The sequence below is a fragment of the Bacillus sp. 491mf genome (genome assembly GCF_900112415.1).
GTDB lineage: Bacteria > Bacillota > Bacilli > Bacillales > Bacillaceae_G > Bacillus_A.
Window position 1 is genome coordinate 1 of the sequence record NZ_FOLV01000032.1, and the last position, 43557, is coordinate 43557.

The window sequence follows — 43557 nt, forward strand, 5'->3', positions numbered from 1 at the left end:
TGGGAGAAAAAACAGTTAAGACAATGATCCTTACGTTTGTTGTATTAACATGCTGGTATGTAGCTTATGCAAATCCAAGTATTCTTGGAATCATTGATGCCCTAAGTGGTCCGTTAGTTGCTGCTATCTTATGTCTATTACCAATGTATGCAATCCGTAAAGTACCAGTACTAGCTAAATACAGAGGGAAAGCGAGCAATGTATTTGTTATTATTATAGGTATACTTACTGTTCTAGCAAGTATTAGATCATTATTCTAATTCACTATTTAAACTAAAGAAATCATAGATAAGATGTAACTACTCAGCCACTTTATGAAAAAAAGGCGGAAAAGCATTTTTTTAAATGGGCGTGAGGGACTGGCCGTGCATAGAAGCGGTCAGGGCCTATTTCTGCCACGTGCAACGTTTGAAAACAAAGAAATGCAGCAAGGCGCATTACCATTTTTATCCCGCTATTCGTGGGCAGTAATACTCCCGCCTCAAAATTCAGCGGAAGCAAAGAAGTTAGGCGGGAGATAAACTGCCCGTAAAAGCTCGATTGGTTCAACTAATAATCAGTGGGGGGATGAAGAAAACCCCCACTGATTAAAGTTTCACTTTATCTTCATGGCAGCAATCTATGCGCTGAAAAGTGATAGGTAATAAGTGATGTATGGCTGATTAATTACGATAAAATATATCTGTTTTTGGACAAACTTCTCACCTTGGGGAGTTTGTCCTTTTTGATTATATGCATAACTTCTATTCCAGCAAACGCTTTGGACAGCTGTTTGCAATTGCTGTCCAAAGTGTTTCGATTGTCATTATAGTCATCTCTATATTGTAGGATTATTACGATTTGAAATATATGAACAGGTTCTCAAAGCGACTTAATACCCGTTTTTTCGAAAATGTTCCAGTCTTTTATTCTTATGTTTTCTTCTTTTTGGTGCGTGTTCAGTTGCCATGCATAGGCTAGCTATAATATACATGCAATTAGATATTGCTATTGCTAGTACGGTTAAAGAAAAAGGCATAATAGGTAAGACAGGGAAAACGGCTAAACACATAAGAAGTGAGCGGTTTAGAATAATTGCGAATATGACTAACGTGAGGGACATGAGTAGAAAGGGAAGAAATACTATCATTTCTATATCTAAGTAAAGGTTGCGAATAAACACAATTAAATTGAAAGCGCATCCTAAAATCCCAAATAAATACCCTACAATATGTACAACACTTCTCTTTTTAAAAATTTGTAACATGTTGCCAATACTCCTTATTCCTTTTTCTGTTATTTTATCATATACACATCACGATATTGTGGGTAAATTTGGAAAAGTTTTTTGATTTAACACTGCGTGTGGCAGAAAAAGAACATAGCCAGATCCTCTTGTCTACCCTAAAAAAGTGGGTTTATGTCTTTGTATGCATACAAAAAAGCAAGCCACCCTTAGGCAACTTGCTCGCTTTGTTTCTCTTTTTTCTCATCGCGTTTCATTAATGGATAAAATGCAAATCCGACAACAAATAATCCAATCCCAAGCAGGAATGTTTTCATATCAGCGGATCCTGTTTTAATAACCCATAATGCATAAATAAGTGCAATCGCCGCAATGATTCCATCTATGATGCGAGAGCCTTTTTGATTTTCGTATGTTTCACCTGTCATTACGAGTTTCAGCTGGAAGATTGGTGAAACGAGATATGGAATTAAGTATGCTAGCGTTGAAACGGTAATTACAAATGTATACGCTTCGGCAATTGTGCCTGATAGTGTTGAGAATAGGAACACTTGCGACATAATATTTGTGATACGAAGCGAATAAATTGGGCTTCCTTTTTTATTTGTTTTTGTAAAGAAAGAGGGGAAGAACCCTTCTTTTGCAGCTTGATATGGTACTTCTGAGCTTAATAAGACCCAACCAAGAATAGATCCAAATAAAGAAGTAAGTGCAAGCAATGCCATTAGTTTTCCACCGCCATGCCCCATAGCTGCGGCTAAGGCATCTGCTAATGGTCGTTCAGATGCTTGCAGTTTATCGATATGAAGAACGCCCATTGTTAAGATTGTAATTCCTAAGTAAATACCAACTGTTAATAATAAACCAGCAACAGTTGCGTGTTTTACTGTTTTTGGTGAAACAGCACGGTTTGATAATAAGACAGCTGACTCGATGCCGATAAAGGCCCAAAGTGTTGTTAAGGCAGCTAAGTTTACTTGTGATAATAGTCCGTGTGAAATGCCTTCTTTATCAATAATCGGTGTATACCATTGTCCAAATTTAGATGCTTGGAAGGCAAATAACGTGACAACGATGAAGAGAAGGAATCCTGTTACTTTCGTTGTTGTTGCGAGGAAGTTTAGTTTCCCAGCGCCGTTTATGCCGTTCGTTAAAATCATATGCGTCCCCCATAGTAAAAGGGTACAAATAGAGAACGTAATTAGTTTTCCGACTTCAATGTCAAACGCTCCGATTGTAAATAATACACGTGTATCTTTCATAATTGGGAAAAAGAGCGATAAATAACCAGCAAATGATGTAATGATCGCTACGTTACTTGCCCAGTTTGCAACCCAGTAGCCCCATACGATGCTAAAACCCGCCATTTTTTTCGTTTTTTGTGAAGAAAAGAGCGCATAAGCATGACTTTGCGGACCTGTCGTTAAATCAGGGCGACGAATTGCTAAATTACCGAAAACAAGTGCTAGCATTAACACGCCAAACCCTGTTGTTAACCAAGCTAATGTAACCCCAAGAGGGCTAGCCGTTTGTGCTAATGTACTCGGAACCATGAAAATACCTGCTCCGACCATATTTCCAACTACAAATGCAGTGAGTACCCAAAAGCCCCATTTTTTTTGTTGCATAGAAACTACCTCCAAAATTAGTATAACCAAGTCAAGCGAGGAGATATGTATGTGTTTGAAGTTCCAAACAAAACAAAAAAGCGCGTATATGCTCACGCGCTCCTTAATCTTATTAAGAAACCCACGGACATATCTCTCGATAGCTCTCCACAAGCAAAAAGCTTGTGACAGTCCTGCACTTATTCAATGCAGACCCAGCAAGAAAGCGTTGTGGATACTTCTTACTTCGGCAATGATTCCTTTTTGATTTGTTCAGCGATGCCACACATCTCCCAAATCGTACTATTAATCATTGCAACCTCTACCTCACCGAGATACGAATGAGGATTTATATATATAGTTAACATAACCAAGGGTAACAAATGGATTTTTATTCGTCAATGCAAATGATTATAATCGGATGATTGTGATAATAGAGTATGTTTTAAATAATGAAACAACTTCTGGATTTGCATCATACAATATGTATATAAAAGAAGGGAAAAGTGCAACATCTATCATGTGGAGCACTTTATTTCCTCAAAACTTTGAGGTAGGGATAAGCGGATGGAGAGCTGGTTTAAGAGAAACTGCTTTATATGTGGAAAGGGAATGGATACGTGTGAAAAACCGAATCCAATAGAGGAGTTAAAAAAACAAAATGAAGAACTCGCAGCTTCTTTAGAACAGTGTATGAGGTTACTCTATAATATACAAAAGAATGTAAGTAAAAAAGCAGAAAAGAGTGCATTGCCTCCTCTTTTTTCATTAGGAGATAAGATAGAAATATTTGACGGAGAAAATAGTATAGAAGGTATCTTTATTGAGTGTACAAATGAATGGTTATATTGGATTAACGTAGATTATGACTTAACCATTAGTCATATAAAAAGTGTAAAGCGTATTATAAAAAAAGAGTCTATTCAAAAAGGGTATGTATAACACTTTCTGAATAGGCTTAGTATCTTTTTGTGAGAGGGTTAAATCATTTTATAGGAATTAGGAAACTTTACGAATGCTAATTGTATCTAAACTTGTAACGTTGATATTTGCATTGTTATCAACCCAAACTAAGAAGTTGTTATCTACGCGAATGAAAACACCTCGGCCGTCAATTTCACGTCCTGCTGAGAACACGCGAATTTTGTCGCCTTCTACTAAACCATTTAATGTGATTGCCATAAGGCCGCCTCCCCTCTATTAGAAGTTAATATAATATATGAAAATGATAGAGAGTGTGTGCGATAGGAATGTAGTACAAGCAACCATTTTTATAGAATTACATTCAATACTAGTAACTACTCAGTCATATGAAAAGTGTAAAGTGTATTATAAAAAAAGAGTCTACTCAAAAAGGGTATGTATAACACCTTTTGAATAGACTCAGCGTCTTCTTGTGAAAGAGTTAAATAGTGTCATAGGGAATTAGGAAATTTTACGAATACTAATTGTATCTAAACTTGTAACGTTGATATTTGCATTGTTATCAACCCAAATTAAGAAGTTGTTGTTGTCAACGCGAAGGAAAACACCTTCACCATCAATTTGACGTCCCGCTGAAAACACGCGGATTTTATCGCCTTCTACTAAACCATTCAATGTGATTGCCATAAGACCGCCTCCCCTCTATCAGAAGTTAATATAATATATGAAAGTGATAGAGAATTAGTGTTAGAAAAAGGCTGTGCTAGAAACTATTTTCTACTTCCGCTAATATATCAATTTTTTTAACCTAAAAATGCTGCTATCCGAAACAACCCATGGCCAGCACTCACATTGTCCTTTTGTTTTAAACATCGCCCGTGGCAAAAAAAAGCCCCGACCGCTACTACGCACGGCCAGGAACTCTTGCCCATCTAAAAAGAGGGTTTTTATATCGTTACATCAAATTCAATACAGTTACTTTCTCGCGTGTCATTGATTCCAGGCTTTTACGAATACCTTGTGCGCCCATACCAGAACCTTTTACACCGATAAATGGGAAGTGATCTGGTCCGCGTTCTGTGCGGCCGTTAATTTGAACAGAGCCGGTTTCGATTTTGTTTGCGATGTGAAATGCTTTGTTAATATCTTTTGTAAATACACTTGCTTGTAAACCGAAATCAGATTTGTTTGCGATTTCTATTGCTTGTTCGTCAGAAGACACGCGAATGATTGGGAGAATTGGACCGAATGGTTCTTCCCAAGCGACTTTCATATCTTCTGTTACATGGTCAAGAAGTGTTGGATAGATTAAGTTACGCTCACGTTTGTTGCCGATGACAACAGTTGCACCTTTTTGCACTGCATCGTCTACTAAGCTTTGAACGAAATCAGCCGATTTATCATCGATTAATGGTACGATTGTGCTGTCTTGTTCCGGAGAACCAACAGATAGTTTTGTGATTTCTTCTTTTAATAAGCGAACAAGTTCATCTGCTACATGTTCATGTACAAGGACGCGTTTAATTGCTGTGCATCGTTGGCCGGAGTAAGAGAATGCTCCGCTAATAATATGATTAGCAGCTGCCTGTAAGTCTGCATCCGCGCGTACAATACCAGGGTCTTTTCCGCCAAGTTCAAGGACAAGTGGAATCATTGCAGCCTTTTTCGCTAAATGTCTTCCTGTGTATGTACCGCCTGTGAACGATACCATGTTGATGCCAGGATGCTCTACTAAATAATCACCAATGACAGAACCGCGTCCTGTTACTACGTTAACAAGTCCTTTCGGAAGACCTGCTTTATGCAAGGCTTCAATCATTTTAATACCGCTAATCGCGCCTTGTGTAGCTGGTTTAAAGATAACTGCGTTTCCTGTAATTAGAGCTGGTGCAAGCTTGGCAGCCGCTAAGTTGACAGGATAGTTAAATGGTGCGATTGCTAGAATAACGCCAAGCGGAGCGCGCTGAACAATAGCAAGTTTAGACTTAGCGCCGCCAGGGAAGCTATCGCCCATCATACTTTCACCATGCATGTGCATCGCTTCATCTACTGTGTAACGAATGAAGTCTGCTGTGCGAACAACTTCTTTTTGGGCATCTTTATATCCTTTGCCGACTTCTTTCATGATGATATCGGCAATTTCATCTTGCATATTCACGAGCTCATCAGCCCATTTATATAAATATTGTGCACGATCTTGAAGAGACGCTTCTGCCCAGTCTTTTTGCGCTTCTTTCGCAAATTGAATTGCTTCATCTACTTCCGAGCGAGTAATTGCTTGGACTTGTCCGATTACTTCATGAAGATAAGGAGATGAAATGTCGATTGTTTGCCCCGAAGAGCTTTCCTTCCATTCTCCATTTATATAAAACTTATACGTCTTTCTAGTTGTCATTGCTAAGTCCTCCTAAAAATTAGTGACTTGTAAGAGTGAGTATATGGTGATTGTAGGGGGTTTGAAAAAAGAATTCAAATGAAATGTTTGTGAAACCTATTTTTGGCATGATATTTGCGATCGCTTTCTTTTTTATAAAATGAGGTTCTGTTAAAGGATTATTAACGGGTCACTCGCTTTGTTTTCACATTGCCTGTGGCAGAAAAGGGTAGCATGGCCAGGAGTTCTCGTCCATCTAAAAAAGTAGTTTTTCAATTTATAAAAAAACAATTGACAGAAAAGTCTTTAAAGTTATACAATTAAAAATGGAAAATAAAAGAAGAAGGAGGTGTGCGTGATGATTGTAACTGTATATGTGACTGGCTTAGGTGTTTTACAAAATAAATATCATCACGCAACCTCTACGGACAAATAACGCTTCTTGTTAGCCTGAAAAGAAAGCGTACGTTGCGTGTGCCGTGACGTACGCTTTTATGCGTTTTTCGCATATCGTCAAAGCGACGGTATGCCTTTTTTTGTCTCTTTTTTTAGATTGTTCCTATACATTTGTATAGTTTCAATAATTAGCTTCAGAAAGGTAGGAATGACGATGGAAAAGTTTGAGGTGCGTATGGTAAAAACGGAGACGCTAGATAGCGGATAACGAGCTTATGCTCAAACAACAACGAGAAGGGAGAGGTTACATTGTTTTCTGTATTACAAAAATTAACATGGTTTTTTAAAACGCATTGGAAAAGGTATAGCATTGCCATTGTTTGTTTACTTTTTGTTAATGTCATCGAGGTAATCCCGCCAAAGTTAATTGGATTAGCAATTGATGATATAAAAGCTGGGGATTTAACAAACACAGGGATTATGGAGTATGTAGGGATGTTGCTCGCGGCAGCGGCAGCTGGTTATATACTTTCTTATGTGTGGCAATATCAGTTATTTGGCGGTGCATTTGTGCTTGAAAAAACGATGCGTACGAAATTTATGGGACATTTGCTGAAGATGACGCCAACTTTTTATCAGAAAAACCGTACAGGTGACTTAATGGCGAGGGCAACAAATGATTTAAAAGCGATCGCCATGACAGCTGGATTTGGTATTTTAACACTCGTTGATTCGAGTTTATATATGCTGACAATTGTGCTTATGATGGGGATTTCAATTAGTTGGAAGTTAACACTTGCAGCACTATTACCGTTGCCGATTATGGCGTATGCAGTGAGTGCTTATGGAAAGAAGTTACACGATCGCTTTACAGTTGCTCAAGATGCATTTGGAGATATGAATGATAAAGTGCTGGAGTCGATTGCCGGTGTACGTGTGATTCGTGCTTATGTACAGGAAAGAGAAGATGAGAAGCGCTTCAGTACGTTAGCGACAGATGTGTATGAAAAAAATATGAAGGTCGCAAAAATTGATTCACTTTTTCAACCGACAGTGAAAATGCTTGTGGGGATGAGTTATTTAATTGGCCTTGTGTACGGAGCGTTTTTAGTATTTCAAAATGAGGTAACGCTTGGGGAACTTGTATCGTTTAATGTGTACCTTGGCATGATGATTTGGCCAATGTTTGCGATTGGTGAGCTAATTAACGTTATGCAGCGCGGTAATGCTTCGCTTGATCGTGTAAATGAAACATTAGCATATAAGCAAGATGTACAAAACGTAAAGAAACCACTGCGCGTACATCAGCCAGATTGCATTGATTTTGAAGATGTATCGTTTTCTTATCCGACATCTTCTACGCTCAATTTAAAAAACGTATCGTTTTCGCTTAGCAGAGGGGATACGCTTGGGGTTGTTGGGAGAACAGGGAGCGGAAAAACAACGCTCGTTCGGCAGCTTCTGCGCCAATATCCACTAGGAACAGGGGAAATCGCAGTATCAGGTATACCGATGCAAAATGTTCACATCGATCAAGTATTAAGCTGGGTTGGATATGTCCCGCAAGAACACATTTTATTTTCCAAAACAGCGCGGGAAAATATTTTATTTGGGAACCGAGAAGCAAGTGAAGAGGAGTTGCAAAAGGCAATTGAAATTGCTGCGTTTACGAAAGACTTGGAATTTTTGCCGGATGGACTTGAAACGCTTGTTGGAGAAAAAGGTGTATCGCTATCTGGCGGACAAAAACAGCGTATTTCCATTGCACGGGCCGTCATTCAAAATCCAGAAATTTTAATTTTAGACGATTCGTTATCAGCGGTTGATGCAAGAACGGAAGCGGCAATTATTGAAAATATCCGGAACGAACGCAGCGGGAAAACGACGATTATTACGACGCATCGTTTATCTGCAACGCAGCATGCGGATTGGATTCTTGTCATGGATAATGGTGAAGTGATTGAAGAAGGAACACATGACATGCTCATTCAAAAGGGCGGTTGGTATACTGAGCAGTTTGAAAGACAACAAGGGGAGAACGTTGAAGGCGAGGTGAAAATATGAGTGTTGGCAAACGATTATTTCAATATGCGATGAAAGTAAAAGTAACGATTGGAATTGCTTTAGCGATGTTATTTATTTTCGTTATTGCGGAATTGGCTGGACCATTTGTTGCGAAAACGATGATTGATGAACATATTGTTGGCATTGAAAGGCCTTGGTATGAAACAGTAGAAGGAGATGATGCTGTTCTTTATCACAACACTTGGTATAAGCGAAGCGATCGGTTTGAAGCAGGTGAGCAGAAAGGAAAAGAAGTGCGCATTGTTCAAATTGGCCGCGACTATTATTTTATTCCGAATAAAGTTTCAAATGAAGGAACGCGCTCTGTAAAAGGAGACATGGTGACGATTCAGAACGGGAAAGCAGCGCAAGTATATAAAGGGACGAAGCTTACAGGGAAGGAAGTTTTCTCGTTTTATCAACCAGAAATAAAACGACTCCTGTTACTTGGCGGCGGATATTTAGCTCTATTACTCGTTGTATCCCTCTTTTCGTATGGAAAACAATTTTATTTACAAAAAGCCGCGAATAAAATTATTCAAATTATGCGAGAAGACGTGTTTTCTCACATTCAAACATTACCGATTCGCTACTTCGATCATTTACCGGCCGGGAAAATTGTTTCTCGTGTGACAAATGATACGGAGGCGATTCGCGAGCTATATGTAACGGTATTATCGACATTCTTTTCTAGCTTTATTTATATTACCGGTATTTTTGTTGCCTTGTTCTTATTGGATGCAAAGCTTGCGCTTATGTGTTTAATCCTGATTCCGATTTTATGTGCGTTGGCGGTTTTTTACCGGAAATATGCATCTGAATACAATCATAAAATGCGCTCACGCTTGTCGGACATTAATGGAACAGTAAATGAATCCATTCAAGGGATGCCGATCATTCAAGCGTTTCGTCAAGAGCGCAGGGCAAAACAAGAGTTTGAACAATTAAACGAAGAGTATTATATGTACCAAAATAAAATTTTAAGTTTAAATGCAGCAACGTCTCATAATATAGTTGGCGTGCTTCGCAACATTGCATTTACAGGTGTGATTTGGTACTTTGGCGGCGCATCATTAAGTGCAGCAGGTGTAATTTCATTAGGTGTGTTATATGCGTTCGTTGATTATTTAACGCGATTATTTTCACCGATTACAAATATGGTGAATCAGTTAGCGAACTTAGAGCAAGCGCGCGTTGCTGCTGAGCGTGTGTTTGAATTGTTAGATGAAAAGGGAGAAGCAGTGCAGGAAGAGCACATTCCGTCGATGAGAGGAAATGTTCGTTTTGATGACGTTTCGTTTTCTTATAACGGGAAAGATGAAGTGCTGCGAAATATTTCCTTTGAAGCAAAGCAAGGGGAAACAATTGCGTTAGTCGGTCATACTGGATCAGGGAAAAGTTCGATTATGAATGTACTCTTTCAGTTTTATGAATTTCAAAAGGGCAGCATCACAATTGATGGAAACGATATAAACGAAGTGCCAAAACAAGCGCTTCGCGAACATATGGGAATTGTGCTGCAAGATCCCTTTCTATTTACAGGAACAGTTGCTTCTAATGTAAGTTTAGAGCAAGAACGAATTTCGAAGGAAACGGTTGTGAAAGCACTGCGTGACGTTGGTGCAGAGCGTTTTGCGGCTAACATTGAGGAAGAAATAACGGAAAAAGGAAGTACGCTTTCAACCGGTGAAAGGCAGCTCATTTCTTTTGCCCGTGCACTTGCCTTTGATCCAGCCATTTTAATTTTAGATGAAGCAACATCGAGCATTGATACGGAAACAGAGGCAATGATTCAACAGGCGCTCGAAGTCGTGAAAAAAGGGCGAACGACATTTATTATTGCCCACCGTTTATCAACGATTAAAAGTGCGGACCAAATTATCGTACTAGACCGCGGAACGATTCTTGAGAAAGGCTCGCACGAAGAGTTGATGGAAAAGCAAGGGCGTTACTATGAAATGTATAAAACGCAAATTGCCGGTAGTCATAGTGCGTAGTGTTCACGGAATGTTCAGATAATTTTAAAATAATGTTTACAAGTAGGACGTATTCTCCCTTTGTCTATATGATAATTTGAATGAAAGGGGGAATATAAATGGAGGAATTATCAGTTACATTTAATATTGCGTTCTTTTTGTTATTATGCGGAATGATTGGATATTGTGTGTTAGATTCTTGAAGAACTTGCCAGGGGGCAAGTTCTTTTTTGTGGTTCATATAATTGATTTTGAATGAAAAGGATACACTAATTGAAAACATTTTGATTGAAAAATGTTGCAAGATTGAATAGAATAGATTTCATGTTACTCTTTAATTCCTATCAGAATACTTGGAGGATTGTCGTTATGAAAAAATTACTTTCATTCTTCGTACTTGCACTGCTAATTATAGGAGTTGTAGCAGGTTGCGGAAAACAAACAAAAGATAATACAGCGCAAAGCACTAGCAAAGATGCGCTTGAGCAAATTAAGAAGAGCGGAGAGCTTGTTGTTGGAACGGAAGGCACATACCCGCCGTTCACATTCCATGATGGAAGTGGAAAGTTAACTGGATTTGATGTTGAAATTGCAGAAGAAGTAGCAAAGCGTCTTGGTGTGAAAGCGGTATTTAAAGAAACACAATGGGATAGTTTATTTGCTGGACTTGATGCAAAGCGTGTTGATATGATTGCGAACGAAGTCGGAATTCGTGAAGATCGCCAAAAGAAATACGATTTCTCTAATCCATACGTATCATCTTCAGCAGTACTTGTCATTCCGAAAGATAAAGATAAACCAGCGAAATTTACAGATGTAAAAGGGTTAAAGGCAGCACAGTCTTTAACAAGTAACTTCAGCGACATTGCGAAGAAAAACGGTGCAGAAATCGTTGGGGTAGAAGGATTTAACCAAGCGGTTGAATTATTAAACTCCGGCCGCGTTGATTTCACAATTAATGATCGTTTATCCGTGTTAAATTACTTAAAAACAAAACCGGATGCAAAAGTAAAAATTGTTGATACAGAAAAAGAAGCATCAAAAAGCGGTTTTATGTTCCGTAAAGGCAGCGATAAATTGGTTGCTGAAGTAAATAAAGCATTGGATGATATGAAAAAAGACGGCACATACGAAAAAATATCGAAGAAATGGTTTGGTGAAGATGTATCTAAGTAATGCTATATTGGATTTAGATCGATTATCTGTTTGGGTTGATATAACAACAGCATCCTTCATGCCTATGCTGAAGGGTGCTCTATTCAATACGATACCGCTCACGTTGATTTCATTTGTAATTGGTTTAGCGTTAGCAACGTTAACAGCGCTATGCCGCATTTCTGGAAATCGTGTGCTTCAGTGGATTGCGCGTATCTATGTATCTATTATTCGCGGGACACCGCTTCTTGTTCAGTTATTTATTATTTTTTATGGACTGCCGACAATAGGGATTACAATTAATTCCTTCCCAGCAGCGGTGATTGGATTTTCTTTAAATGTCGGAGCGTACGCTTCAGAAATTATTCGCGCTTCGATTTTATCGATTCCGAAAGGGCAATGGGAGGCGGCATATACAATTGGGATGTCGTACCCGCAAGCACTCTGCCGCATTATCCTGCCGCAGGCAACGCGTGTTTCGATTCCGCCTCTTTCCAATACATTTATTAGTTTGATTAAAGATACATCGCTAGCGTCATTAATTTTAGTAACAGAAATGTTTCGGAAAGCGCAGGAAATTGCAGCGTCAAACTATGAATTTTTAATTGTTTATACAGAAGCAGGGCTTATTTACTGGTTTATTTGTTTCTTATTATCGGTTGTACAGCAAATACTTGAAAAACGAACAGAGCGTTATATTTTAAAATAATCCTTGTTAAAAGGAGTTTTTGTTTCTATGATTTCAATTCAACATTTACAAAAAAGTTTCGGTGATAACACCGTTTTGCAGCAAATTGATATGGAAGTAGATAAAGGAGAAGTTGTTGTTATTATTGGACCGTCTGGTTCTGGGAAGACAACATTGCTTCGTTGTTTAAACGTACTAGAAACGCCGAATAGCGGTGTTATTCGTATCGGTGAGGAAACACTTGATTTTTCGAAAAAAGTGACGAAGCAGGGTATCGTGAACTTGCGCAAGCAAACTGGTATGGTATTTCAGCATCATAATTTATTTCCGCATTTTACAGCGCGTGAAAATGTTATGGAAGGTCTTGTAACCGTTCAGAAAGTTTCAAAAGAGAAGGCGAAAGAAAAAGCGGAGTACTTTCTGAGAAAAGTGGGACTCGGCGATAAGATGGATTTATATCCATTTCAGCTTTCAGGCGGACAGCAACAGCGCGTAGGGATCGCCCGCGCACTGGCGATGGAGCCGCAAGTCATTTTATTTGATGAACCGACATCAGCGCTTGACCCTGAACTTGTCCAAGAAGTACTAAAAGTAATGAAAGAACTGGCACAGGAAGGGATGACGATGGTAATCGTTACGCACGAGATGCGCTTTGCCCATCAAATTGCGAACCGGGTTATTTTTATGGATGGCGGTGTCATTGTAGAAAAAGGTACGCCGGAAGACGTGTTAGTACATCCGAAAGAAGAGCGTACGAAGAAATTTTTACAAATGCTGCAGTAGCAAATATAAAAATGCAAATTGAAAAAACACCTTTTTTTAGGTGGGGAGGGCATCTGGCCATGCATAGAAGCGGTCAGGGCCCTTTTTTGCCACGTGCGAAGTTAAAACAAAGAAAGTAGCAGATTCATTTTTTGTTTAGGTTTTCTTTACTCTTGTTCAGTATTATAAGTTAGTAGCGATATAGGAAGCAATTCCATTAAAAGAAGTTAATATAATTAAAAGACCAGAATATGCTATAGTAATAGGTTTTTTGTATCTTTCGTCTGAATTTTTAAATATTAAGTAAGCCCAAGTACTTAAAAATATTATAAAAAAAATATCAATACTTTTAAAAATATTGAGAAGTATTTCGTTATGAAAAAAAACATTTAGTAATTCTAAAGAAAAATAGTTTATATTATCTGTTTTTATTACTATATTAGTAATGCCTTTAATTGAATTTCCAATTAATAAAAAAATATATGCTTTTATACCTGTATAAAAAATCTTTTTAAAATCTGCTTCTGTTGTAATTATTAAAAGTAATAACCAAATAATTGTACTATAAATTATTAAATTAAATATTGGTCCTGTTATACTAGAAAGAGCTCCTATACTTATTCCTATCCATTTTCCTATAACTAAGGCTTTATTATCATTTGTTATGTTGGAAAGGTGACTTTCTAATTCATTAAGGTTTAAAAAGGTAACTGATAGGAATATTAGTGCGTTTATTAAGGATATAAGGAATAAAGTTAACATGGGTTTTTTAGGTATTTCATAAGATAACATAGTAAGTACACTCCTTCTTTCATTTTAAAAGTTTTATTACCTCAAATTCAATTAATGCAGCTATTAATAGACATATAGTATTTGCAAGTATACATATAAGCAAACAATTTATAATTTTAGATATAATATTTTTTTGTCTTTTTTTTAAATTTTTGAAGAACATAGTGTATAAATATAATGAAGGTACGAATGCAAAATAAAAACCTAATAATTCAATTGGTGCATGGAATATTGAATGTTTTATAGAAAAAACAAAACTTTCAGTCAACGAGAAAAATATAAATGCCGCTGTAAAATTGAGTCCATTAAGAAACATTATTATCATAGGTACCAATCCTATTGTAAAAAAACCTGTGAAAAATATTAATAGGGATACTTTTATATTGTTAAGAAAAATGTCTTTAAAAGAATTTACGTCTTGATTTTGGATTATGGTATCTTTTTGAATATTGATCCCCATTGTAGCTATAGCTCCACCTATTCCAAAACACAATAAAAATAAGATGAAGATATTTATAAAAGTTTTTTTATCTTGCGATAATTCTTTCAAACTCTTGATTAATACGTTCCTCATCCCATTTCTCCTTTTGAACTGAATCAATTATACTTTTTATTTTCCCTTTATTAATGAAAATTAATTGGTCACATAATTGAGCGGCAAATGAGAAAATATGTGTAGAAAATACTACTAAATTACCTGATTTTGCATAAGAAGATATAGTTGCTTTCATTATTTTTAAATGATGTGGATCTAATCCAGTAAAGGGTTCATCAAGTAATAGAATTTTTGGTGAATGTAAGGTAGCTATAATATATCCTAATCTTTGTTTCATTCCTCTAGATAGTTCTGAAATAAAAGTATTTTTTTTATCAAGTAATTCTACTTTAATTAATATATTTTCTAGTTCTTTATGCTGTAAATTTAATTTTCGGATTAAGTTTATATATTGAAGCATTTCAAATACAGTTAATTGTTCATAAAAAGATGGATTATCTTCCATATATCCAATAAATTGATTTTTAGATTGGTTATTCTCTTTGAATATTATTTCCCCTTGAGTAGGAGAAATAAGCCCTGTTATAATTTCTAGGAGCGTAGTTTTTCCAGCGCCATTTCTACCGATAAAACCAACAATGTTAGAAGGTTTTAATGTTAAATTTATGTTATCAAGAGCTTTAATGTTAGTTTCGTATTCTTTTGTTACCCCTTTTATTTCTAACATGGTTTTTGAATCACTCCTTAAATAATTTTAAAGATATATAGTTTTTTGTAAGTGACTTTTTACTGAGTAATATTGATAGCTGATATGTGAAAAAGCCAATTCCAATCATTAAAAATGCATAGATTATAGTATAGACAAGGTAATTTTTAGTGAAAAAGATTAAAAAGAAGAAAATAATGTTTATACCTAATTGAATTGTATAAAAAGTAATAAAAGTTATTTTAGATAATGTTGTTGGAATTTCGTATATTTGTTCCCATTGGAAATTAGGGAAAATTACGGTTGAAAGTACAAGCATGTTTGAAGCATTTATATAAAAAAATATAGTTGAAATGAGAATTGTTATTAATTCTCTATTGTTATTAGGTGGAACAATAATAAAAGATAGTATAGTAAGTAATGTACTGAAAAGTAGAGTGAATATCAGAGAAATGGAAATTTTAAAGTTGATTTTCCATTTTAAAAAATTATTTATGTGTTGCATTTTGTGCATAAGGTTTTTATCTAAGTCGTAACTTATATAAGGATGTATTGCTAACATAACTACAATCATTGGCATATAGATCATAAAAACATATAATAAAAATCTATATTGATCGTCCATGTGAAGATTGTGTGTAGCTAAATAAGAGATACTACCAAATATTATTGTAGGAATGGTTAATATTACAATAAGTCCGGATAATTCTATTGGAGGATTTCTAAGTATTAATTTACTTTCTAAGATAAAAAGACTGTTGTTTTTTAACATTTTTCTTTTTTGTTTTTTTGGATGATTAGATAAGAAATATTCATTTAATGGGATTGTACTTTCTTCATTATTGTATCTAAAAAGTATTAGTAGACTTATGATTGTTAAAAAAATATATAGTAGTTCTGTAACAATTATAATGTTATTATGTAATCCATATTTATATAAACGATAAATGCAATATCCCAAAATACCATATCCAATCCATGATAAAAATGATAATCCTAGCATCATGATTTTGATTTTAATATTACTTATTTTAATAAGTAATATTAGTAATGAATATCTAAGAAAAAGACCTAAAAGTATATTTAAAGAACCGAATATTAATGATGTAAATGCTAGATTAAATTTAAGAGTAACCATATAACAAATAAATAAGGTTAGATTAGATATAAATATTAATAAAATGTAGTGATAAAACTTATATAAATCTTTAGAAATTATATAGGATAATCTATTAAATCCTAAAAGTTGTAGTTGTTTTTTATCATCAGCGAAAAATAATCTGTATATTGTTTTGTCTAAATTATGAAAAGTAATAAGCAAGGGGAATATAACAATGTAATGTATTGATTGCTCTTTTGTAAAATAAAATAATCCAATTGATAAAATAATTGGCATAAGGGCATCTATAAATAGAAAAATAAGGATACTAGTGAAGAAATTTTGTTTCTTAATAGTTTTATTTTTTAATTCTAGTAAATGATAGTAACAATAGATGAGTATTTTGTTTGTATTAGGTAACAATTAGACCATCCTTTACTATTTATTCTGCTTTTACATTATTATATTTTAATATAAAAAGAAGGACTTATTAAGTAAATAAACCCTTCTTTTATTGTTAATTACCATTGAATTGCATATCTTGTACCGTATTTACGAACTTGACTAATGAATATAGCGGCAACGGTTCCAAGTCCTGCACTTCCTAAAATAGCTGTAACTGCAGCAACCCATCCAGCAGTTTCTAATGCTACTCTAATAGCATGTATTGACCAAGCTGGAAGACCTGGGAATGTAAGTATTAAATTAGCCAATCCGGAAGAAGCACCTAGTTGTGCAAACATTAACGTCATGAGGGCGATTGTGGCAAGTGCTGTAAGACCTAAAAGTGCATTTATTCTGGTTTTGTTCAAAGTCATTGTCATTTTTTCACCTCCTTTCAATATTTTATAGATGGCTTTATTGTCGGAAATAACAGAAAATCACTCCCAGAGATAGGGTTTTCTTCCATATAATTCTATTTATATATTATATTTACATCTAAAAAAAATAAAGTGTTTGTTTAAAAGAAAAAGTTGAGAAAGTTTTTTTGCAAGTTATTTGTTGGGTATTAGGAATTATTGGATTGATAAAAGTAAAAAAAGACATCTAAAAGGTTATTAATAGATGTCTTTTTTTACTTTTACTTTTTGTTTGTTCTTTTTTTTAAAGTGTTAGTTAATATTAAGGAAATACAACCTATTCCTCCGATGAGAATTAGATAATCAAAAGTGTCTATCTTATTATTAATGAGATTTAGTATGAATTTTATAATACTAAATGTAGCTAATATTAGTAAGATTACTTTAAATAAGGGAGAGATATTATCTACAGGATTTTGAATTTTTTTAGGGTTTTCCATTGAATTTCCACCTTTTTGAATTTTATGAATATTTATAATAATAGTATATACATAAAAAATTTGATATATCAAATGAAAGAATAAAACCATTGATATTACTGTGCTATTTTTTGCCAATCTAATATGCTTGTCTTTCTAACTCTCTATATAAGGAGTTAAAGATTCCTAAAGGAACGGATAGTATTTTCTTTTGTTTTGTTATATTACCTCCTTGAAGAATTATTTTGGCAAGTATAGATATGTCGCTAAGCCGAACAGACAAAAACGGGATGTTGACCTGGTTTGACCTGGACTAGCAGTTATACCCGCCGAACCGCTAGTCCTTCCGTTCAAAATGGTGTTCTTTTGCTATATATATCAAAGCCATGTGGGGTTTTATCCCCGACACGACTAGCCAGCACTTACACCCAAAAACAAGGGAACTAATTGAGGGTTTGTAATAATTAGAATATTCCGCATTTTATTTCTAAAATATAATTAAGTTTACATATTGAGGTGATTATTTTTACGTTTAAAAGAATAAAAGGGGGATTGATGATGAAAACAATAGTTTGTAAAGAATATGGGTCTTCTGACTTAAAGGAAGGGGTATTAGGTTCTGAACAAGCACATGTGTATGAGACTAATAAGATATAGATATTTAAAAAAATTCAAAATTGCTTATGAAATTTTGTTTAATGGAGGAATTAGAAGCAGCTGTCATACAAGATCGTGAGGATCATGGGAAAAGCTTTAAACCTTAAAAAGGAAGGTGTTTCCACAAAAGATAAAATTCGCGAAAGTAAAACAGATCTAGACAGTGGTTTTTTAATGAGAGCTGGAAAACGATTATATAAAGTACGCTGTTCTACAATTGAGCGGAGTTTTGCCGATGCCAAAGAAATCCATAGTTACAATAAAAGTTCCCAACACTCTGGAAAGGTCTCAAGCGATGCTTGAGACCTTTTTGCCATATATATTTATTTGTGAAATCCGCCAAGGCTTTGTTCAGCCATTGCTACTAAACGTTTTGTAATTTCTCCACCTACTGAACCGTTTGCACGAGCTGTTGTATCAGCACCTAATGATACTCCGAATTCAGTTGCAATCTCGTACTTCATTTGGTCTAAAGCACTCTCTGCACCAGGTACTACTAATTGGTTAGAACTTCTGTTTGTCATAGTATATGTCCTCCTAAGTGTGAGTTTTTGGTTGGATTAGCTGGAGTTGAACCAGGATCGCCCCGTTTGGCACTAATCCATCGTTGGAGTGATTGTACTCATAGTATGGATGATACGTAGAAAGATATGCGAGTTATTGATTTGTAAAATTTGTAAATTTAAATAATGCCAAAAATTACACATGTTCTACTTGGATAGAAAAAATGTGCTTTTACATACTATGAATACACCAATACAAGGAGGTGAGATAACATGACTAGAAGCAATAATCTTGTAGTTCCTGGTGCGGAAAGCGCATTAGATCAAATGAAGTATGAAATCGCAACTGAGTTTGGCGTACAACTTGGCGCAGATTCAACATCACGTGCAAACGGATCTGTTGGCGGTGAAATTACAAAACGCCTTGTATCTTATGCAGAGCAACATTTAGGTGGTTTCCAAAAATAAATGTAAATGGCTATAGGGGACGGGAATACCGTCCCTTTTTTGGAGGAATCAAAATGGCGATTTGTCCGCTTTGTAATGCATTAGAATATAAAGAATATACTTGTCCTAATTGTACGAGCTTACTGCAAGATTGCGGAAAAACAGTCGATTATCTAGGTCCATATAGTGCATATCAAGATCAAGAATTGCTAGAGAAAGTCGATGGACTATCTGCACATGATTCGCAGCAATATTGCCTTCATCTGTTATATTGCCTGGTTTGTGAAAGGCAAACCGAAGTCACTGTACAGCTCATATAAAAACCCGTCTCAGCAAAAAGTTGAGACGGGTTTTTCGCGTATTTACATTTCCTGTTTACTGTTTTTGTTCTGATTTAGATAACGGTAATAATGAAGCGGTGCGGTACATATTTTTTCAGCTAAATCAACATTATGTTTAGTAAAGGCGGAGTAACTAGGGTTTGAATTGATATGATAGAGCCAAACAGCACCGTTATTGTCCATTACAATCGAAAGTTCTAATTCAAATAAGTGAGAAAAGGCATTTTCTAAAGTTTGAGGGACTTCTTTCGTAATGTTGTGTAAACTATCCTGCAGCAGTGTAAAGTCAATCTTAGATAGCTGATGTTGCCACTTCGTAAACGGAATACAACGTATTTGCTCTGTAAGAGGAAATAAGAAAGAATAAGGTGCTCCGGCTATTTGAATGAGCTTTTCTGGTTCTTCCCATATACCGCTTTTGTTTTTTTGTAAAAGATAGCGAATATGGACAGGGGGGGTCCGCACCATAGATTGCAAGTTATATTCACATGTTTGCAGCGACGATTGTAACCAAGAGAAAAATGGCTCTCTTGCTTGAAATGTTTTTGTCAGAAATTGATTTTGTTCTAATGTAGTAACATGAAACATCCGGTTTTGATAAGAAATATGATGAATGCTTTGTTTTGAAAATGGATGACAGGGCTTTAAAATCACATCTTTTTTGGTCTGTAATAATTGCAGAGTTGTCTTTTCATTTGCATGTTTGATTACTGGAACATATGGTGCTAGTTTTTTATTTGTGGCAAGAGTTTCATACATATCGGCTTCATTTGGAAGTTCAGCGTTTAAAAATACGGATTGCGGGCGGCTTTGCAACCATTTGATAATTGGGAGCACCTTCTTCATATTTTTTTCAGTTTTGTATGCGCATCGATTATAGATGTGAGATGGAATGGAGAATTGCTTTTCTACCCAATCTTGTTGATTGGCATCAAAAACAAGTCCGTTCACAAGCTCTGTTTGGGGATTGATGCTAAAGGGAGTAAACTGGGAAACAGTAATGTGATGGAAGCATGCGCGTTTTGCAATTTCTGTGTAGTATTCTTGCTCATGATGGAAACGTGATGTTAATAGTCCGAGAACCATAAGACAACCTCCTTTTATAGGGAACTAAACATGTATCTACTTGAGTAATATTCACAGAAATGTGTCTTATACCAACTATGAGTACTATTTTTGATGAATTGACTAGTATCTCGTTTACTGGTGCATCGTATAGCAGTTATAATGGAGGGTATGTGTATAAATCGATTAAAAATCCTTTTCTTTTTAGGTGAGATTTTTTGCTACATGCAAGAATGAAAACAAAGGGAGAAAGTAAGTGGCGATTTATATGTTAAAAAAAGAAAATGGATTTATATATAGGAAACGGAAGGTTGATATATTGTGAATATGTGGCTAAATCTGCTAACAACGACAGGAATAGGTGCGGTTATTGGCGGATATACAAATCATCTTGCCATTAAAATGTTATTTCGACCGCATCATCCTAAATATATTGGGAAGTTTCGGGTGCCGTTTACACCTGGACTAATTCCAAAGCGCCGGGATGAGTTAGCTGTACAATTAGGGAAAATGGTTGTTGATCATTTATTAACACCAGAAGGAATTGAGAAGAAATTAACAAATGAGTCGTTCCAGCAAGAGCTTATTAGCTGGGCGCAAACAGCGACGGACAAGCTTCTGATGAATGAACAGACGTTGCATGAAGTGTTAGAGAATCTGGATATGATTCATATGGAAGAACGAGTTACAAAGCAAATTGAAGGCATCATAACAGATAAAGTGGATTCATTATTTGAAACATATCGTGCTTATACGTGGGAACAAGCCTTGCCGCCGTCTGTTCACGAAAAGATTGATCAGAAAATGCCAGATGCAGCAAATTTTATTATCCGAAAAGCTGTGGATTTCTTTGAAAGTGCAGAAGGGAAACAACGCCTCTCTAAAATGATTGATGACTTTTTTGCATCGCGCGGGACATTATTAAATTTAGTGGGCATGTTTTTAGGTAATGTAAGTTTGGCCGACAAGTTGCAGCCAGAAGTGATTAAATTTTTGCAGCAAGAGGGAACGAAACAATTGTTGTCTGATGTGATGAAAAAAGAGTGGGAAAAGCTGAAACAACGTGAAGTGAGCGAAGTAGAAGCATTCGTTTCAAAAGATGATGTCCTAAAAGGAATTCTGTCTTTTGTGAAAGTGGAACAAACGGTAAGTACTATATTCAATCAATCTGTCCGTGATATATGTGCTCCGATTCGTGATAATGTAAGAAACAATGTGATTCCAAGTGCTGTGCAAAAGGGTTTACAGTGGGCGACAAATCATATCGGGGATATTATGCAACGTTTGCATTTAGCTGATATTGTCCAGCAAGAAGTAGAAACATTTCCAATTGAGCGTATAGAAGAACTAGTTTTATCTATTACAAAAAGTGAATTGAAAATGATTACGTATTTAGGCGCATTACTTGGTGGTTTAATTGGAGCCCTGCAGGGGTTATTATTAATTATAACGTCATAAAGTGAATTTACTTCACATATGATACATAGTCTGATATCGTAAGAAGAGTATGTAAGGATTGAAAACATATAAACAATGTGATCGTATATCGCATTGCAAGGAGGATATATAGAATGGCAAATAACATGCATGATGTTGCGTATGAATTACAAAAAACAATCTCAGAACATCCAGATTTTCAATCATTAAAAGTGAGCTACGCAGAAGTACAAGCTGATGCAGATGCGAAACAACTATTTGATCGTTTCCGTATGATGCAAATGGAGCTTCAGCAAAAAATGATGCAAGGTGAGCAATTAACAGAAGAAGATAATCAAAAAGCGCAAGAAGTTGTAGCATTAGTACAACAAAACGCAAAAATTACAAACTTAATGCAAGCAGAGCAACGTTTAAATGTTTTAATCGGCGATGTAAACAAAATTATCATGAAGCCGCTTGAAGATTTATATAACGTTTATATGCAAGCGTAATAACAGAGCACTTTCTCGTTAGCGAGGAAGTGTTTTTTATTTTGCCTATACAAAGGTTTATGCAGTCTGAGTGAATAACAGGATATTTAAATAAGAGGAATTAGTACTCTAAAAGTAGAAATAGAGTATTTGTACGAAAGCTTAGGGGAGAAACTTTAGAATGTTTACGGAGGAAATAAGATGGATTTAAAACAGAAATCAATAGAGATGGCAGCTATATATAGGGAAAATCCAAAAATAGAAGCTATTATTTTAGCTGGATCCGTATCAAGAAATTGGCATGATGAAAATTCTGATATAGAGTTACATATTTTGTGGTCAGTACCACCAGAAGATGAAGATCGTCAGGCACCGATACAACGCGTGGAAGGACATGTTTTGTCTTATCATCCTTACGAAGAAGAAGAGTGGTCTGAATCTTATGTAACGAAAGATGGTATTAAATTAGAAATAAGCAATTTTTTATCTTCAACTGTAGAACGATTTATTTCTGATGTGATAGAGAAGTATGAAACGGATTATGATAAACAATGTATTGTTGCTTCTATTCATGATGGTGTGAGCTTGTATGGAAAAGAAAAAGTTAACATGCTAAAAAATAAAGTGGCAGAATATCCTGTAGAACTTTCCAAACATATGGTTTCAGAAAATCTTTGGCTTGGAAATCGTTGGAATAACCGTGAAGCACTTTTGAAACGAAAAGATTGGTTGATGTTCTATGATGTATTTTGTGATGTGCAGAAGAAGTTGTTTGGTGTTTTATTTGGATTGAATCAAATGTATGTTCATCATCCGGTATTTAAATGGATGCCTTTTAATACTGAACGTATGAGAATCAAACCAGAAAATCTTCATGATCGCATGACTACTATTCTAATGGATAATCCAGAAAAAAGTACAAAAGAATTAGAATCGTTAATTGAGGAAGTAATTAATCTTGTTCACGAACACCTTCCTGAATTAGATATTCATGAACAAAAGAATCATATGAGATATACGAAGTGATAGAAAAGGTGTTTTCATGTATCGAAAACACCTTTTTCGTTTATTTTGAAACAAACGGGTGATCTTGAAAGTAAAAACGCCATGGATAATGCACCGCTTCTTCGGCGTAATCAATATTAATACGCGGGCCTGCAGTGATGTTATATGAATGAGAAAGGTGATGTTCTGGAGAAACCTGTTCAATATAGAGCTCATCACTCGTAAGGAGAAGCCCTTTTTGCTTTAACGTAATTCCCAGTGCCTTGCATAGTTTTCCGGGTCCATTTGTTAAGTTTTTGAACTGTGATTTTGTAATTGTTGTTTTTCCGTATCTTGCTTGCTTTATTTCTTCGATGCCGTCTACTGGCTCTAATGCCCGAATTAACACTCCTTGCGGGGTTCCTGCTGGTGCTGTAATGACATTACAACAATGGTACATGCCATAAATAAGATACACGTAAGCATGGCCAGGAGATTCGTACATAATTTCTGTTCGTTCTGTGCGGCGGCCGCCATAGCTATGGGCCGCTTTATCATTAGGTCCTTTATATGCTTCTACTTCGACAATGATTCCGCTTCGTTTTACTCCATCTACAATGTGAACAAGTTTATGTCCAAGCAACCGTTTCGCAACGTCTAACGTATCGCCTTCATACCAAGAAAGTGGCCATTTCATTTTAGCAAATTCCTTTCGTTGTTTTATCTCTTATTAAAGCAAATTTATTGCGCAAATGCCAATTCGTTCTAATTAACAATATTGTTTCATAAATTAATGATAGAACAATGCAGCTAAGAAGAGGAGGTACTTCATCATGATTTATCGGTTACTAGCTCTTAATATAGATGGAACACTCTTACTTCCAAATGGGAAATTACAAAAGGGAACGCGTGAAGCGATTGAATTTGTAAAGAGAAAAGGTGTATACGTTACGCTATTTACGAACCGGAATTTTCAATCTGCTCACAAAATATCAAAATCATTAAAACTGAATTCGATTTTAGTGACGCATGGCGGTGCGTTTATTTCATCTTCATTAGATAAACCATTAACTCAAAAACGTTTATCAGAAGAAACAACGTTTAATATTGTGCAAGTACTCGAATATTTTGAATGTAACATTCGCATTTCTCATGAAAGGTTTTCAATTGGTAATCGCCATCAACATACACCAAATTTAATTGCCCGAACAGTTCTATCCACTTCGGAGCCGTTATTTTATCCGGTTCAATTTGTAGATTCGCTTGGCGATGCATTGCGTGATCAACCGGTCGCTGCCCCAAAAATTGATGTAACATTTTCAAGTCAAAGCGAAAAGCAGCGTGCACTTACGACTTTACAAAAATCATTTGAAAATGCGCATTTTATAGAATGCGGGAAAGTACAAATCGAAATTGTACCGCCTCATGTATCAAAATTACGCGGGCTACAATTATTAGGAGAGCATCTCGATATTGATCTGAAAGAAATGGTAGCGATTGGAGATAGCCTTGAAGATTTAAGTGTTATTGAAAATGTTGGATTAGGAGTAGCAATGGGCAATGCTCCGATTGAATTGAAAAAAGCTGCCGATTGGATCACACGATCAAATGACGAAAACGGCGTGCAATATATGGTTAAAGAACATTTCCGAAAGCAGTTTCCAATTAAATTTTTAAACAATCATTTACAAACGAAGAAATAGTAATGGGAATCTCAGGCGGGTGCCTGGGGTTTCTTTGTATTGTATAGGAGCAATTCGGATGTGTCGGAGCTTTTCCGAATATATCGGCGCTTTTTCGGATATATCAGCGCTTTTCCGAATATATCGGCGCTTCGACACGATATAAAGACCACTCTACATTATTCGACATAAATACACTGCAGAAAAAGGATCTGACCGCTTCCACACATGGCCAAGCCCCCTCGTCCCCCTAAAAAAGAGGGTTTTCGCATCCCAGTAGTTCCTTGTTGACCTCCTATCACCCTTCAAGTAAACTAAAGGAAGTTTGAAAATAGAAAAGGTGATGATTGTTGTTAATTTCAATTAAAACGTTACAAGATGATCGTTTTTTACGTCCGCTTCAAAATATTAGCGGCTTATTTTTTGAAGAAAGTACGGTAGCATTTGAACAGGAAGATGCAAATGTCATTGTTGATATAAAAATAGAAGGAAATGTGACGGCTTCTGCTCGTTTAACAGAAATTGAGACTGGAAACGTGTATGAAGGGACGTTTTCTAAAGATTTATCGTCCTTTACAGAAGAAAAGGAACGTATGAAGCAAGTGAAACATGTTGTTTCTTATGTATATTTGTCTGTTCTTCAGCAGTTAACAGGCGTGGAACAAAAGTGGGGAATCTTAACAGGTGTGCGCCCAACGAAGCTTCTTCATAAAATGTTGCAAAGCGGTATGACAAAAGAAGCAGCACATCATGAACTGCGTGAAAGCTATTTAATTCATGATGAAAAAATTGAGCTTATGCAGCGCATTGTCGATTGTCAATTATCTGTTGTTTCAGATTTATATCGTTTAAAAGAAGAAGTAAGTATTTATATTGGAATTCCGTTCTGTCCAACGAAATGTGCATATTGTACATTCCCAGCGTATGCGATCAATGGACGCCAAGGATCTGTTGATTCATTCTTAGGCGGTTTACATTATGAAGTTCGTGAAATTGGTAAGTTTTTAAAAGAAAAAGGCGTGAAAGTAACAACGATTTACTACGGCGGCGGTACGCCAACAAGTATTACAGCTGAAGAAATGGACATGTTGTATGAAGAGATGTATGAGTCGTTCCCAGATGTAAAGCAAGTTCGTGAAGTAACAGTAGAAGCAGGGCGTCCCGATACAATTACACCAGAGAAGCTAGATGTGTTAAATAAATGGAATATCGACCGCATTAGCATTAATCCGCAGTCGTACCATCAAGAAACATTAAAAGCAATTGGACGTCATCATACAGTAGAAGAAACGATTGAAAAGTACCATCTTGCTCGCGAAATGGGTATGAATAATATTAATATGGACTTAATTATCGGTCTTCCAGGTGAAGGATTAGATATCTTTAAGCATACGTTAGATGAAACAGAAAAGCTTATGCCAGAATCGTTAACGGTGCATACATTATCCTTTAAGCGTGCTTCTGAAATGACGCAAAATAAGCGTAAATATAAAGTAGCAGGCCGCGAAGAGATTACAGCGATGATGCGCGAAGCAGAAGAGTGGACGAAAGAGCATAATTACGTACCTTATTATTTATATCGTCAAAAGAATATTTTAGGTAACTTAGAGAACGTCGGCTATGCAATGCCAAGTCAAGAAAGCATTTATAACATTGTCATTATGGAAGAAGTACAATCTATTATCGGTCTGGGCTGTGGTGCATCAAGTAAATTTGTTCATCCACAGACGGGAGCGATTACGCACTTTGCGAACCCGAAAGATCCAAAATCATATAATGATGGTTATGTAAAGTATACGGAAGATAAACTTAAAATTTTACAAGAGTTATTCGGATAAGAAACTGCCAGTTTGGCGGTTTCTTTTTTTCTTTGTAAAAGGTTGTCGAGAATGATCAGAAAAAGGAAGTAAAAATGAGCAGGAAATGTCTATTTATGAACGAATTCATAAAATTATGAAAATTAAAAGGGGGAATATGCGGCATGTACATGACTGTTGGTAGAATTTTTGATTTAGCTGTGCAAAAATATCCACAGAAAGAAGCGTTAGTAGAACCTGCAAAAAACATTCGCTTTACATATAAACAGTGGGATATGGAAGTAAATAAAACGGCAAACGCTCTTCTTGCAGAAGGAGTACGAAAAGGAGACTGCGTTTCAGTATACTTATATAATTCACATGAATTTGTAACGGTTTACCTCGCTTGTGCGAAGATTGGCGCAATCTTTAACCCGATTAATTTCCGTTTGAAAGCGAAAGAAGTTTCCTACATATTACAAGATGCTTCCTCTAAAGTTGTTGTGTTTGAAAAAGAAGTTCAATCAACAATTGCGTTAATTGAACGTGACTTTCCGCAAACTTCATTTTGGTACATTGAAGAGGACACGCCGCCCTTTGCTGTTTCTTATCATGAAAAAGTAAATGAGGCAAAGGCAGAACCGACAGGCATTGAAGTGGATGAAATGGATTACTGCTCGATGCTTTATACGAGCGGGACGACTGGGAATCCGAAAGGGGTATTGCACCGCCACCGAGACATGGCTGAGCATAGTATGATTTGTACATATTATTTAAAATATAAACGCGATAGCGTTGGATTAGTTGTTGCGCCGTTATATCATTGCGGTGAATTGAACGCTGGTATTTTGCCGCGCATTCAAGTTGGTGGGAAAAATGTGATTTTGCATCATTTTGATACGAAATCAGTGTTAGAAATAATTCAAAAAGAGAAAATTACAACGTTCTTTGCGGCGCCGACAATGTGGAATATGCTGCTGCAAGAAGATTTAACAGAATACGATTTAACTTCGATGAAGATTGGAATTTACGGCGGAGCAGCAATGGCGCCAGCGCTTGTGAAAGAATGTAAAGAACGTCTGTATATTGATCTTGTCCAAATTTATGGAATGACAGAGTTTGGCCCTGTTGTTGCCTTTCTTGTAGAAGAAGATCAAATTACAAAAGCAGGATCAGCGGGTACACCTTGCTTTAGTCATGAAGTGCGTATCGTGAAGTCAAATGAAGATGAACCATCCGAACCGGACGATATCCTTGCACCTTATGAAGTGGGAGAAATCATTGTACGCGGGCCAAGCATGATGGCTGGATATCATAAGCGCGAAGAAGCAACGAAAAAGGTAATGTATAAAGATTGGTATCATTCTGGTGATCTTGGCTATTTTGATAAAGATGGGTACCTATATGTAGCGGACCGCGTTGACGACATGGTCATTAGCGGCGGTGTGAATGTTTACCCGCGTGAAATTGAGGACTTCTTGCATAGTCATGACAGTGTTTTAGACGTAGCTGTACTTGGTGAACCAGATGAACTATGGGGTGAACGCGTTGTTGCGGTAGTTGTGAAGAAAGATGAGTCATTAACAGAAGAAGAATTAGAGCGTTACTGTAAAGAAAGTGAAGAGTTAGCTGATTATAAACGCCCTCGTCGTTACGAATTTGCGAATGAGCTGCCGCGTAATGCGAGTGGGAAATTACAGAAATTTGTATTGCGTGAATCTTTGAAGAAAGCAAAGAAATCTTAAGATAGCGTAAAAGCACAGCTGCAGTTTTGTGGCTGTGCTTTTTCTTGTTAACTTGTTATGCTAAATACATATATTTCGTTTGAATATTTTTTCTTTTAAGTTATATTCAGCTATCTGAGGATCTCATGATCAGTATTGCCGCGATATGCAAGAAGATATAGAGGAAGTGGGAAGATGGAGAAAAGAGTCAAAGATATAATGAATGCTACGCAGCTGCTTTACGGCTTATTAATTGTGCTAGGATTTGTTCCAGGTATTATGACGGGGATGATTTTTGATGCACCAGGTTCAGAAAAGGATATTTTCAGACGGTGCATTTTTTATTCGTATCCTTGTTTTGTTTTAACAGTCATAGTAACAGCACTACTGGCAAGGATATTTTATCGAAGAGGAAAATACAAGCTAATCAAATGGTTCAATATAATTCCTACCTTTTGGTTTCTTTGGTTTATCTTTTGGATGTACTATTGGAGCTTACAAGGTTGAAAGTTCATGAAAAATATTGAAATGCTCAGAATGGTTTTGAGCATTTTTTTGCCGTGTACATTCATGATAAAATGGGAAAAGCGTGAATAAGGAAAGGAACTTTGCATGAGAATTAATAAATTCATTAGTGAAACAGGTTATTATTCAAGAAGAGAAACGAATCGCCTCATTGCCGAAAAGCGAATTACCGTGAATGGCAAAATTTGTGAGCCCGGGCAAGAAGTAGAGCCTGACGACATTGTCCTTGTTGACGGGAAACCGATTCCTAAGAAGACGCACCCTATTTATATTGCATTAAATAAACCGGTAGGGATTACCTGTACAGCGGCGAAGCATATTGAAGGAAATATTATCGATTTTGTTAATTATCCAGAACGCATTTTTCCAATTGGCCGCTTAGATAAAGCATCACAAGGATTAATTTTAATGACAAATGACGGTGATATCGTTAATAAAATAATGCGCTCCGAATATGGTCACGAGAAAGAATATATTGTCACAGTTGATAAGCCATTTGACGATGCTTTCTTAAAAGGAATGGCCGGCGGTGTAACGATTCGCGATGGAAAAACGAATCCGTGTGAGATACACCGGATCAGTGATTGTGTCTTCAAAATTATTTTGACACAAGGGATGAACCGGCAAATTCGCCGGATGTGCCGTGCGTTTGGCTATACTGTTACGAGGTTAGAGCGCATTCGGATTATGAATATCACAGTAGATGGAATAGAGATAGGGAAGTGGCGTGATTTGACTGAGGAGGAGCTAAGTGAGCTTCTGGCGCTATTAGGATAAAAGAAGGAGGTGATCGTTTCGATCACCTCCTTCTACTTGCGAGTCGAATATCGTCGAAGGGTCTTTAAATCGTGTCGAAGCGCCGATATATTGCGAAAAGCGCTGATATATTCGAAAAGTCGCCGATATAGTGCAGGCCCGTCTTTCTTACTTGCGTGTAAATCCTTCTTCGTCAAGGTATTGTGCCGCTTCTTTGTAAGAGTTAAATGTACCATCTAACTGTATCCCAGCATAAACGTTCCACATATCTTCATCTTCTTTAATAAGAGTTAAGGTATGATTGTCCTCATTTACCCACTCTTCTTCTTGAAAGTTCTCCGCAATTGCAACTTCTTCTACTGGTTCTTGTGAAAGGGCAACAATTGATTTTTCAAGTAAGGAGCGAAGTTCTTCCGCTGAAAAATCGCGGATGTTCACCATTCCTTTATCGTTCGTTTTGTAGCCTTTTAGATGCCCGGCATAGACAAACCCATTTCCGTTCGGATGTAAATGGTATACAACATTCTTTTTGTCTAGGCGGCTTTCTTCATAATGAAAATTAATGCGTCCTAGAGAGACAGTTTTTCTTTCTAGCTCTGGAAAAGATTCAATAATCGTTAATTTTTCTTCAAAAGTTAGCATAGTTCCTCCGTAATTGTAATTAATAATGTGATGGTTCATTATATCACTCTGCTTGTAAGTCCACAATCAGATAAGCGAGCAAGGCAACAAAGAAAATGCTGACAGCCGGTGCAGCAAATACATGTCCAGCTGTAAATGCGGTGGCAATTGCAAGCGCGATTGCCGTGCCAAGCAACATATATTTTACTGTAATAATAGACTTGAAGTTTGTGAGAATACGTAATATAAGCCTGATGCCGAAGTAAACAAATGGCAGTATGTATATGATGAATCCGATAATACCGAACCAGAAGAATAGGTCATGGAAGTCTCTTTCTACCACTTTTGGTGTTTCTTCATAGTTGCCGGCATAGCCCATGCCTAACAATTTTTGTGACAGTGGTGCTTCTTGAAAGTACTTTTTATGCATGTTTAAAAATTTGTCACGATCACTATAAATTAAACTGTTTACTTCTCCAGTTGTTAACGTTCGTTCTTCTTGTTTAGTAGGCCGTTGTTCTTGTTGTTTATTGGGCTGTTGTTCTTGTTGTTGTTTATTAGGCTGTTGTTCTTGTTGTTGTTTATTAGGTTGTTGTTCTTGCTGTTGTTTATTATATATTTGTAAGTGAATGTCCATGTTTTTGGCGATGGGTGTAAACGGCGTTACAATTATGACGCCTCCTAATACAATCAAGGCGAGAATTGTATTAATGAGCTGCGGACGGCCTCTCTTCATCATATATTCGATAAACGAAAAGAATAGTGCCACTCCTAATGTCACAATAATAGATACGTATCCAACCTTTGTTCCGATCATAATACTGGAATAGAGTGCTAGTATCGTCGGAAGCCAGTAGTATGCTTGTGTAATAGAAGTTGTCTTATGAATCGAATACAGGACAACAACCGGGAATGTAATAGCTAAAATGGCACTGATTTCGTTTGCGGCATAAAACCATCCTTTCGAGCCAATTTTCTCGATCGTATAACTTTGATAGTCTGTTCGAGTTGCGATGGAAATAACCATGACAAAACTCATGAATAAACTGGCATATAAGAAATAACGTAATAATGTATCGTACGAGTTTTGCTTGCCTCGCAAAGTTTTAAAGACAAGAATATATCCGAACAACATAACGATTGGATACATACATTTAGCCATAAACTTAACTTCTTCTCCAAGTGAAATGGGATGTTTTACAACGAGATTATTAAGAAGTCCAGCTGTCATGATAACGCCTAATAGGCAAATATACACGATAGATTTTTTATTTTTCTGATAAATAAATAGATAGATCATCGCAAGAAGCATCACGCCAAAACGTACGACAATACTTAACGTTGCATCCATATGTAACATTTGAATGGACAGTGATGTTAATAAATCTAAGACCGGTTGCAGTGCTATGAATAATAGAAAGAAATATGTGAAATAATGTTCCTTTTGTATCAATTTGGTACTCATTTTGTCCCCTTTCATAATTAAAGAAATGAATGTAGTTTTTTTATACGATACACTACTTTGGTAAGATAGTAAATAAATGGAAGGTTAATTACGAGTAAATTCGACAGAAAATTAAGAAAAAAGAAGGATTTTGAAAGCCCTTTCTATAATTATATAAGGATAACAGATTATAGAAGGAGAGAGAGTTTATGACAGTTTCAAGCAAAGCAGAATCAGTAATTGTACAATATGAAGGGCGCGTCGCGACGATTATGTTAAATCGTCCAGAAGTGCTAAATGCATTGGATGAGCAAACGTTAAAAGAACTACTACAAAAATTAAAAGAAGTAGCTGCAAGTTCTGTTCACGTTGTGGTGCTATGCGGAAACGGCCGTGGTTTTTCAGCGGGCGGCGATATTAAATCGATGTTAGCAAGCGGAGATGAAAGTGCGTTTGACGGCATTATGAATACTATTTCCGAAATTATTGTAGCGCTGTATACAATGCCAAAGCTTGTGATTAGTGCGATTCATGGCCCTACAGCAGGGCTTGGACTTAGCATTGCCTTAACAGCTGATTACGTAATGGCTGATATTTCATCTATTATTGCGATGAATTTCATTGGCATCGCTTTAATTCCAGATGGCGGCGGACATTTCTTCTTACAAAAACGCCTTGGCGAGCATATGGCAAAAGAAATCATTTGGGAAGGAAAGAAATTATCCGCAAGCGAAGCGCTTGAGATTGGTATGATTGATGAAGTAATCGGTGAGAATTTCCAAGATGCAGTGAAACAAAAAATTAGCGAATGGCTGCAAAAACCAATTGCTTCTATGATTCAAACGAAGCAAGTTTTGGCTGAATTAAACCGCCCTTCGTTAGAAAAAACGCTAGAGCTTGAAAAACGTGGTCAATACGCAATGAGAAGAACAGCGGATCATCGTGAAGGAATTACCGCGTTTTTAGAGAAGCGTTCACCGGTGTTTAAAGGGGAATAAAAGTTTTATAAAAATAGAAAGTGTTAACACATTTTTTTGTATAATGGTGTTAGCACTTTTTTCTTGAATGATAGAAGGAGAAGTGGATGAGTTTAAAACAAAAAAGAATAAGCATAATCATAATCGTAGCATGGTTACTCGTATACGTGCTGTTACACCGCACACCAACCGCAGCAATTCGAACAGAAATGTTTCTATCTGGTAATCCAAAGGCAGCTATGCAAAGTGAGATTGAGAGAATGGAAGACCCATATGACGGTGTTGTGCCAGATCATCTCCGCGCTTTTTACGGTGTGCCAGAGAAAGAATATGAAAATTATTTCTTTCCAGAAATAAGTCATATTTCATCTAGTATTTATATGTCGTCAGCTTGTGTAAAAAAACATTGGTTTTTATATTATGCAGAGTTAGGGTGTTTTTAAGTATATAAATCCATTTAAATGTTCCCACACATAAGTCGCTACTTGCTTCCTCTCTTTGTTTTAAATATTGCATATGGCAGAAAAAGGCACTAACCGCTGCGTGCATGGTCAGATGTTCTCGCTCGTCTAAAAAGAAAGAGCTTTTTAATTTGTATTTGGAGGTGTCCTCATGTCAGTTTATAATAAAATCGTCCGCGATCGTGTGCCAGAAATGATTTTAATGTCTGGTAAAACATATACGTCGAAAAAATTAAGTAAACAAGAGTACATAAAAGAATTATCGAAAATTGGAATAGAGGAAATGCGTGAGTTTGCATCTATGCAAGAACGTGAGCATGCAGTAGATTCATTAGCCGATGCATTAGAAGTGATTAAAGCATTGGCAAAAGCAGAAGGTGTAACGTTAGAAGATGTTGAGCGTGTTCGCCAGGAGAAAGAAGCGGAGCGCGGCGGATTTGAAAAAGGTGTGTATTTAGTAGAAGTGAGTGAAGAGTAGAAGGCATCGCAGTATATGCGATGCCTTTTATCCTGCTATTCGTGGGCAGTAATACTCCCACCTCAAAATTTGGTGAAAGCATTATCCAGTTCCAGTGGCTAGAATGTTTGGTGGGAGATAAACTGCTGGCATGCGCCCAATAGTTGAATAACGACTACTTAATTATTTATTGTTTTTGGATGGTAGTTTAATAGGCGAATATATTAACGAATTCTAGCCTTACGGAAGCCATCAAATACACTGATTGCTGCAAATAAAATAAAGATGAAAATTCCACCGCCAACTACCCATGTTTCAAATTGATTAGCTGTTATGTTACATAAATTAGCCATATACGTAATATAATCTTTGGTTATCACATTCGGATTTATTACTATAACAGTGAATACAATGGTGGAGATAAGCTGGAGTGCAGTATTACAAATTGCAATTCCTTTTGTCCATTGTCCTTGTATTAATTTATAGAGAGCTAATGCTACTTCGAAACAAATTACAACAAGAACGATTGGCCAATATCCAAGTAAAACTTTCTGATTAAAAGTTAGGGTCACGAGTTCAAGTCCGTCTCTGCCGCGTTCATATATACCTACAAGATGACTCGTATAAAAATAAAGAGTTGACCAAATCGCAGTCCACATTAAACTTCCAAATACTTCGCCTTTCGTAATCGCTTTTTTCTTAGGAATGTTAGGGGTATTCTTCAAATCATCAGGTGTCCATTTTTTAAAGCTTGCTGTTAATGGCTCTCCATCTTTTCCTTTATCTACTCTTTCTAAAATAGCAAACACAAGTGTTAGCCAAAAGAATACGTGGATCCCTACTTCAATGATGCCCCCTATTCCTTTTCCTATAAGACTAAAAACAGTATTTATAACCGCTTGGTCGCCGCCATAGCCAATAAAATGTTCGGCAATCACCGAGATTAACGAAATGACAGCGGCAATCGGTAAAATCATTTTTAGTAGCGTCACATATCCCTCAAAATAGTGTGGACCAATTAAGTGCATTGGCCAGTCTCGATAACCATTAGCCATTGTGACTGGATTCCCCAATTTTGCAAGAACTGCCTTTACATCTTCTTCACTATAATCATCAGGCAGCATATCCTCAATGGTTGACCGTAACTCTAGCGCAATATCCTCACGATTTTTTTCAGGTAGCCTCCGAGTAACTTCTTGTATATAAATCTCAATCAGATTCATCGTCTTCCTCCTTTTTTAATAAGCTATAGAGCTCTTTCGAATTCTTAAGCCATTCCCTTTTTAACTGTAAAAAGATCTCTAACCCATATTCACTTAAAACATAAAACTTACGGGGTCTACTCTCAGATGTATCCCAACTACTCGTCACTAATTCCTGTTTCTCCAATCGGCGAAGCAATGGATATAAGGTACTTTGTTCAATGGTAATGCCCGATTCCTCCAATAACTGAACAAGTGAATATCCATACTGGGGTGTTCGTAATTGACTTAAAACGGCTAATGTCAACGTTCCCCTCCTAAGCTCAGTCGTTAATGAATTCAATAAAGTACTCATTTACCCACCTCCCTTTTTATTTACTATATGTCATACAGTATATAATTCATGCTATGCATCATACAGTATTTTTGTTACAACATTATTTGACATGAAATTTGATTCATCTTTTTTTTAAGTTTACAATGGGAGTTCCGTTTTATTTCTATTTCGTCATTTTTCTATTATACTGAATATTAGAACGATAAAAGAGAGGGGAAAAGCATATGGTACATAACGTAAAAGACACAATGGAGCTAATTAAACAACTTGTTTCAATTCCAAGTCCATCTGGAAATACGAACACAATTATTCGTTTTATTGAGGACTACGTAAAAGAGTGGAATGTAGAAACGAAGCGCAACAATAAAGGCGGCCTAATTATAACGGTGAAAGGGGAAGACGATACGAAACAACGTCTCCTTACTGCTCACGTTGATACATTAGGCGCAATGGTAAAAGAAATGAAAGCGGACGGACGCCTACGATTATCTATGATTGGCGGATTTCGCTGGAATGCGGTAGAAGGAGAATATTGCGAAATCGAAACAGCATGTGGTAAAACGTATACTGGTACAATTTTAATCCATCAAACGTCTGTCCACGTATACAAAAATGCTGGAGAAGCAAAACGTGACGAACAAAATATTGAAATTCGTATCGATGAGCGTGTCTCTTCACCAGAAGAAGTACGCGAACTTGGCATTGAAGTAGGGGATTTCGTATCATTTGATCCGCGCGTTCAAATGACAGACAGCGGCTACATTAAATCGCGCCACTTAGATGACAAAGCAAGCGTAGCGATCTTACTGCAATTGATTAAAAGATTACAAGACGAAAATACGAAACTACCATATACAACTCATTTCTTAATCTCTAATAATGAAGAAATCGGTTATGGCGGTAACTCTAATATTCCAGAAGAAACAGTAGAATACTTAGCGGTTGATATGGGTGCACTTGGCGATGGTCAAGCATCAGATGAATACACTGTATCGATCTGTGCGAAAGACTCGAGCGGTCCATACCATTATGCAATGCGCAAACATTTAGTAGAACTTGCGAAAACAAATAATATCGAATATAAAGTGGATATCTATCCATTCTACGGATCTGACGCATCAGCAGCAATCCGCGCCGGAGTAGATGTGAAGCATGGATTAATTGGTCCTGGTATTGATGCTTCTCATGCTTATGAGCGTACACATGAGACATCGATTGCGCATACAGAGGCGCTTATTTATGCGTATGTACAATCACAGTTAGTAGGAGAATAAGGAATAAAGGAAAGAGCTGATCTGAGTGAGGATTGGCTCTTTTTTTGTATAAGGGGTCCTGCCGCATGCCTATCAACCTAACGAAATTAAATACCCCAAAAACGAAAATTTTATCTCTTTTTAGTTGTCTATGGGAATCTAGTTCATTTGTTGTTTTAGAAAATAATAAATTTCTTAGCATGGTGGCGATGTACCGGTACTCTTTTATAAAATTTAAATTCAAAATATATATAGGATTTCTTTTAATTTATATAAAAATTTTTATCTTTTGTATAATTAAACTTTACTTTTTTATAAAATAAGTTTAATATAGGTGTTAGGAAAGGAAGGTGTTAACTATGAAGGAAAAACATGGAGACTCTATAACGAATAAAGTGTATGAATATAGAGTATTAAAAAGAATGTCACAAAAAGATTTAGCTGATGCTGTTGGAGTTTCTAAACAAACGATATTTGTTATGGAAAAGAACAATTATTCTCCTTCACTGGTGTTAGCATATCGAATAGCAAATTATTTTGAAGTTGATATAAACGAAATATTCTCTTATGTAGGAAAGGAAGATAATAATGATTGATCTATTAAACAAATGGATGTTAGAAAGCACAAACAATTTCAATATCGTTGTAGGATTTACTGCAGTTCTATTTTTGGGTTCATTAATTGCACTTTTCATTATCAGCAAAAAATTTGGTCAACCAGATGAAAGAACAAATGGTATTTATCTTAAAATTATTTCTCGTATGTTTTCTACTCAAATTATAATGAATGCTATATTTATTTCTTTAGTTGGTAAAGATATTGAAAATTTCCGTCAAATCTTCATATTATTTGAAGCCGTTGTATTCTTCGTTGGAGCTATTTATTCGTTTAAATTATATAGACAGGAATTTAAATAATTCACTTGCAAGAAACAATAGAAAAACAGTAGTGATTTTATGCACTACTGTTTTTTTTATTGCCCCTTTTTGAAAGTAAACTTTTAAATATAAATTTACATTCATAAAAATAATTAATCGTATTCAAAACTGTAAATACTAAAAAGCAAACAAAGAAAACCTATTTGTAATAAAAAGCCTAGTAAAAATGCATTATGTATATTAAAATATCCATATATTGTCAATGTATGGAATATAAGGGGCTTTTAATGAATAAGAAAAAAATAGGTTTATTAATTTTAGTAATCATTATTCTTTGGTTTGTATTTCCTCTTTCACCTTAATTTAATGTTTTTTAAACCATTAATATCAAAGGTTATTTATATAGGAAGTAAAATTTTGGTTTTTTCTTTAATTTGTAAATTTGATATATTATTATTTTTATAGATAAATATAAGCAAGAATGTGGTGATATTAAATGTCACGAAGGGAATTTCATCCTGTATTACATATACTTTTGATGGTTGGTGCTGTTATTATAGTAGCTTTGACTTTTTTTCAGATGAATCTATTATGATGAAATGGCTTCAGAGAATTTGTTGGACCACTATATTTATTGGGAACTTGTTGTTTTATTTTCATAAAAGTCGTATGAATAACTAATAGGGTTCACCATACATTACTATCAACAGAAATACCCAAAAACAAGAAAATTGTACATTTTCACCAGGAGATGTCAATTTTTTTATTTTGGGGTATTTGCTTTTCTTAGTTTGATGGCATGGGGTCCTGCCGCCGATCAACCTAAGATAGGTACACATACCCAAGGCGATTAAAATAAAGCTTTCATGAAATTAGGTTACTAAAAGTGTCTTTATGTTGTTTTACGACATATGTCGTGTTACGATGTATGTTAGGGGGTGGAAAAATGGATAAAGAGATGATGAAAGGAAGTATTGATATACTTGTACTTTCTATAATTTCTCACGATGATACTTACGGTTATGAAATTATTCAAAAACTTAAAGAACAAAGTAACGATGTTTACCATATGAGTCAAGGTACACTATACCCAGCACTCAAACGAATGGAACAAAAGAATTTGATTGAATCTTACTGGGGAGAATCAGAAACAGGACAAAAAAGAAAATTTTACCGTATTACTATAGCTGGCAAGGAAGAACTAGAGAAGAAGCTGAATTATTGGGAGCAAATTACTGCGCTTATTCAAGCTTGCAGGAAGGGAGAATTTGCATGAAAGAATTTGAAAATTACATAGAACGTATTGTAAAAAAAACTGCTCTAGATAAGGCGGCTCGTGAAGAACTATCTTTAGAATTGCTCGATCACCTCAATAGTTTAAAAGAAGAATATATTAAAAAAGGGATGTCTGCAAAACAGGCAAAACAATTAGCCATACAACATTTTGGAGAACCAAATTTTATTGGCGGAGAACTTCAAAAATCTATTTTTCCATATGAAAAGTTCATAAAGCGTTTTGCATGGTCTTTATTTGTTCCTTATATATTATTCTTTATTTGGTATGAGTACTTAGGAAATAGCGCTGGTCGTGAGTGGTTTCTTGGGATTATTGAGCAATTTTCAAGAAATCATGATGTGATGTGGTTGCTTCGCACTTTTGTTGATATTACACCTTTCTATACCCTTTTTCTGTATAACATACCTGGCTTTTGGATAGCTCATGCAGTTAAACCCATTATCTTAATGATTCCATTGGGATTTTTAATTCCGATTTTATTTCATAGGTTCCGTTCTTTTAAAGCAGCTTTTATGCTCTTTATTAAATTAACTTTAAGCATTGAGTTGTTGTATATTGTCATGCTAGTAGGTACTTTTAGCACTACTGGTCTTATTTTAGATTTGGTTGGCCTCTTAGTTGGGTTTATGGGGTGGAAATTACTACAGAGGCTGCAAGTTAAGAAATTCATTAAACCATCTAATCCGAACTATGTGAAGTGAGAAGTTTATTGTAATTCATTCACAAAAGATCTTGAGTCTAAATAAAAAATATACAGGAATTTTTTTGTCTTATTATTATTCAGGTGGTAATTTAGACTATTCCTTATATGTAAAAAAGCGCTATTCTTTTGTTAAGCACATACACGAAAGAATAGCGTTTTTGAGATTAATATAAAATTCATTTACTTTTACTAGATTCCTTATATAATAAAAATGAAAGCACTTACATTCCAGGAGGTTTGTGATGAGAAAAGTAAAGAAAGATAGAAAAGCACGCTCTATTATGCAAACGATTGCATTATCTTCACTTGTTTTAGGGACATCTTTACTGTACACGCCAGCTTCATCATCGGCTTATGCTGCCGCTAACGACAACAATGTAGAGTGGAATGGTTTATTCCATGACCAAGGTCCTGTTTATGATAGCGCGCCAGAACCGACATCTGCTCAAAGTGTGACGCTGAAATTCCGGACGTTTAAAGGGGATATTACCGGTGTCAATATAAAGTATTATGATACTGCTGACGGAGCGTTCCATGTTATTCCGATGTCGTGGGCGTCGGGCGATTCTACGGGGACGTTTGATTATTGGCAAGGAACAATCCTGGCTAGTCCTTCACGAAAATATTATCGTTTTCAAATTACTGATGGGTCTTCTTCTGTTTGGTATAATGCGAACGGCCCTTCTACATCTGAACCATCATCAGGTGATTTTTATGTTCTCCCGAATTTTAAAACGCCGGATTGGATGAAAAACGGTGTGATGTATCAGATTTTCCCTGACCGCTTTTATAATGGTGATTCTTCGAATGATGTGCAAACGAATGCATACACTTATGACGGTGCATCAACGGAGAAAAAAGCTTGGGGAAGCAGTGTTTATGCTAATCCTGGTCATACGAACAACCTTGTGTTCTTCGGCGGTGATTTGGCGGGAGTCAATCAGAAGCTCGGTTACATTAAACAAACATTAGGAGCGAACATTATTTACTTAAATCCAATTTTTAAATCTCCTTCTAACCATAAGTATGATACACAAGATTATATGAATGTGGATCCTGCATTTGGGGCAAACGAAACTTTGCAAACGCTATCATCGAATGTTCATAGTACAGCAAGCGGACAAAAGGGGTATTTAGTGTTGGATGGTGTATTTAACCATACCGGAGACACTCATTCATGGTTTGATAAGTACAATCAATCTTCCTCTTTAGGCGCTTTTGAGTCGAAATCGAGCCAATGGTCTAATTATTATACATTCCAGTCTTGGCCGAATACATATGCTAGCTTTTTAGGATTCAACAGTTTGCCGAAGCTAGATTATGGAGCGAGTGGATCACCAGTAAGAAAGCAAATATATGGCAATAGTGATTCCGTAGCAAAAACGTATTTGAAAGCCCCGTATAACATTGATGGCTGGCGATTAGATGCACCTCAATATACAGATGCTGGCGGTGCAGATGCTGGTGGAGGAAATGGTAGTAGTTTGGTGAATCACCAAATTTGGTCTGAATTCCGAAGTGCCGTGAAGTCTGTAAACGAGAATGCAGCAATATTTGGCGAATACTGGGGAAATGCAAATTCTTGGACAAATCAAGGGAACCAATGGGATAGTACCACAAACTTTGACGGATTTACACAACCAGTTTCTCAGTGGATCACAGGAAAAGATTTCAATAGCAATGCGGCTTCCGTATCTACTTCTCAATTTGACAACTGGTTAAGAGGGACGCGTGCGAATTATCCAGCAAACGTTCAGCAAGCGATGAGCAATCATTTATCCAATCACGATATTTCACGTTTTGGCGAACGTGCTGGCGGTGATATTTGGAAGACGTATTTAGCGCTTATTTTTCAAATGACATATGTTGGTACGCCAACGATCTATTACGGAGATGAATATGGCATGATGGGAGGCGCCGATCCTGACAACCGCCGTACGTTTGACTGGTCACAAGGGAATACTTCTAATCGTGCTGTAGCTTTAACGCAAAAACTTATCAGTATCCGTAATCAATACCCGGCATTAAGAACAGGTTCGTTTATGACGCTGCAAACAGATGATACAAATAAAATCTATTCCTATGGCCGCTTTGACACAACAAACAGAATCGCAGTTGTACTTAACAATGATTCTGTCGGTCATAGTGTAACCGTTCCTGTATGGCAACTCAGCATGCAAAATGGCAGTATCGTTACAGACAAATTGACTGGTAAAACGTACACAGTTCAGAATGGAATTGTTACTCTTACAGTTGATGGGCATTACGGTGCAATTTTAGCACAATAAATCGTATAACCAATATATCTCCATGGATTGCTCTTGTTTTGCCAGCTAAGCTGAGCACTCTTAAAGTGTTTTTGAAACAAGCAAAGGCTTCCTCGATTTCAGCGAGGGAACCTTTGCTATTTTTTTGTAAAGGAATTTTCCATTTTTTCAGATAGAATTTCACCTTTGTAAGTATATAAATATGCAATTTTACATATGTTCCTGAATTTATCTACATCTTTAAAACTTAATGTTAAGATTATGCAGGAAGGTAGCGTAATCATTTTTGAAAATAAGGAGGAGTTCAGATATGTTCGTGAAAAGAAAACTACCTATACTTACGGTCTTATTATTACTATTTAGTTTAATCGTAACTGTTTTTCCTACAAATTCTGCTTATGCAGCTGAGGGCAATCGTATACTGGATATTTATGGAGATCCAGTCAAGACAAATAAAGATTATATAATGGTACGTAAAATTTGGGATGGTAAGCCTCGGTATGCTGCTTATGCAGGTGTAGGTCAGAAGAAACTTGGGGTAACTTATGAGAAGTTTGCGGGTTGGCATTATGTAATTCAGTATAAAGATAAATCTTATTATGGTACTGCTGAGACTCATAAGGATACAAAAGGTAATGAGTACTATGGTACACCTATCAATTTTGAAGCTCCAGATGGGGTAGAAAGTGATGGATATATAAGACATAATACACCAGTTACCATGTCAATGTGGATTGGTGGACCGAATGCTGAGGCAGGAGGAACTAAAAAATATGTCAATGCAGGGAATCGCGGCTGGATTTATTTTAGCGACCAATCAAAAAGCACGTTAACAGTTTGGGAACAAAATTCACAGGAAATCAATTTAATAACAGGTAAAACTGATTACCTGAGAGATAAAATGGGCAGACCTTGTGATTGGTACAGTGCAGATCCACAAAATTCTGAGTATGGCGTTACATCATATTTCGAGCTAGAGACTTCAGAGCAACCATTTTCAAATCAAGATAAATTATGGGGAAGTTCTGCGCCGCCATATCAATCTGGTTTTGAATTCGTACCTTTACAATAAAAAAATCGATTACATGTAGCAAATAAAAAAGCGAAGAATGATAAATATTCTTCGCTTTTTTAATGAAATTGTAGGGTAAAAGCGACGCTATGTATGGAATAGTCTCGCCTTATAACAAAGTAAACGATGTATATATTATGTATATAGGTTTTTATATTGTTACATTTATTTTTTTTTGACATGCTTACTATGCAGAATACAACATAACCACTACTTGCTTGCTCCCTTTGTTTTAACATGTTTCCAAAAGAATTCCCCTTCCTCAAGGAATGAGAAGGGTGAAGCCCAATGAGTAGGGAGGGGATGAATTTTGGTTGGCGTAAGCCAAAGGATTGAAAAAGGAATTTCCTCAAATTAGATAGAATGTATGTAAAGAATGATTTGGATCTCAAAGTTATCGTTTGCTGGCTGTGGGCGGTGCACCATTAGAAATGCTAAAACAATACATCGAAACATAAGGGCAAAACGAACGGGAGGGGATGACAATGTTGTTGAATCAAAAATATGAAATCTTCCCAACAGAAACACAAAAAGAAGTGTTAGACCGTTGGTTACAATATTGTCGTCAAACCTATAATTCTGCCTTGCTAGACAAAGAACGGAAATATAAGCAAAACAAAGAAAATTACAATCGTTATGATATGCAAAGACAACTTA

48 protein-coding genes and 1 riboswitch are annotated in these 43557 nt (G+C 36.1%); of the genes, 31 read left to right on the forward strand and 17 right to left on the reverse strand.

Annotation, left to right across the window (positions count from 1 at the left end; all coding sequences use genetic code 11):
- The coding region (locus tag BM211_RS20060; RefSeq protein ID WP_090998027.1) for a hypothetical protein at positions 1 to 260 on the forward strand (260 nt) is incomplete at its 5' end.
- 105 nt (positions 261 to 365) lie between these two features.
- Positions 366 to 521, forward strand: a complete 156-nt coding sequence (locus tag BM211_RS20065) for a hypothetical protein (protein WP_156107946.1) — start codon at positions 366 to 368, stop codon at positions 519 to 521.
- Between the two features lie 913 nt (positions 522 to 1434).
- Here the strand turns inward: BM211_RS20065 and BM211_RS20075 are convergent.
- A complete protein-coding gene (locus BM211_RS20075) occupies positions 1435 to 2853 on the reverse strand; it encodes an amino acid permease (protein ID WP_035433922.1) in 1419 nt (472 codons plus the stop codon).
- Positions 2854 to 2985: 132 nt separating this feature from the next.
- Positions 2986 to 3165, reverse strand: a riboswitch (Lysine riboswitch).
- 88 nt (positions 3166 to 3253) lie between these two features.
- On the opposite strand from BM211_RS20075, the gene BM211_RS26810 reads away from it, so the two are divergent.
- Together BM211_RS26810 and BM211_RS20085 are read left to right on the forward strand one after the other, a co-directional pair.
- Positions 3254 to 3475 (forward strand): hypothetical protein, encoded by a 222-nt coding sequence (locus BM211_RS26810; protein ID WP_090999112.1) that lies wholly within the window; start codon positions 3254 to 3256, stop codon positions 3473 to 3475.
- Positions 3445 to 3774 carry a hypothetical protein gene (locus BM211_RS20085; protein WP_035433918.1) on the forward strand — a complete coding sequence of 110 codons (330 nt, stop codon included), beginning with the start codon at positions 3445 to 3447 and terminating at the stop codon, positions 3772 to 3774. Before BM211_RS26810 ends, BM211_RS20085 begins: the two co-directional genes overlap by 31 nt.
- A 57-nt stretch (positions 3775 to 3831) precedes the next feature.
- On the opposite strand, the gene BM211_RS20090 is transcribed toward BM211_RS20085, so the two are convergent.
- The 3 genes from BM211_RS20090 to BM211_RS20100 all read right to left on the reverse strand — a co-directional run bounded on the left by BM211_RS20090 (position 3832) and on the right by BM211_RS20100 (position 6151).
- Positions 3832 to 4014, reverse strand: coding sequence for a hypothetical protein (locus BM211_RS20090; protein ID WP_035433916.1), 183 nt, complete (start codon positions 4012 to 4014; stop codon positions 3832 to 3834).
- A gap of 243 nt (positions 4015 to 4257) precedes the next feature.
- Positions 4258 to 4443: a hypothetical protein gene (locus BM211_RS20095; protein ID WP_035433915.1), complete on the reverse strand. Its 186-nt coding sequence runs from the start codon at positions 4441 to 4443 to the stop codon at positions 4258 to 4260.
- Positions 4444 to 4711: 268 nt separating this feature from the next.
- Entirely contained in the window at positions 4712 to 6151 is a 1440-nt protein-coding gene (locus BM211_RS20100) for an NADP-dependent glyceraldehyde-3-phosphate dehydrogenase (protein WP_035433913.1), read from the reverse strand.
- Positions 6152 to 6835: 684 nt separating this feature from the next.
- On the opposite strand from BM211_RS20100, the gene BM211_RS20105 reads away from it, so the two are divergent.
- The 5 genes from BM211_RS20105 to BM211_RS20125 all read left to right on the forward strand — a co-directional run bounded on the left by BM211_RS20105 (position 6836) and on the right by BM211_RS20125 (position 13192).
- Entirely contained in the window at positions 6836 to 8590 is a 1755-nt protein-coding gene (locus tag BM211_RS20105) for an ABC transporter ATP-binding protein (protein WP_035433911.1), read from the forward strand.
- A complete protein-coding gene (locus BM211_RS20110; RefSeq protein ID WP_090999114.1) occupies positions 8587 to 10587 on the forward strand; it encodes an ABC transporter ATP-binding protein in 2001 nt (666 codons plus the stop codon). Before BM211_RS20105 ends, BM211_RS20110 begins: the two co-directional genes overlap by 4 nt.
- A gap of 348 nt (positions 10588 to 10935) precedes the next feature.
- Positions 10936 to 11742, forward strand: coding sequence for an amino acid ABC transporter substrate-binding protein (locus BM211_RS20115; RefSeq protein WP_035433907.1), 807 nt, complete (start codon positions 10936 to 10938; stop codon positions 11740 to 11742).
- Entirely contained in the window at positions 11729 to 12430 is a 702-nt protein-coding gene (locus BM211_RS20120; RefSeq protein WP_035433905.1) for an amino acid ABC transporter permease, read from the forward strand. The genes BM211_RS20115 and BM211_RS20120 overlap by 14 nt, the downstream gene beginning before the upstream one ends.
- 27 nt (positions 12431 to 12457) lie before the next feature.
- Positions 12458 to 13192 (forward strand): amino acid ABC transporter ATP-binding protein, encoded by a 735-nt coding sequence (locus BM211_RS20125; RefSeq protein ID WP_035433903.1) that lies wholly within the window; start codon positions 12458 to 12460, stop codon positions 13190 to 13192.
- A gap of 162 nt (positions 13193 to 13354) precedes the next feature.
- Here the strand turns inward: BM211_RS20125 and BM211_RS20130 are convergent, their stop codons facing one another.
- From BM211_RS20130 to BM211_RS20155, 6 genes are all read right to left on the reverse strand, one after another.
- Positions 13355 to 13963, reverse strand: a complete 609-nt coding sequence (locus tag BM211_RS20130) for a hypothetical protein (RefSeq protein ID WP_035433901.1) — start codon at positions 13961 to 13963, stop codon at positions 13355 to 13357.
- A gap of 19 nt (positions 13964 to 13982) precedes the next feature.
- A complete protein-coding gene (locus BM211_RS20135; protein ID WP_035433899.1) occupies positions 13983 to 14537 on the reverse strand; it encodes a stage II sporulation protein M in 555 nt (184 codons plus the stop codon).
- On the reverse strand, positions 14491 to 15186 hold the full coding sequence (locus BM211_RS20140) for an ABC transporter ATP-binding protein (protein WP_035433897.1): 696 nt from the start codon (positions 15184 to 15186) through the stop codon (positions 14491 to 14493). Before BM211_RS20140 ends, BM211_RS20135 begins: the two co-directional genes overlap by 47 nt.
- Before the next feature lie 10 nt (positions 15187 to 15196).
- Positions 15197 to 16561 (reverse strand): hypothetical protein, encoded by a 1365-nt coding sequence (locus BM211_RS20145; RefSeq protein WP_141771674.1) that lies wholly within the window; start codon positions 16559 to 16561, stop codon positions 15197 to 15199.
- Between the two features lie 224 nt (positions 16562 to 16785).
- Positions 16786 to 17088, reverse strand: coding sequence for a hypothetical protein (locus BM211_RS20150; protein ID WP_051957323.1), 303 nt, complete (start codon positions 17086 to 17088; stop codon positions 16786 to 16788).
- Between the two features lie 257 nt (positions 17089 to 17345).
- Positions 17346 to 17564 carry a hypothetical protein gene (locus BM211_RS20155; RefSeq protein ID WP_035433893.1) on the reverse strand — a complete coding sequence of 73 codons (219 nt, stop codon included), beginning with the start codon at positions 17562 to 17564 and terminating at the stop codon, positions 17346 to 17348.
- 720 nt (positions 17565 to 18284) lie between these two features.
- On the opposite strand from BM211_RS20155, the gene BM211_RS20160 reads away from it, so the two are divergent.
- Positions 18285 to 18503: a hypothetical protein gene (locus tag BM211_RS20160; protein ID WP_035433891.1), complete on the forward strand. Its 219-nt coding sequence runs from the start codon at positions 18285 to 18287 to the stop codon at positions 18501 to 18503.
- Between the two features lie 20 nt (positions 18504 to 18523).
- Here BM211_RS20160 and BM211_RS20165 read toward each other — a convergent pair whose 3' ends face one another.
- Positions 18524 to 18724, reverse strand: coding sequence for an alpha/beta-type small acid-soluble spore protein (locus BM211_RS20165; protein ID WP_035433889.1), 201 nt, complete (start codon positions 18722 to 18724; stop codon positions 18524 to 18526).
- A gap of 252 nt (positions 18725 to 18976) precedes the next feature.
- Here BM211_RS20165 and BM211_RS20170 point away from each other — a divergent pair, with 252 nt between their 5' ends.
- The gene (locus BM211_RS20170; RefSeq protein WP_035433887.1) at positions 18977 to 19171 is read left to right on the forward strand and encodes an alpha/beta-type small acid-soluble spore protein; all 195 of its coding nucleotides are present in this window, start codon (positions 18977 to 18979) and stop codon (positions 19169 to 19171) included.
- 53 nt (positions 19172 to 19224) lie between these two features.
- On the forward strand, positions 19225 to 19470 hold the full coding sequence (locus tag BM211_RS20175) for a hypothetical protein (RefSeq protein ID WP_035433885.1): 246 nt from the start codon (positions 19225 to 19227) through the stop codon (positions 19468 to 19470).
- A 42-nt stretch (positions 19471 to 19512) separates the two neighbouring features.
- On the opposite strand, the gene BM211_RS20180 is transcribed toward BM211_RS20175, so the two are convergent.
- Entirely contained in the window at positions 19513 to 20577 is a 1065-nt protein-coding gene (locus tag BM211_RS20180) for a YheC/YheD family protein (RefSeq protein WP_090999120.1), read from the reverse strand.
- 306 nt (positions 20578 to 20883) lie between these two features.
- Between BM211_RS20180 and BM211_RS20185 the strand changes: the two genes are divergently transcribed.
- From BM211_RS20185 to BM211_RS20195, 3 genes are all read left to right on the forward strand, one after another.
- Positions 20884 to 22014: a DUF445 domain-containing protein gene (locus BM211_RS20185; protein ID WP_090999157.1), complete on the forward strand. Its 1131-nt coding sequence runs from the start codon at positions 20884 to 20886 to the stop codon at positions 22012 to 22014.
- A 113-nt stretch (positions 22015 to 22127) separates the two neighbouring features.
- Complete coding sequence (locus BM211_RS20190) at positions 22128 to 22484, forward strand: YlbF/YmcA family competence regulator (RefSeq protein ID WP_035433883.1); 357 nt, start codon at positions 22128 to 22130, stop codon at positions 22482 to 22484.
- Between the two features lie 180 nt (positions 22485 to 22664).
- On the forward strand, positions 22665 to 23489 hold the full coding sequence (locus BM211_RS20195) for a DUF4037 domain-containing protein (RefSeq protein WP_090999122.1): 825 nt from the start codon (positions 22665 to 22667) through the stop codon (positions 23487 to 23489).
- A 40-nt stretch (positions 23490 to 23529) separates the two neighbouring features.
- On the opposite strand, the gene BM211_RS20200 is transcribed toward BM211_RS20195, so the two are convergent.
- The gene (locus BM211_RS20200) at positions 23530 to 24144 is read right to left on the reverse strand and encodes a DNA-3-methyladenine glycosylase (protein ID WP_035433879.1); all 615 of its coding nucleotides are present in this window, start codon (positions 24142 to 24144) and stop codon (positions 23530 to 23532) included.
- 136 nt (positions 24145 to 24280) lie between these two features.
- Between BM211_RS20200 and BM211_RS20205 the strand changes: the two genes are divergently transcribed.
- The 5 genes from BM211_RS20205 (at position 24281) to BM211_RS20225 (ending at position 29951) form a co-directional block, all read left to right on the forward strand.
- Positions 24281 to 25150: a Cof-type HAD-IIB family hydrolase gene (locus BM211_RS20205; RefSeq protein WP_035433877.1), complete on the forward strand. Its 870-nt coding sequence runs from the start codon at positions 24281 to 24283 to the stop codon at positions 25148 to 25150.
- Between the two features lie 326 nt (positions 25151 to 25476).
- The gene (locus BM211_RS20210; protein WP_090999124.1) at positions 25477 to 26967 is read left to right on the forward strand and encodes a coproporphyrinogen III oxidase; all 1491 of its coding nucleotides are present in this window, start codon (positions 25477 to 25479) and stop codon (positions 26965 to 26967) included.
- 143 nt (positions 26968 to 27110) lie between these two features.
- Positions 27111 to 28670: a fatty acid--CoA ligase gene (locus BM211_RS20215; protein WP_090999126.1), complete on the forward strand. Its 1560-nt coding sequence runs from the start codon at positions 27111 to 27113 to the stop codon at positions 28668 to 28670.
- A gap of 174 nt (positions 28671 to 28844) precedes the next feature.
- Positions 28845 to 29156 (forward strand): hypothetical protein, encoded by a 312-nt coding sequence (locus tag BM211_RS20220; protein ID WP_090999128.1) that lies wholly within the window; start codon positions 28845 to 28847, stop codon positions 29154 to 29156.
- A 105-nt stretch (positions 29157 to 29261) separates the two neighbouring features.
- The gene (locus tag BM211_RS20225; RefSeq protein ID WP_090999130.1) at positions 29262 to 29951 is read left to right on the forward strand and encodes a pseudouridine synthase; all 690 of its coding nucleotides are present in this window, start codon (positions 29262 to 29264) and stop codon (positions 29949 to 29951) included.
- Positions 29952 to 30098: 147 nt separating this feature from the next.
- Here the strand turns inward: BM211_RS20225 and BM211_RS20230 are convergent, their stop codons facing one another.
- The gene (locus BM211_RS20230) at positions 30099 to 30572 is read right to left on the reverse strand and encodes a hypothetical protein (protein ID WP_090999131.1); all 474 of its coding nucleotides are present in this window, start codon (positions 30570 to 30572) and stop codon (positions 30099 to 30101) included.
- A gap of 43 nt (positions 30573 to 30615) precedes the next feature.
- On the reverse strand, positions 30616 to 32016 hold the full coding sequence (locus BM211_RS20235; RefSeq protein ID WP_090999133.1) for an O-antigen ligase family protein: 1401 nt from the start codon (positions 32014 to 32016) through the stop codon (positions 30616 to 30618).
- 188 nt (positions 32017 to 32204) lie between these two features.
- Between BM211_RS20235 and BM211_RS20240 the strand changes: the two genes are divergently transcribed.
- The 3 genes from BM211_RS20240 (at position 32205) to BM211_RS20250 (ending at position 33911) form a co-directional block, all read left to right on the forward strand.
- Entirely contained in the window at positions 32205 to 32993 is a 789-nt protein-coding gene (locus BM211_RS20240) for an enoyl-CoA hydratase (RefSeq protein ID WP_090999135.1), read from the forward strand.
- 86 nt (positions 32994 to 33079) lie between these two features.
- Positions 33080 to 33415: a hypothetical protein gene (locus BM211_RS20245; RefSeq protein WP_090999137.1), complete on the forward strand. Its 336-nt coding sequence runs from the start codon at positions 33080 to 33082 to the stop codon at positions 33413 to 33415.
- Positions 33416 to 33584: 169 nt separating this feature from the next.
- Complete coding sequence (locus BM211_RS20250) at positions 33585 to 33911, forward strand: nucleoside triphosphate pyrophosphohydrolase (RefSeq protein WP_090999139.1); 327 nt, start codon at positions 33585 to 33587, stop codon at positions 33909 to 33911.
- Between the two features lie 203 nt (positions 33912 to 34114).
- On the opposite strand, the gene BM211_RS20255 is transcribed toward BM211_RS20250, so the two are convergent.
- Positions 34115 to 35113: an HAAS signaling domain-containing protein gene (locus BM211_RS20255; RefSeq protein ID WP_090999141.1), complete on the reverse strand. Its 999-nt coding sequence runs from the start codon at positions 35111 to 35113 to the stop codon at positions 34115 to 34117.
- Positions 35100 to 35447 (reverse strand): PadR family transcriptional regulator, encoded by a 348-nt coding sequence (locus tag BM211_RS20260; protein WP_090999143.1) that lies wholly within the window; start codon positions 35445 to 35447, stop codon positions 35100 to 35102. Before BM211_RS20260 ends, BM211_RS20255 begins: the two co-directional genes overlap by 14 nt.
- Before the next feature lie 206 nt (positions 35448 to 35653).
- Here BM211_RS20260 and BM211_RS20265 point away from each other — a divergent pair, with 206 nt between their 5' ends.
- The 8 genes from BM211_RS20265 to BM211_RS20305 form a co-directional block, all read left to right on the forward strand.
- Positions 35654 to 36703 (forward strand): M42 family metallopeptidase, encoded by a 1050-nt coding sequence (locus tag BM211_RS20265; RefSeq protein ID WP_090999145.1) that lies wholly within the window; start codon positions 35654 to 35656, stop codon positions 36701 to 36703.
- Positions 36704 to 37041: 338 nt separating this feature from the next.
- The gene (locus BM211_RS20275; RefSeq protein ID WP_000659766.1) at positions 37042 to 37278 is read left to right on the forward strand and encodes a helix-turn-helix transcriptional regulator; all 237 of its coding nucleotides are present in this window, start codon (positions 37042 to 37044) and stop codon (positions 37276 to 37278) included.
- Entirely contained in the window at positions 37271 to 37600 is a 330-nt protein-coding gene (locus BM211_RS20280) for a 6-aminohexanoate hydrolase (RefSeq protein ID WP_090999149.1), read from the forward strand. Before BM211_RS20275 ends, BM211_RS20280 begins: the two co-directional genes overlap by 8 nt.
- 907 nt (positions 37601 to 38507) lie before the next feature.
- On the forward strand, positions 38508 to 38837 hold the full coding sequence (locus BM211_RS20285; protein WP_090999151.1) for a PadR family transcriptional regulator: 330 nt from the start codon (positions 38508 to 38510) through the stop codon (positions 38835 to 38837).
- Complete coding sequence (locus BM211_RS20290) at positions 38834 to 39559, forward strand: VanZ family protein (protein ID WP_090999153.1); 726 nt, start codon at positions 38834 to 38836, stop codon at positions 39557 to 39559. Before BM211_RS20285 ends, BM211_RS20290 begins: the two co-directional genes overlap by 4 nt.
- Before the next feature lie 244 nt (positions 39560 to 39803).
- Positions 39804 to 41849 (forward strand): glycoside hydrolase family 13 protein, encoded by a 2046-nt coding sequence (locus BM211_RS20295; RefSeq protein ID WP_090999155.1) that lies wholly within the window; start codon positions 39804 to 39806, stop codon positions 41847 to 41849.
- A gap of 289 nt (positions 41850 to 42138) precedes the next feature.
- Positions 42139 to 42900 carry a bifunctional DNA primase/polymerase gene (locus BM211_RS20300; protein ID WP_035433847.1) on the forward strand — a complete coding sequence of 254 codons (762 nt, stop codon included), beginning with the start codon at positions 42139 to 42141 and terminating at the stop codon, positions 42898 to 42900.
- Between the two features lie 485 nt (positions 42901 to 43385).
- Positions 43386 to 43557, forward strand: a 172-nt coding sequence (locus tag BM211_RS20305; protein WP_256217160.1) for a helix-turn-helix domain-containing protein, incomplete at its 3' end; no start/stop codon positions are given.

Bases quoted from the DNA above. Each gene is read 5' to 3' on its own strand.
- BM211_RS20075 (WP_035433922.1), bottom strand. From the start codon at position 2,853: ATGCAACAAAAAAAATGGGGCTTTTGGGTACTCACTGCATTTGTAGTT.
- BM211_RS26810 (WP_090999112.1), top strand. From the start codon at position 3,254: ATGATTGTGATAATAGAGTATGTTTTAAATAATGAAACAACTTCTGGA.
- BM211_RS20085 (WP_035433918.1), top strand. From the start codon at position 3,445: ATGGATACGTGTGAAAAACCGAATCCAATAGAGGAGTTAAAAAAACAA.
- BM211_RS20090 (WP_035433916.1), bottom strand. From the start codon at position 4,014: ATGGCAATCACATTAAATGGTTTAGTAGAAGGCGACAAAATTCGCGTG.
- BM211_RS20095 (WP_035433915.1), bottom strand. From the start codon at position 4,443: ATGGCAATCACATTGAATGGTTTAGTAGAAGGCGATAAAATCCGCGTG.
- BM211_RS20100 (WP_035433913.1), bottom strand. From the start codon at position 6,151: ATGACAACTAGAAAGACGTATAAGTTTTATATAAATGGAGAATGGAAG.
- BM211_RS20110 (WP_090999114.1), top strand. From the start codon at position 8,587: ATGAGTGTTGGCAAACGATTATTTCAATATGCGATGAAAGTAAAAGTA.
- BM211_RS20115 (WP_035433907.1), top strand. From the start codon at position 10,936: ATGAAAAAATTACTTTCATTCTTCGTACTTGCACTGCTAATTATAGGA.
- BM211_RS20120 (WP_035433905.1), top strand. From the start codon at position 11,729: ATGTATCTAAGTAATGCTATATTGGATTTAGATCGATTATCTGTTTGG.
- BM211_RS20125 (WP_035433903.1), top strand. From the start codon at position 12,458: ATGATTTCAATTCAACATTTACAAAAAAGTTTCGGTGATAACACCGTT.
- BM211_RS20130 (WP_035433901.1), bottom strand. From the start codon at position 13,963: ATGTTATCTTATGAAATACCTAAAAAACCCATGTTAACTTTATTCCTT.
- BM211_RS20135 (WP_035433899.1), bottom strand. From the start codon at position 14,537: ATGAGGAACGTATTAATCAAGAGTTTGAAAGAATTATCGCAAGATAAA.
- BM211_RS20140 (WP_035433897.1), bottom strand. From the start codon at position 15,186: ATGTTAGAAATAAAAGGGGTAACAAAAGAATACGAAACTAACATTAAA.
- BM211_RS20145 (WP_141771674.1), bottom strand. From the start codon at position 16,561: ATGCCAATTATTTTATCAATTGGATTATTTTATTTTACAAAAGAGCAA.
- BM211_RS20150 (WP_051957323.1), bottom strand. From the start codon at position 17,088: ATGACAATGACTTTGAACAAAACCAGAATAAATGCACTTTTAGGTCTT.
- BM211_RS20155 (WP_035433893.1), bottom strand. From the start codon at position 17,564: ATGGAAAACCCTAAAAAAATTCAAAATCCTGTAGATAATATCTCTCCC.
- BM211_RS20160 (WP_035433891.1), top strand. From the start codon at position 18,285: ATGGGAAAAGCTTTAAACCTTAAAAAGGAAGGTGTTTCCACAAAAGAT.
- BM211_RS20165 (WP_035433889.1), bottom strand. From the start codon at position 18,724: ATGACAAACAGAAGTTCTAACCAATTAGTAGTACCTGGTGCAGAGAGT.
- BM211_RS20170 (WP_035433887.1), top strand. From the start codon at position 18,977: ATGACTAGAAGCAATAATCTTGTAGTTCCTGGTGCGGAAAGCGCATTA.
- BM211_RS20175 (WP_035433885.1), top strand. From the start codon at position 19,225: ATGGCGATTTGTCCGCTTTGTAATGCATTAGAATATAAAGAATATACT.
- BM211_RS20180 (WP_090999120.1), bottom strand. From the start codon at position 20,577: ATGGTTCTCGGACTATTAACATCACGTTTCCATCATGAGCAAGAATAC.
- BM211_RS20185 (WP_090999157.1), top strand. From the start codon at position 20,884: ATGTGGCTAAATCTGCTAACAACGACAGGAATAGGTGCGGTTATTGGC.
- BM211_RS20190 (WP_035433883.1), top strand. From the start codon at position 22,128: ATGGCAAATAACATGCATGATGTTGCGTATGAATTACAAAAAACAATC.
- BM211_RS20195 (WP_090999122.1), top strand. From the start codon at position 22,665: ATGGATTTAAAACAGAAATCAATAGAGATGGCAGCTATATATAGGGAA.
- BM211_RS20200 (WP_035433879.1), bottom strand. From the start codon at position 24,144: ATGAAATGGCCACTTTCTTGGTATGAAGGCGATACGTTAGACGTTGCG.
- BM211_RS20205 (WP_035433877.1), top strand. From the start codon at position 24,281: ATGATTTATCGGTTACTAGCTCTTAATATAGATGGAACACTCTTACTT.
- BM211_RS20215 (WP_090999126.1), top strand. From the start codon at position 27,111: ATGTACATGACTGTTGGTAGAATTTTTGATTTAGCTGTGCAAAAATAT.
- BM211_RS20220 (WP_090999128.1), top strand. From the start codon at position 28,845: ATGGAGAAAAGAGTCAAAGATATAATGAATGCTACGCAGCTGCTTTAC.
- BM211_RS20225 (WP_090999130.1), top strand. From the start codon at position 29,262: ATGAGAATTAATAAATTCATTAGTGAAACAGGTTATTATTCAAGAAGA.
- BM211_RS20230 (WP_090999131.1), bottom strand. From the start codon at position 30,572: ATGCTAACTTTTGAAGAAAAATTAACGATTATTGAATCTTTTCCAGAG.
- BM211_RS20235 (WP_090999133.1), bottom strand. From the start codon at position 32,016: ATGAGTACCAAATTGATACAAAAGGAACATTATTTCACATATTTCTTT.
- BM211_RS20240 (WP_090999135.1), top strand. From the start codon at position 32,205: ATGACAGTTTCAAGCAAAGCAGAATCAGTAATTGTACAATATGAAGGG.
- BM211_RS20245 (WP_090999137.1), top strand. From the start codon at position 33,080: ATGAGTTTAAAACAAAAAAGAATAAGCATAATCATAATCGTAGCATGG.
- BM211_RS20250 (WP_090999139.1), top strand. From the start codon at position 33,585: ATGTCAGTTTATAATAAAATCGTCCGCGATCGTGTGCCAGAAATGATT.
- BM211_RS20255 (WP_090999141.1), bottom strand. From the start codon at position 35,113: ATGAATCTGATTGAGATTTATATACAAGAAGTTACTCGGAGGCTACCT.
- BM211_RS20260 (WP_090999143.1), bottom strand. From the start codon at position 35,447: ATGAGTACTTTATTGAATTCATTAACGACTGAGCTTAGGAGGGGAACG.
- BM211_RS20265 (WP_090999145.1), top strand. From the start codon at position 35,654: ATGGTACATAACGTAAAAGACACAATGGAGCTAATTAAACAACTTGTT.
- BM211_RS20275 (WP_000659766.1), top strand. From the start codon at position 37,042: ATGAAGGAAAAACATGGAGACTCTATAACGAATAAAGTGTATGAATAT.
- BM211_RS20280 (WP_090999149.1), top strand. From the start codon at position 37,271: ATGATTGATCTATTAAACAAATGGATGTTAGAAAGCACAAACAATTTC.
- BM211_RS20285 (WP_090999151.1), top strand. From the start codon at position 38,508: ATGGATAAAGAGATGATGAAAGGAAGTATTGATATACTTGTACTTTCT.
- BM211_RS20290 (WP_090999153.1), top strand. From the start codon at position 38,834: ATGAAAGAATTTGAAAATTACATAGAACGTATTGTAAAAAAAACTGCT.
- BM211_RS20295 (WP_090999155.1), top strand. From the start codon at position 39,804: ATGAGAAAAGTAAAGAAAGATAGAAAAGCACGCTCTATTATGCAAACG.
- BM211_RS20300 (WP_035433847.1), top strand. From the start codon at position 42,139: ATGTTCGTGAAAAGAAAACTACCTATACTTACGGTCTTATTATTACTA.